Genomic DNA, 54,896 nt, shown 5'->3' with positions numbered 1-54,896 from the left:
TACCGAAAGGTGCGGGGTTTTTTGCTTTTGGATTTTCTCTTAATTAGCCTTTCTCCTAATCGCTTATCCTGCTAATGGAATGTGTGATCTTCATCGCAATGTCTGTTATAACAAAATTATAACATTTCATTTACGAGGCGATCGAGTCTTTCTGGACTCAACACGCCGCTGTTTATGGCTGGAGCATAATCACAATGACAGAAAGCATTGCATCAAACGGGACGCTGGCTAACAGTGATACCCGCAGAAGGGTATGGGCAATCGTCAGTGCCTCTTCAGGGAATCTTGTTGAATGGTTCGACTTTTACGTCTACTCATTCTGTTCACTCTATTTCGCACATATCTTCTTTCCTTCGGGAAACACCACAACGCAGTTGCTACAAACGGCAGGGGTATTCGCTGCAGGATTCTTAATGCGGCCAATCGGTGGCTGGCTGTTCGGTCGCATTGCGGATCGTCGTGGTCGTAAGGCATCCATGCTGATCTCGGTTTGTATGATGTGCTTTGGCTCGCTGGTGATCGCCTGTTTGCCAGGGTATGAAACGATTGGTACATGGGCACCGGCGCTACTTTTGCTGGCTCGCTTATTCCAGGGGCTATCAGTCGGGGGCGAATACGGTACCAGCGCGACTTACATGAGTGAGATTGCACTGGAAGGCCGTAAAGGTTTTTACGCCTCATTCCAGTACGTCACGCTAATTGGTGGTCAACTGTTGGCCATCCTTGTCGTGGTGATCCTGCAGCAGATTTTGACGGATGAACAGCTTCACACCTGGGGATGGCGGATTCCTTTCGCCATGGGCGCTGTACTGGCTATCGTCGCACTTTGGCTGCGTCGTCAGTTAGATGAGACCTCTCAGAAGGAAGTCAGAACGCTGAAGGAGGCAGGAACATTCAAAGGGTTATGGCGCAACCGCAAGGCTTTCCTGATGGTACTGGGCTTTACTGCGGGCGGCTCTCTCAGTTTTTACACTTTCACCACTTATATGCAGAAGTATCTGGTGAACACTACAGGTATGCATGCGAATGTCGCCAGCGTTGTCATGACGGTGGCTTTATTTGTTTTTATGCTCATACAACCGCTCATCGGAGCGCTCTCGGATAAGATGGGTCGACGTACGTCGATGCTCATTTTTGGCGGATTATCTGCATTATGTACCGTTCCCATTTTGACTGCGCTTCAGCATGTTTCCTCACCGTATGCGGCATTTGCGCTGGTGATGGTGGCAATGGTGATCGTTAGTTTCTATACCTCGATCAGCGGCATACTTAAGGCGGAAATGTTCCCGGCTCAGGTTCGTGCGCTGGGGGTTGGGCTTTCGTATGCAGTGGCGAATGCGATTTTTGGCGGGTCTGCGGAATACGTTGCCCTGTCGCTAAAATCATGGGGCAGTGAAACAACGTTTTTCTGGTATGTCACGGTGATGGGGGCTCTGGCTTTCATCGTGTCCCTGATGCTGCACCGCAAGGGTAAAGGTATTCGGCTTTAATAATGCGCCATCTGCCATACGGCATAGCCGGTCGTTGCGCCGGCGACATCCCAGGCAAAATCTTTCCAGCTCCAGCCGCTCCCTGCGGGGCGGCTGTCCCAAAGCTCTTTTGATGCTCCAAGGCTTACTGAGAACATCAGGCCGATTGCCGCACTCCGATCCCTGCTGTATCCCTGATGTTGCGCATACTCATTACCGGCAGCGGACAACATGGCAGAAGCGATAAAGTGTTGGGCTTTATCCTGACCCGACCAGCTATCGTTAGCCATGTGGCTACATCCTGTCAGGCACAAGAGGGCGAATAAGAGGGGGATGCGCATTAACGAACTCCATAAAAAAGCCCTGCTAATGACAGGGCCTGAACATTACAGAATACGGCTGATAAGGCGGTCTATCCGGATCCGACGTAAACGACGAATAAGTTTACGGACCTTCACAGGATAATCGGCAATGCTTTGCAGATCGCGGTAATGGCGAACGACAGTAGTATGAGTACGAATCAATTCCAGCTCGCGCTCGCGTTTCGCGGCTAATTCATGCTGCGGATCGTGGATCAAAATGGCATTTTCCAGATCCAGGCGCCAGGCGCGTGGATTCAGGTTATTGCCTGTTAGCAGCATCCACTCATCGTCGACCCACATACCTTTAAGGTGATAGCTGTTGTCTTCCTCTTTCCAGAGACGCACAACCAGTTGGTCGGTATTCACATAGTACTGCAAACGGCTCAGGAATCGACGCAGGTTGATCTCATAGAGATAAGGTAACGCGCCGATAATCTTGAACGGCTGATCTTCCGGAATGAAGAAGTCGTTTGCCGTTTTATCCCCGACAATGATTTCCACTTTTTTACCATCACGCAGCAGCTGGATAATATTGCGAACCAGCACCGCGGGAAGGTTAAAGTACGGCGTGCAGATGGTCAGTTTCTGTTCCGCACACGGCATTAAATGGAAAATGGTCTTGTTCAGCAGGCTCGATTTGCCTAAACCAACGAGTGGCGTAACGGAAAGCTCTTCGTTATTGGCATCGCCCTGAAAATGATACACCGCATCGCGCAGCTCCTGACGGAAAGTGCGAACATCGTTTTTGATTTCGGGGCTTTTAGGTCGATGGGGATCGTCGAGACGGTTCACGCCACGGCCATGGACCAGGTGTCTGTCAACCCAGTTAAACATGATATCCGCCATCTGCGCATTGCGAATCAGATGGTAGCGGTCATAGCGATATTTATCGAGCTGATGGAGATAAACGTCATTCAGACTCGCGCCACTGTAGAGGACGCTATCATCAATAATGAAGCCTTTGAAATGCAGAACGCCGAGTGCTTCACGGGTATTGACCGGTACGCCATAAACCGGCACATCGACGCCAGGGTTCTCCTGCGCCGTACGGCAATACCAGTCAGCATTCGTGTTAGACGCCGCCGCACCAATGCGGCCGCGCTGTGCACGGTGCCAGTCGACCAGAACGCGAACATCCAGCTCCGGACGTTGACGCTTAGCTTCATAGAGCGCGTTCAGGATCGCGCGCCCGCCTTCATCTTGTTCAAGATACAGCGCCACAATACAAATACGTCGCGTAGCGCTGGCGATCTTTTCCAGGATCGTCTCCCGAAAATGAGCGGGAGCGTAAAAGAACTCTACATCATCAACTGACTGAGAAATCTTCGGTAGTTGAGCAAGGTGTTGTTGATGTTTATTACGCTTGAATTTTGACAACATCACAGTGCGTTTCTTCTCTGTTCATTGAAGGGTTGTCTGTAGCATGCAAACAACATAAGCGGACAATGATACCCCAGTGCTATCAAAAGTGGGTAACATTTCCAGTAGGTTACTCTTGTTTATCTGCTGATGTCAGGGGGAGGGACAAGGCCACAATCCCTTCGTCCAGTTGAACATCCACGTCAAAACCCAGTTTGCGCGCCAGAGTGACCATACCGCGATTGTTGGGCATAGTAATGCCATTCAGGCGTAGCAATCCGTGATCTCGCGTATAACTGATGAGTTTTTCCAGCAGCCGTCTCCCCAGGCCCAGGCCTTTCAAATCAGAGCGTACCAGCACGGCAAACTCCGCATCGATATTATCCGGATCCGAAATAGCACGCGTCACGCCAAGGATCTCATCACTCTGCCCGGAACGCCGTACGGCCACAAACGCCATTTCTCGATCGTAGTCGATCTGCGTCATATTGGCTAAATCATCATGAGTGAATTCATTGATCTCGCTAAAGTAGCGGTAGTAAAGATCTTCTTTGGTCACCTGAGAGATGAACGTGCGTAGCTGCGGCTCATCTTCCGGCAGAATAGGGCGGAAGAGCGCGCGTTCGCCGTTTTTCATCTCCACCCATTCTTCGAGGTGTAAAGGATAAGGGCGGATCGCCAGACGGCTCTCTCTGTCTCCTGTGAATGGCGCAATATCCAGCGTGACATCCAGCGCGATAAACTCATTGCCGGAGGCGAGCAGCGGGTGAATATCCAACCGCTGAATCTCGGCACAATCCACAATCAGGTTTGAGACCTGCACCAGGAACTGGCTTAATCCGGCAATATCAAGCGGGCGCAGGGCACTCCGGCCACGGATTTTTTTGCTCTTTATCGCCTGTATTATCAGATAGCGTGCCAGATTCATATTCAATGGCGGTAATGCCACCACCGCCTGCTCTTCAGGTCGCCAGTCAACGCCGCCTTCACCCAGCATAATCAGCGGCCCAAAGACCGGATCGTGCTCAACCACCACGCGTAGCTCCTGGGCGCCTGCCCGGTTAGCCATGCTTTGCACGAGAAGGCCGTGGATCCTGGCCTGCGGCCAGGCCATTTTGGCGCGGTCGAAAATGGCATCTGCAGCTTGCTGCACTTCCGCTGCCGTGCGTAAGTACAACATTACGCCCTGAACATCCGACTTATGTGGGATATCCGGAGAGCGAAGCTTCAGGGCAACCGGGTAGCCAATTTGCTCAGCAATATGGACGGCTTCCGCGCTGTCGCTGGCGATCCATGTCGGCAGCGTTTGCATGCCGTAACTGCCGAGAACGGGCTGTACCTCATGCGTGTCGAGCGAGGTCGCCCCCTCTTCGATAGCCTGCAGCAGCAGTCGGTGGACGTCGACGGCATTCGCAGTCAGGTTACCTGGTATAGCCGGGGTTTCACGCAGTTGCTTTTGGTTACGACGGTATTCCACCATATGCATAAATGCGGTGATAGTGCCTTCTGGTGTGCGATACGTCGGCAACCCGGCTTCACTGAACAGCCGTCGTGCCTCCTGAGAGGAAAATTCACCGCACCAGTTGGTGAGCACGGTAACGTATTTGCCGCGCGGATGATTACGCACAGCGTCAATGAGCGTCCGAGCGCTTTCAGTACCAGGCGCAACCGCACTGGGCGAGTGGATGATCATGAGCGCGTCGAAATCCTGGCTGTCCAGCAAAATTGAAATAGCCTTTATATAGCGCTCGCTGCTGGCGTCATCGCGTAAATCCAGCGGGTTGCCTGGTGCGACGCTGACGGGTAATGCCTCACGCAGATGTTGCAGCGTATCTTCGCCGAGCGTAGCCAGCTTGCCGTTGCGTAGCCAGAGCTCATCCAGTGCCAGCGCTGCAGGTGCCGCCCCATTGCTGACAATCATTAGCTTTTCGCCGCGTAACGGACGCATATGGCTCAGCGTCTCAACGGCGGAAAAAAGCTCGTGGGTATCCTGCACCCGAAGTAAACCGGCACGCTGGATCGCGGCATCCCACGCGGGATCCATACCTGAATGCGAATTCAGCAGACGCTGCGCCGCCGGGCTACGCCCACTTTTGATGACCAGGATCGGTTTATTGCGCGATGCGCTACGCGAAGCTGACACAAAACGACGGGCATCGCTTAAGTGCTCAAGGTAGAGAAGAATCGCGCTGGTTTTACTGTCTCTGGCCAGAAAATCCAGCAGTTCATCTACGTCGATATCGAGGCTATCACCCAGAGCGATGAAGTAGGAGAATCCCATCTCACGTTGCTGCGCCCAGTCGAGAATGGTGTTCGATACGGCTGCCGACTGCGAGATAAAGGCCAGTTTTCCTTTGCGGATAGGCACCGGGGAGAAGCTGGCGTTCAGTCCTTGCCATGGTGCGAGCAGTCCCAGACTGTTTGGCCCCAGAATACGCATCTGAAAGCGACCGGCACAAGCCAGGAGTTCTGGCTGCTGTTCAGGAGGTGAGGAGAGGATAATGCAGGTTTTGCACCCTTTTTGGCCAAGTGACTCCAGTAAGTCCAGATTCCGTTTCGCATGCGTACAGATGATGGCGAGGTCGGGAACGAAGGGCAGGCTCTGAATATCTGGCCACGCAAGCACGCCCTGAACGGCCTTATAAGCAGGGGTGACGGGCATAACAGGGCCATTAAAGCCGCCAGCCAGCAGGTTACGCATCATCAGGTAACCCGCACGATCCGGCTTCATGGAGGCGCCAATAACGGCAATGGATTTAGGTCGTAGTAGCGCTTCTAACCCTCGCTGGCTCATGCAACTCTCCTGTGAATGCAAGCGGCCTGATGATTTTAAACGCTTTCTGCCTCGACTGCTGTGACGCTGCCCTTATGAACGGTTTTTCCTGCCAGGTAACGCTCGCGGAAACAGGAAAAATGGCTGCCTAACGCGCTGGCGGCCAGGGTATCTCCGGCCAGATCCAGAAGCGCAATTGCCACTTCCGCCGTACAATATTGTCCGTCAGCATGGGCTTCACGCAGGCGATAGGCCGAGACGCGAGACAAATCGACCGAAATCACCGGTAAAGCATCCAGATAGGGGCTTTTGCGGAACATTTTTCGCGCTTCGGTCCAGGTGCCGTCCAGCATAATAAACAGCGGCGGTTTACCGGATGGCGGCGCAGAAAGAACCTGGCGCTGTTCTCCCGCGTAGGACGCCGGGAAAACCACCATTGGCTGATAGTCGGGGTTTGTGACTAAATCGAGCAGTGCCTGAGGGGGTTCTGTACGAGACCATTGAAACGCGGCGGTATTCGGTAAAATATCGGCGATAAGACGCCCCGTATTGCTGGGCTTCATCGGCTCGGTATCGAACATGACGAGACAAAAACGGCTTTCTGCCGTACTCGGGGTAAGCGTCTCGCAGAGGCAAACTTTCAGCGGCAGCAGGCAGCGCTGACGGCGGAGGATACGGTTGCCACGGGCAAGGAACGGGCGCGTGGCGCGCGCAAGGCGTTCGGCGCGTAATTGTAGAACAGCGTTATCAGTCATGGGCGAAATGCAGGAAAAACCCTATTTTCGCAGAGGCGAGAACGGGGCACAAGATGTGCCCCGCGATTGTTACAGCGACTCGTTTAACCAGCTTTCAAATGGTGCCTTCGGAACTGCGCCGTTGAGCATGTCGATCACTTCACCATTTTTGAAAATCATAATGGTCGGGATGCTGCGAATACGAAAACGTGCGCTCAGTTCGCGCTCGGCTTCGGTGTTCACCTTAACGAAACGCATTTTTCCACTACGCTCTTCGGCCACGTCTTCGAAGATCGGCGCAAAGCTGCGGCAGGGGCCGCACCACGGTGCCCAGAAATCGACCACCACAGGAAGATCGTCCTTGAGGAGTTTGTCCAGCGTAGCACCCGTCGCGTTAATGACATCGCCATCAAATAATTCAGGGCCACAACGTCCGCATTTCGCACCATCTTCCATCCGATCGTCCGGAATGCGATTAAGAGCCTGACAGTTGGCACATACGGTATTCATAACTAACCTCTGATAGAGCCGTGGAACAGCGGCAGAACGCCGATAATGTTTCTAATATGTTACATATTATCAATGAGCCTGTTTGAAACAACAATGCGTTTTATTCAATGAGAACAATAGTCACAGGCTTTTGTACGAAATTATGGCTATGCGCTGGCACATCGGGTAATCTGCGCGCTTCGCGCAGCGCTGGTGGAGAAAAGCATGAACGACGAAATGAAAAACAAAAGCGGCAAGGTCAAAGTGATGTATGTCCGCAGTGATGATGACTCTGATAAACGCACCCAAAATCCGCGTACCGGAAAAGGTGGTGGGCGTCCGGCGTCTTCTCGTGCAGACGGTGGCCGTCGCCCCGCCCGCGATGACAAAAATACCCGCGGTGATGACCGCAAACGTGACGATCGCAAACGCGATGACCGTCCGCGTTCCGACCGCCCACGTAATGACCGTCCACGCGACGATCGTCCGCGTGATGACTTCTCACGCGATAACGCCTCACCGTGGCGCACCGTTTCTCGCGCTCCTGGCGATGAGACGCCAGAAAAAGCCGATCACGGCGGTATCAGCGGTAAGAGCTTTATCGACCCGGAAGTGCTGCGCCGTCAGCGTGCGGAAGAGACCCGCGTATATGGCGAGAATGCCTGTCAGGCCCTGTTCCAGAGCCGTCCTGAGTGTATCGTCCGCGCCTGGTTTATCCAGAGCGTGACTCCGCGCTTCAAAGAAGCGCTGCGCTGGATGGCCGCGAACCGCAAAGCCTACCACGTTGTGGATGATGCCGAGCTGACCAAATCGTCCGGTACCGAACACCACGGCGGCGTTTGCTTCCTGATCAAAAAACGTAACGGCACCACCGTGCAGCAGTGGGTCAGCCAGGCGGATGCCGATGACTGCGTGCTGGCGCTGGAAGATGTGGGCAACCCGCACAACCTGGGTGCGATGATGCGTAGCTGCGCGCACTTTGGCGTGAAAGGCGTACTGTTGCAGGATGCCGCGCTGCTGGAATCCGGTGCCGCGATCCGTACTGCGGAAGGCGGAGCCGAGCACGTACAGCCGATCACCGGCGACAGCGTTCTGGATGCCCTTGAGCAGTTCCGTAAAGCGGGCTATTCCATCGTGACCACCTCGAGCCACGCCGGTACGCCGCTGTTTAAAGCGACGTTGCCACGTAAGATGGTGTTGGTGTTAGGTCAGGAACGCGATGGTCTGTCTGATGCGGCGCTCTCCAGTGCGGATCTGAGCGTCTCTATTGACGGGACAGGCAATGTGGAAAGTCTGAACGTTTCCGTTGCAACCGGCGTGCTGCTGGCTGAATGGTGGCGTCAGAATAAGGCATAAGCCTCTTATGTGCCGGGCCTGACCCGGCACATTCAAATCCTACTCGCTCTCTGCCGGTAACACAGGCATCCAGTCAATTGGCGTTTCGCCACGTTTTTCCAGCCATTCATTCGCCAGAACAAAATGATTACTGCCAAAGAAACCGCGATGAGCAGACAGCGGTGACGGGTGCGGTGCTTTCAACACGTGATGACGCTGACGGTCAATAATCGCCCCTTTCTTCTGCGCGTGAGAACCCCAGAGTAAAAACACCACCCCTTCGCGATGCTCGTTGATCAGGCTGATGACTTTATCGGTAAAGGACTCCCATCCAAGGCTGGCGTGCGAGTGCGCCTGGCCCGCGCGCACGGTCAGGACGGTGTTCAGTAGCAGCACACCTTGATGCGCCCAGCTTTCCAGGTAGCCGTGGTTTGGCCGGGTAAACCCGGGCACGGTTCCCTCAAGCTCTTTATACATGTTGAGCAGAGAAGGGGGGATAGCCACGCCCGGACGTACGGAAAACGCCAGCCCATGCGCTTGCCCTGGGCCGTGATAGGGATCCTGACCCAAAATAACCACTTTTACATCGCTCAGTTCGGTATAGCGAAAGGCGTTGAACACATCTTTCTGCGGCGGGTAAATCGTCTGTCCGGACTGGCGCTCAGCAGCAACGGTTCTGAGTGTATTGATAAAATAAGGCTGCTGCTTTTCTTCTGCCAGCACGTCATGCCAGGTTAAAGGTGTCGTCATCTCGCTCTCCTGCGAATCTCAATCTGTGACTAGCTTACCTGTTTAACCCCGGTGAGCAAAATTACACGCTGAAATGTGCGCTAAGTGGCTAAATTTATTTTGAAAAGATGCAGGGCAAGTTGAATTGGTAAGGCTGTGAAATTGATCTAAAACAATAAATTCAAACCACACTCTTTATGTGGTTGGTGTTTTTGTTGATTTAAATCAATAAATCACCGAGGTGTGAATGATATATATACACACAAGAAACAATGGTTTTACCAATTGGCCGCGAGAGGCCGACATCAGTTAATGTAGCCTAGGGAGGCAACACATGATTACAGGTATCCAGATTACTAAAGCTGCAAATGACGATCTGCTCAACTCTTTCTGGCTGCTGGACAGCGAGAAAAACGAAGCGCGCTGTGTCGTAGCGAAAGCGGGTTTTGCAGAAGACGAAATCGTGCCAGTGAGCAAACTGGGCGAAATCGAATACCGTGAAATCCCAATGGAAGTGAAACCAGAAGTGCGCGTTGAAGGTGGTCAGCACCTGAACGTTAACGTGCTGCGTCGCGAAACGCTGATGGATGCCGTTGAGCACCCTGAAAAATACCCACAGCTGACCATTCGTGTGTCGGGCTATGCGGTACGCTTCAACTCACTGACTCCAGAGCAGCAGCGCGACGTTATTGCCCGTACCTTTACTGAAAGCCTGTAAGGGTTTCAGCCACGGGGGTGGAATAAAAAAGCCGGGAAATTTCCCGGCTTTTTTTACTCTTCAGTTTTCGTTTCTGGCGCGGCAGCGCTTGGCTTGCGACGTTTACCAATATTTTTGGTGTCGCGGTGGCGTTGCTTAACGCGCGGCTTCTCTTTTTCTTTCTCTTTTCTCTCAGCACGTTTCGCGAGCGCTTTTTTGGACGGCTTGCCCGTCATTTTTTCGCTCGGCGCACGGGTGGTCGGGCGAAGCTCATCAATGACGCGCGCTTTCAGCGGCTCATCAACATAGCGGCCAATCTTCTGCAGCAGCAGGTAGTCATGCGCTTCAACCAGTGAAATCGCAATCCCTTTGCGGCCCGCGCGGCCGGTACGGCCAATACGGTGCAGATAGGTATCTCCGCTGCGCGGCATATCGAAGTTAATGACGTGGCTCACGTCAGGGATGTCGATCCCGCGTGCGGCAACGTCAGTCGCAACCAGAACGTTCACGCGACCGTCGGTCAGACGCTTAATGCCTTCAGTTCGCTTGATCTGCGCCATCTCGCCTTCGAGATAGCAGTTGTTGATCCCGGCGTTACGCAGCATTTCCGCCAGCTCGTGCACGCGCTCGCGCTTGCGCACAAACACGATTGTGCGCAGAGCATCTTCCTGCTTCAGCAGGTGTTTCAGCAATTCGACCTTGTGCTCAAGGTTATCCGCGCGGTAGTACCACTGGTGGATCTTCTTACGCTCACGGGTGGACGGCGTCGCCGAGACTTCCGCCGGATCTTCCAGCAGACGCTCTGCGAAGTCTTTGATCGCTTCCCCTTCGAGCGTGGCAGAGAACAGCATTGTCTGGTTACGCCAGCGCGTTTCACCCGCAATGTGTTCAATATCCTGCGCGAAGCCCATGTCCAGCATGCGGTCGGCTTCATCCAGGATCAGCGTTTCAACCGCGCGGCAGTCGAAGTTCTCTTCTTTGATGTACTGCAGCAGGCGGCCGGTCGTCGCAACGACGATGTCCTGGTTTTCGCTGAACACTTCGGCGTGGTTCATGTACGCAACGCCGCCGGTGATGGTGGCGATATCAAGATGAGTATTTGCCGCGAGTTCACGCGCGTGATCGGCAACCTGCATTGCCAGTTCGCGCGTAGGCGTCAGAATTAAAATACGCGGTGGGCCTGATTTTTTACGCGGGAAATCGAGCAGGTGCTGCAAGACAGGCAGCGAGTAGGCTGCTGTTTTCCCCGTGCCGGTTGGCGCAGAACCGAGCACATCGCGGCCCTCAAGCGCAGGCGGAATGGCCGCGGCCTGAATGGCGGTCGGGCGTGTAAAGCCTTTGCTCCCAAGTGCATTGAGCAGGCTTTCATCGAGTTCAAGTTCGGAAAAAGTCGTTACAGTCATGTTCTACCTCTGTGTGGGGCGCTGATTATAGACGTTACGGCTGTAATCTTCATCTGTTTGTATGGATATCGCTTTTCGACCACTTCGCTTTCCCCTATGCTACTCCAGTTTCACTTAGAAGGTTGCCCTGACATGTCTCAACTCAAAGCGCAGCTGCGCCGCGATGGTTTTACGTTTAAGCAGTTTTTTGTGGCGCACGATCGCTGTGCGATGAAAGTTGGTACAGACGGTATTTTACTGGGTGCCTGGGCACCTGTCGCAGGTGTTAAGCGTATTCTTGATATCGGTACGGGCAGCGGGCTGGTGGCGTTGATGCTGGCGCAGCGCACGGAAGAACATGTCACCATTGATGCCGTCGAACTGGATGCGCAGGCCGCAGGGCAGGCGAGTGAAAATGCTGCGGAATCCCCCTGGGCGCTACGCCTTTCCGTTGAGTGTGCGGATATTCTTGCCTGGGCGCCTGAGCAAACTTCACGTTACGATCTCATTGTCAGTAACCCTCCTTACTACGAACCCGGCGTGGAGTGCGGTACAGCCGAGCGCGAACGGGCTCGTGATACCGGTTCACTCGATCATAAGGCGCTGTTAACCAGTGCGGCTGAGCTGATCTCTGAAGAAGGTTTTTTCTGCGTGGTACTGCCAGAAAGTACCGGCAATAACTTTATTGAGATTGCCCGGGAGATTGGCTGGAATCTGCGTTTACGCACCGACATTTCGGACACTGAAGGGCGGTTGCCGCATCGTGTATTGCTGGCACTCTCACCGAAAGAAGGGGAGTGTTTCAATGACAGAATGGTCATCCGTGGGCCAGACCAGCGTTACTCCGAAGATTACACAGCTCTGACCCAGGCGTTCTATCTGTTTATGTGAGCGTGAGGAGACAAGACCGACGGGCCGGACGCTTCCAGCTGATCGGGATAGTCCAGGGTGTAATGCAGCCCGCGACTCTCTTTACGCATCATTGCGCAGCGAACGATAAGCTCCGCAACCTGTACAAGGTTGCGCAGTTCCAGCAGGTTATTGGAGACGCGGAAATTGGCGTAATACTCATCAATCTCCTGCTGTAGCATCGTGATGCGGCGCAGGGCGCGTTCAAGACGTTTTGTCGTCCGTACAATCCCAACGTAGTCCCACATAAACAGCCGCAGTTCGTGCCAGTTATGCTGGATAACAACCAGTTCGTCCGGATTTTCTACACGACTTTCATCCCAGGCTGGCAAATGCTCTGTTTCACGTGCATACGGCATACGGCTGGTAATATCCTCTGCTGCAGACCATCCGTATACCAGACACTCCAGCAGCGAGTTTGAGGCCATGCGGTTCGCGCCGTGCAGGCCGGTATAACTCACTTCTCCAATGGCGTACAGGCCATCCACGTCGGTGCGGCCGTGATCGTCAACCATCACGCCACCACAGGTATAGTGGGCTGCAGGCACAATGGGCACCGGATTGCGGGTCAAATCGATGCCCAGGCCCAGCAGTTTTTCATAAATCATCGGAAAGTGCTGACGAATGAACTCAGCTGGCTTATGGCTGATATCCAGATACATGCAATCCACGCCAAGACGTTTCATTTCATGGTCGATTGCGCGAGCGACAATATCGCGCGGGGCCAGTTCGTCCCTCGCATCAAAGTCAGGCATAAAGCGGGAGCCGTCGGGACGCTTCAGGTAAGCGCCTTCTCCGCGCAGGGCTTCCGTCAGCAGAAAATTACGCGCCTGAGGATGGAACAGGGCTGTTGGATGGAACTGATTGAACTCAAGGTTCGCCACGCGACAACCGGCACGCCAGGCCATGGCTATACCGTCTCCGGAGGCAATGTCCGGGTTAGTCGTGTACTGATACACCTTAGAGGCACCGCCTGTCGCCAGGACGACCGCTTTTGCCCGGCAGGTTTCCACCTTCTCTTTATTACGATTCCACACCCAGGCGCCGACGACGCGTCGCGTGCCCGGTAGACCAATTTTATCGGAGATAATCAGGTCAACCGCATTGCTACGCTCAAGGACGCGAATATTAGGATGGCTAAGCGCTTTACTGACCAGTGTGGTTTCAACCGCTTTTCCGGTCGCGTCTGCCGCATGAAGGATCCGACGATGGCTATGTCCGCCTTCACGGGTCAGGTGGTAGCTCTCTTCACCGTTAGGCTGGACGTGGGTATCAAACAGCACCCCCTGATCGATAAGCCACTGTACGCAATGTCGGGCGTTGCTGGCGACAAACTCTGCGGCATGTTCATCCACAATCCCCGCCCCGGCAATGAGGGTGTCTTCAACGTGTGAGGCAATGCTGTCCGTTTCATCAAACACGGCCGCAATCCCGCCTTGCGCATAGAAAGTTGAACCCTCGCTCATCGGGCCCTTACTCAAGACGATCACGTTCTGGTGCTCAGCAAGGCGCAGCGCAAGGGAGAGACCAGCAGCACCGCTGCCGATGATCAGTACATCACAATGAAGTTCTGGCGTTGTGTTCATGATGTTTGTTTAATTTACTAAACAGTGTTTGGCCAGAATAGCACCTGACTGAGACGTTTCGCACGTTTTTTTTGTATGTTGTTATGGTGACTAAACGTAAAGTCAGAGCTAAACAAGAGGTAAATGAACGAAAAATATTTTGCGAAGCAGATCGTTAGCTTCAGATTTTGTGGTGAAATAAAGCCGGTGTTGCGTTACTCTTCTGACGATAAAGTTGATGATTCTTGTCAGAAAGTGGGTGCGTATCGTGATCAGACTTATAATGAGAGAAAATGATCGGTCTGCGGCGCGATGAACAAAAACAAAAGCGTGACGGAACTTATTGAAGAATAGACGCTCTAAGCCAGTGCTTGCTCAAAGTACAATGCTGTTAGAGTGGCGTTTCGATAGCGCGTGGAATTTAGGTTTGGGGAGACATTACCTCGGATGAGCGAGCAGTTAACGGACCAGGTCCTGGTTGAACGGGTCCAAAAGGGAGATCAGAAAGCCTTTAACCTACTGGTGGTTCGCTACCAGCATAAGGTGGCGAGTCTGGTTTCTCGCTATGTCCCCTCGGGAGACGTTCCTGATGTGGTACAAGAGTCTTTTATTAAGGCCTATCGTGCGCTGGATTCATTCCGGGGAGATAGTGCTTTTTATACCTGGCTGTATCGCATTGCCGTGAATACAGCAAAAAATTATCTGGTCGCTCAGGGCCGTCGTCCGCCTTCTAGTGATGTGGACGCAATCGACGCCGAAAACTTCGAAAGTGGCGGCGCGTTGAAAGAAATTTCGAACCCTGAGAACTTAATGTTGTCAGAAGAACTGAGACAAATCGTTTTTCGCACGATCGAGTCGCTCCCGGAAGATTTACGCATGGCAATTACGTTACGGGAGTTGGATGGCCTAAGCTATGAAGAGATAGCGGTCATCATGGATTGTCCGGTCGGCACGGTTCGTTCACGAATTTTCCGTGCGCGAGAAGCAATTGATAATAAAGTTCAACCGCTTATCAGGCGTTGACGATAGCGGGATACTGGAAAAGGTATTAGGCATGCAGAAAGAACAACTTTCCGCTTTAATGGATGGTGAAACGCTGGATAGTGAGCTGCTCAATGAGCTGTCTCATTCTCCCGAAATGCAAGAGACCTGGGAGAGCTATCATCTCATCCGTGACACCCTACGTGGTGATACCGGCGAGGTTCTCCATTTCGATATCTCGGCTCGCGTCATGGCGGCCATCGAGAACGAGCCAGTACATCAGACCACTCCGCTGATTCCTGAAGCTCAGCCCGCGCCTCACCAGTGGCAGAAAATGCCGTTCTGGCAAAAGGTGCGTCCGTGGGCCAGCCAGCTTACCCAAATGGGTGTGGCTGCTTGCGTATCGCTTGCAGTTATCGTTGGCGTCCAGCACTATAACACTCAGTCTGAAGCCAATCAGCAACCTGAAGCGCCAGTGTTTAATACACTGCCGATGATGGGCAAAGCCAGCCCGGTTAGCCTGGGCGTACCGGCAGATGCTTCCGCAAGCGGCGGTCAGCAACAGCAGGTACAAGAGCAGCGCCGTCGCATCAATGCGATGTTGCAGGATTATGAGTTGCAGCGTCGTCTGCACTCCGAACAGCTTCAGTTTGAGCAGGCACAAACCCAGCAGGCTGCTGTGCAAGTGCCCGGAAACCAAACTTTAGGAACGCAATCGCAGTAATGAAGCAACTTTGGTTCGCCATGTCTCTGATGACAGGTAGCCTGTTCTTCTCTGCCAACGCCTCGGCTGATGTTTCATCCGGGGCGTTGTTGCAGCAAATGAATCTGGCCAGCCAGTCACTCAATTACGAGTTGGCATTTATCAGCATTAATAAGCAGGGCGTCGAATCGTTACGCTATCGCCATGCCCGTCTTGATAACCAGCCGCTCGCCCAGCTTTTACAGATGGATGGTCCACGTCGGGAAGTGGTTCAGCGTGGCAATGAAATCAGCTACTTTGAACCTGGCCTGGAACCTTTCACTCTGAATGGCGACTATATCGTTGATTCCTTGCCATCGCTTATCTATACCGATTTCAAGCGTCTTGCGCCTTTCTACGATTTTATCGCGGTCGGCAAAACTCGCATCGCCGACAGACTCTGCGAGGTTATCCGCGTTGTGGCCAGAGACGGTACGCGTTACAGCTACATCGTCTGGATTGACGCGGAAACCAAGCTGCCAATGCGCGTTGACCTGCTCGACCGTGACGGTGAAACGCTGGAACAGTTCCGCGTCATCTCCTTCAGCGTGAATAATCAGGTGGGCAATAGCATGCAGAATCTGGCCAAAGCCAGCCTGCCGCCGCTGCTTTCTGTTCCTGCCGGTGATTCTGTGAACTTCAACTGGGTTCCTTCCTGGATCCCGCAAGGATTTAGTGAAGTCTCCAGTAGCCGTCGCCAGTTACCGACCATTGAAACGCCGGTCGAATCGCGTCTTTATTCAGATGGTTTGTTCAGCTTCTCGGTGAACATCAACCGTGCAACGGCAAACAGTTCAGAACAAATGCTTCGTACCGGGCGCCGTACGGTGAGTACCACGGTACGTGATAACGCCGAGATCACCATCGTCGGGGAATTGCCGCCGCAAACGGCGAAGCGCATTTCCGACAGCATTAAATTCAGGGCTGCGCAATGATTAAAGAGTGGGCTACGGTCGTATCGTGGCAGGATGGCGTTGCGCTGGTGAACTGTGACGTAAAAGCATCATGTAACAGCTGTGCGTCCAGAGCAGGTTGCGGCAGTCGCGTGCTCAACAAGCTGGGGCCGCAAACGTCGCATACGATCGCCGTCCCGAGCGAACAGCCGCTGGTGGCAGGGCAGAAGGTGGAACTGGGCATCGCAGAAGGCAGTCTGTTGACCTCCGCGATGCTGGTTTATCTCTCCCCTCTGGTTGGTTTGTTTGTTATGGGCGGTATTTTCCAGACGTTGTTTGGCACCGATGTGGCTGCCATGTGTGGTGCTGCACTGGGTGGCGTAGGTGGATTTTGGCTTGCCAAAGGCCTGTCGCCAAAGCTCGCTGCACGAGAAGAGTGGCAACCCGTTATCCTCAATGTTGCACTTGCGCCTGACCAGCTTCGTGTCGAGACGCTCTCTTCTGAAGCCCGGTGATCCACCGGGCTTTATCATTATTTACATCTCAAAAAAGAAAACGCCGTTTCTTCGCGCTATGCTTGGCTCTAAGTGCATTTCCAGGTTGCGGGGATGTAGTGTAGAATGCTGCGTTTTCGCACTGAAAAACGTCAGGCTAAGAACAGCGGCCTCCAGGAATTCGTAAGGCATAATTATTTAACTATATGAAGAACATACGTAACTTTTCGATCATTGCTCACATTGACCACGGTAAGTCGACGCTGTCTGACCGTATTATCCAGATTTGCGGTGGCCTGTCTGATCGTGAAATGGCAGCCCAGGTACTGGACTCCATGGACCTGGAACGCGAACGCGGTATCACCATTAAAGCGCAAAGCGTGACGCTCGACTATAAAGCGACCGACGGTGAAACCTACCAACTGAACTTTATCGACACCCCTGGCCACGTTGACTTCTCCTATGAAGTTTCACGCTCGCTGGCGGCCTGTGAAGGCGCGCTGCTGGTGGTCGATGCCGGGCAGGGCGTAGAAGCCCAGACCCTGGCGAACTGCTACACCGCGATGGAAATGGATCTCGAGGTCGTGCCGGTTCTGAACAAAATTGACCTGCCTGCCGCCGATCCTGAGCGCGTCGCGGAAGAGATTGAAGACATCGTCGGCATTGATGCGACCGACGCGGTACGCTGCTCGGCGAAAACCGGCGTCGGTGTTCCCGATGTGCTGGAACGTCTGGTGCGTGATATTCCGCCACCGGAAGGTGACCCGGAAGCGCCGCTGCAGGCGCTGATCATCGACTCCTGGTTCGATAACTACCTTGGCGTTGTTTCGCTGGTACGTATCAAAAACGGCACCATGCGTAAAGGCGACAAAATTAAGGTCATGAGTACCGGCCAGGTCTACAACGCTGACCGTCTGGGTATCTTCACGCCAAAACAGGTTGACCGTACCGAGCTGAAATGCGGCGAGGTAGGTTGGCTGGTCTGCGCAATTAAAGACATCCTCGGTGCTCCGGTGGGCGATACGCTGACGCTGGCGCGTAACCCGGCGGACAAAGCGCTGCCAGGCTTCAAAAAGGTGAAACCGCAGGTTTACGCGGGCCTTTTCCCGGTCAGCTCTGACGACTACGAAAACTTCCGTGATGCGCTCGGTAAGCTGAGCCTGAACGATGCTTCCCTGTTCTACGAACCAGAAAGTTCAACGGCGCTGGGCTTCGGTTTCCGCTGTGGCTTCCTCGGCCTGCTGCACATGGAGATCATTCAGGAACGTCTGGAGCGTGAATACGATCTGGATCTGATCACCACCGCACCGACCGTAGTGTATGAAGTGGAAACGACCTCGAAAGAAGTGATCTACGTCGATAGCCCGTCCAAGCTGCCACCGCTGAACAATATTCACGAGCTGCGTGAGCCTATTGCTGAGTGTCACATGCTGCTGCCGCAGGAGTTCCTGGGCAACGTCATCACGCTGTGTATTGAGAGGCGTGGCGTGCAGACCAACATGGTTTACCACGGTAACCAGGTGGCGCTGACCTACGAAATCCCGATGGCGGAAGTGGTCCTCGACTTCTTCGACCGTCTGAAGTCGACCTCCCGTGGCTATGCGTCACTGGATTACAACTTCAAGCGCTTCCAGGCCTCTAACATGGTGCGTGTGGACGTGCTGATCAACAGCGAGCGCGTCGATGCGCTGGCGCTGATCACCCACAACGACAACGCGCCATACCGTGGTCGTGAACTGGTTGAGAAGATGAAAGAGCTGATCCCGCGTCAGCAATTTGACATCGCGATTCAGGCGGCCATTGGTAACCATATCATCGCCCGTTCTACCGTTAAACAGCTGCGTAAAAACGTCCTGGCGAAATGCTACGGCGGTGACGTCAGCCGTAAGAAAAAGCTGCTGCAGAAGCAGAAAGACGGTAAGAAGCGTATGAAGCAGGTCGGTAACGTTGAGCTGCCGCAGGAAGCATTCCTTGCCATTCTTCATGTTGGTAAAGACGGCAAATAACCCTTAAGGAGTTGGCATGGCGAACATGTTTGCCCTGATCCTGGTCATCGCTACCCTGGTGACAGGTCTGCTGTGGTGTCTGGATAAGTTTATCTTCGCCCCAAAACGCCGTGAACGTCAGGCTGCCGCGCAGGCAGCCACTGGCGATGGGCTTGATGCGAAAACCCTGAAGAAAGTTGGCCCGAAACCGGGCTGGCTGGAAACGGGAGCCTCGGTATTTCCGGTGCTGGCCATTGTGCTGGTGGTGCGTTCGTTCATTTACGAGCCGTTCCAGATCCCATCAGGTTCCATGATGCCAACACTGCTGATTGGCGATTTTATTCTGGTTGAGAAGTTTGCCTACGGCATTAAAGATCCGATCTACCAGAAAACGCTGATCGAAACCGGTCATCCGAAACGTGGCGATATCGTGGTGTTTAAATACCCGGAAGATCCGCGACTGGACTACATCAAGCGCGCGGTGGGTCTGCCGGGTGATAAAGTCACCTACGATCCGGCCACGAAGGAAGTCACCGTTCAGCCGGGCTGCAGTTCCGGTACCGCATGTGAAAACGCGCTGGCCATCACCTACTCAAACGTTGAGCCAAGTGATTTTGTGCAGACCTTTGCCCGTCGTAACGGCGGCGAAGCGACCAGCGGCTTCTTCCAGGTACCGAAAGGCGAGACCAAAGAGAACGGCATCCGCCTGGTTGAGCGTAAAGAGACGCTGGGTGATGTCACCCATCGTATCCTGACGGTTCCAATCGCGCAGGATCAAGTGGGTATGTATTACCAGCAGCCGGGTCAGCAGCTTGCCAGTTGGATCGTACCGCCAGGTCATTACTTCATGATGGGCGATAACCGCGATAACTCTGCCGATAGCCGCTACTGGGGCTTTGTGCCGGAAGCGAATCTGGTGGGTAAAGCGACGGCGATCTGGATGAGTTTTGAGAAGCAGGAAGGCGAATGGCCGACCGGGGTACGCCTGAATCGTATTGGCGGGATCCATTAATTCTCACGAAAAGAGCACGTAGCCGCATTATTTCGCGGCTACGTGAATTATTTCCACGATAAATCTCTTCGAACTAACGACATCCCTTGTCGTTGTGTATAGAATATTCCCCCGAAGTTTAAGGTTGGCCCTGCAAGGGAGCCACGGCACACGAAACCGCGTTGGTTTTCTCAGGTCGGTTTCGTGTGCTGCATTTTTGACGCATTCATTTATTGGTATCGCATGAACCCCATCGTAATTAATCGGCTTCAACGGAAGCTGGGCTACACTTTTCATCATCAGGAGTTGTTGCAACAGGCATTAACCCACCGCAGTGCCAGCAGCAAACATAATGAGCGCCTCGAGTTTTTAGGTGACTCTATTTTAAGTTTCGTGATTGCGAATGCGCTTTATCATCGTTTCCCGCGTGTGGACGAGGGTGATATGAGCCGCATGCGTGCCACGCTGGTTCGGGGTAATACCCTTGCGGAAATCGCGCGTGAATTTGAACTGGGCGAATGTCTGCGTCTTGGACCGGGTGAACTGAAAAGCGGCGGCTTTCGTCGTGAATCTATTCTCGCCGATACGGTCGAAGCATTAATTGGTGGTGTGTTCCTGGACAGCGATATCCAGACCGTAGAAAAGCTGATCCTGAACTGGTATCAGAGCCGTCTGGACGAAATCAGTCCTGGCGATAAACAAAAAGATCCGAAAACGCGTCTGCAGGAATATTTGCAGGGTCGTCATCTGCCGCTGCCATCCTATCTGGTGGTGCAGGTTCGTGGCGAAGCACACGATCAGGAATTTACCATCCATTGCCAGGTCAGTGGCCTGAGTGAACCGGTGGTGGGCACAGGTTCAAGCCGTCGTAAGGCTGAACAGGCTGCCGCCGAACAGGCGTTAAAAATGCTGGAGCTGGAATGAGCGAAGAAAAAACCTATTGCGGATTTATTGCCATCGTCGGACGTCCGAACGTTGGTAAATCCACCCTGCTGAATAATCTGCTTGGGCAGAAGATTTCCAGCACCTCGCGTAAGGCGCAGACCACGCGTCACCGCATCGTCGGCATCCATACTGAAGGCGCGTATCAGGCGATCTACGTCGATACCCCGGGCCTGCACATGGAAGAGAAGCGTGCTATCAACCGCCTGATGAACAAGGCGGCGAGCAGCTCGATTGGCGACGTAGAGCTGGTGATTTTCGTTGTTGAAGGCACCCGCTGGACGCCGGACGACGAGATGGTGCTGAACAAGCTGCGTGACGGCAAAACGCCGGTCATTCTCGCGGTTAACAAAGTTGATAACGTGCAGGAAAAGGCCGACCTGCTGCCGCATCTGCAGTGGCTCGGAAGTCAGATGAACTTCCTCGACATCGTTCCGCTGTCTGCTGAGACCGGCCTGAACGTTGATACCATCGCGGGCATCGTGCGTAAGCATCTGCCGGAAGCGATTCATCACTTCCCGGAAGACTACATCACCGATCGTTCTCAGCGCTTTATGGCGTCTGAAATCATCCGTGAAAAGCTGATGCGTTTCCTGGGCGCTGAACTGCCGTACTCTGTGACGGTGGAGATCGAGCGTTTCCAGACCAACGAGCGCGGTGGCTACGACATCAACGGCCTGATCCTCGTTGAGCGCGAAGGGCAGAAGAAGATGGTGATCGGCAATAAAGGCGCCAAGATAAAAACCATCGGTATCGAAGCCCGTAAGGACATGATGGAGATGTTCGAAGCGCCGGTTCACCTCGAACTGTGGGTGAAAGTGAAATCTGGCTGGGCCGATGATGAGCGTGCTCTGCGCAGCCTCGGTTACGGCGAAGACCAGTAACGCAAGACGACGAGTATAATGGAAGGTTGGCAGCGTGCCTTCGTTCTCCATAGTCGTCCCTGGAGCGAAACCAGCCTTATGCTGGACGTCTTCACGGAAGAGTCGGGCCGCGTGCGCCTTGTTGCGAAAGGCGCACGTTCCAAACGTTCTAACCTGAAAGGTGCCTTACAGCCTTTCACCCCGCTGCTGGTACGCTTTGGCGGGCGAGGGGAAGTCAAAACCCTGCGCAGCGCTGAAGCCGTCTCTCTGGCGCTTCCTCTTTCTGGCATCACGCTCTACAGCGGTCTGTATGTCAACGAACTCATTTCTCGCGTCCTTGAACATGAGACTCGCTTCTCGGAACTTTTCTTCGATTATCTGCACTGTATCCAGGCACTTGCTGGCGCAACCGGCACACCCGAGCCTGCGCTGCGCCGCTTCGAACTGGCGCTGCTGGGCCATCTCGGGTACGGCGTAGATTTTCTGCACTGTGCGGGGAGCGGGGACGAGGTAGAAGACACTATGACCTACCGCTACCGCGAAGAAAAAGGCTTTATCGCCAGTATCGTAATAGACAACAGCACTTTTACCGGGCGCCAGCTCCGGGCGCTGTATGAGCGCGAGTTTCCCGATCAAGACGCCCTGCGCGCAGCAAAACGCTTTGCCCGGATTGCCCTCAAGCCGTATCTTGGCGGCAAGCCCTTAAAGAGCCGCGAATTATTCAGGCAGTTTGTGCCGAAACGTTAACGTTTTACCCCTCACCCCAGCCCTCTCCCGGCGGGAGAGGGGGAAGAGAAATGAACCAAAATACCGAGGATTGTCATGGCTGAATTACTGTTAGGCGTCAACATTGATCATATCGCCACGCTGCGTAATGCGCGCGGCACGGCGTATCCCGATCCGGTTCAGGCGGCGTTTATTGCTGAACAGGCTGGCGCTGACGGCATTACCGTTCACCTGCGTGAAGGCCGCCGCCATATTACTGACCGCGACGTGCGCATTCTGCGCCAGACGCTGGACACCCGTATGAATCTGGAGATGGCGGTCACTGAAGAGATGCTCGCCATTGCCTGCGAGACCCAACCGCATTTCTGCTGCCTGGTGCCGGAAAAACGCCAGGAAGTGACCACCGAAGGCGGTCTGGATGTGGCCGGCCAGCTCGACAAAATGCGCGATGCCTGCAAGCGTCTGGCGGATGCCGGTATCCTGGTTTCTCTGTTTATCGACGCTGATTTCACCCAGATTAAAGCGGCGGCCGACGTGGGCGCACCGTATATCGAAATTCACACCGGCTGCTATGCCGATGCCAAAAACGACGCCGAGCAGGCGAAAGAGCTGGAGCGTATTGCTAAAGCAGCCACGTACGCTTCAAGCCTGGGTCTGAAGGTTAACGCCGGCCACGGCCTGACCTACCACAATGTGAAAGCCATTGCCGCGCTGCCGGAAATGCACGAGCTGAACATCGGCCACGCCATTATTGGCCGTGCGGTGATGAGCGGCCTGAAAGAGGCGGTCTCAGAGATGAAACGCCTGATGCTGGAAGCGCGTCAGTAATGGCCATTCTGGGCTTAGGCACTGATATCGTTGAAATAGCCCGCATTGAAGCGGTGATCGCCCGGAGTGGCGATCGCCTCGCAAGACGCGTGCTGAGCGATAACGAGTGGGCCATCTGGGAAGCGCATCAGCAGCCGGTGCGTTTTCTGGCGAAGCGCTTTGCGGTTAAAGAGGCGGCAGCTAAAGCCTTCGGAACCGGCATTCGCAACGGCCTGGCGTTTAACCAGTGCGAAGTGTTTAACGATGAGCTGGGCAAACCGAGCCTGCGTCTGTGGGGGGAAGCGCAAAAGCTGGCGGAAAAGCTGGGGGTGAATCACATGCACGTGACGCTCGCCGATGAACGCCACTACGCCTGCGCAACGGTGATCATTGAAAGCTAGAGTTTGTCTGCATGATGCATCAGGACAAACTTATCCCATAACTGTTCTTCGTTCTCGACGTGGGCCGGATCCTTCAGGATAGTATTCGGGATCGGGCACACTTTCTGACAGGTCGGCGTTTCATAGTGGCCGATGCATTCCGTGCAGCGGTCGCTGTTAATCTCATAAATGCTGTCGCCCATCGAAATGGCCTGGTTAGGGCATTCGGGCTCGCACATATCGCAATTAATGCATTTTTTGGTAATTAACAGCGCCATCAGGAAATTCTCAGAAACAACACAAACTGGGCGGGCATTATACGCGTCAAACCAGTTTCTTTACCAGTTCTTCGCTGTGACGAATGCGCTCGGGCGCGCGCTCAAGATCCTGCTGCACCAGCGCCATAAACAGCAAATCCGTCAGCATCATTTGAGCACTGGTGGACGAAATAGCCGCGCTGCGCGTGGCCTGCTCCTCGGCAATGGTATATAAACAGCGCGTTGCCCGCTGCTGGAGCGCGTTTGGCGTAAAACCCGTGATCGCCAGAATTTTACCGCCGACGCGCAGCGCTTCATCGGTCGCCATATTGATCTCTCGACGTTCACCGGAATAGGAGATCGCCAGCAGCAAATCGTCAGGATCCATTGCCTGGACGGTGGCGAGCAGGGCGTGCATGTCCTGCTCCACTATCGCGTTGTAACCGATCTTCGTCAGCTTCCAGCCAAAGTTACGCGCCACTAGCCCGGATGCACCTATCCCGGTCAGAATAATGCGCCGTGCCGCGCGCAGCATCGCCACGCTTTCCAGCAGCTTCTCTTCGGTATTCACATCCAGCGTCGCATGCATGGCCGCCACGTTCTCTTTGATCAGCTTTTCGCCCACCAGACGCATCGGGTCATCGCCCCGGATCTGATTATGCACCGGCATCGACTGCGGATTGGGGTTACTCACCAGCGCTTCGCTGATCGCAAGCTTGAGGGCCGGAAAGCCCTTAAACCCAATCTTCTGGGCAAACTTCACCACGCTGGACTGGCTCACACCGGCCTCACTCGCCAGCTGCTGCGAGCTAAGATGGCGCGCGTGGTCGGGTTGAGAAAGTAGAAAATCCGCCAGCTTCTTGTCGCTTTGGGCAAAGCCTGCATAACGCTGGCGAATGCGAATTAAACAGTTCATACGGTCTCCTGGCGAAAATGTGATTATCTGCTCAAATACGAATTTTGCTCGCCTGAATGAATTTTATATTCCACTATAGTGTGATTATTATGAATTAAAAATTCTTGAGGTACAAAAAATGAATCTTGGCTCACTGGTTTCTGAAACGCGTAACCCGCAAACCATGGATCTTGACGCACTCTCCACGCTGGAGCTGGTTAACCGCTTTAATCAACAGGATACGCTGGTCGCGCAGGCAGTGAAAGAGACATTACCTGAGGTGGCGAAAGCGGTTGATGCGGCCGCAACTGCGCTAAAGGCCGGTGGGCGCATTATTTACATGGGCGCGGGCACCAGCGGACGTTTGGGGGTTCTGGATGCCTCCGAATGTCCGCCAACCTTTGGCGTTCCGCACGGCCTGGTGATCGGGCTGATTGCCGGTGGCCCAGGCGCGCTGCTGAAAGCTGTTGAAGGGGCGGAAGACAACAAACAGCTCGGTGAAGATGATCTCAAAGCGCTGAACCTGACCGCGCAGGATCTGGTGGTTGGGCTGGCGGCATCCGGGCGCACGCCGTACGTCATTGGCGGCCTGGAATACGCCAACCAGACAGGCTGCACGACGGTTGCCATCTCCTGTAACCCCGGCTCGCCGATTGCCCAGGTGGCCGCTATCGCCATCTCTCCGGTTGTCGGGCCGGAAGCGCTGACCGGCTCCACGCGCCTGAAATCAGGGACCGCGCAAAAGCTGGTGCTCAATATGATCTCCACCGGCGCGATGGTGAAGTTCGGCAAGGTTTATCAGAACCTGATGGTCGATATGCAGGCCACCAACGTCAAGCTGGTGGACAGAGCCTGCCGTATGGTGATGGAGGCGACAGGTGCAGGCCGTGAAGAGGCAGAAGCGGTCCTGAAACAAACCGATCACGATGTTAAACCGGCCATTCTGATGATCTTAAGCGGGCTGGACGCCACGGCGGCGAGAGCCAAACTCGATGCGCATAACGGGTTCTTACGGGCTGCATTAGAAAACTAACAGAGGCGTGTATGGAAAAGACAGCAGCGCTCGCCAGCGGCATCCTGCAGGGGATCGGCGGAGAAAAGAATATCCAGCGTCTGGAAAACTGCATGACGCGCGTGCGCGTCGAGGTGCATAACGACGACGATCTTGATCTACCGCGCCTGAAGCAACTCCCCGGCGTAAGTGGATACGTCAAACAGGGACAGCAGCACCAGCTCATTGTCGGACCGGGGAAAGCGGCGCAGGTTGTTGATGCCATGCGCGCGCTGATGGTTGGCGGTGAGGCGACGGCCTCATTTGACGATGCCGAAAGCACCAAAGCGCAGGCAAAAGCCAAATACAAGGCGCCGATGAGCGATGCGCTGCGACAGCTGGCAAACGTCTTTATCCCGCTGATCCCGGCGTTTATTGCTTCGGGCCTGATCACCGGGATTATCAATATCCTCAAGCGGCCGGATATCGTCGGGGATTTTGCCACGCAGTATCCAAACCTGCTGGGGATCCTCGGGATCTTCGGCAGCGCAGTTTTCGCCATCATGAACATTCTGGTCGGGGTGAATACCGCGAAGGTGTTTGGCGGATCGCTGGCCATGGGCGGGGTAATGGCGGGCATCTTGTCCAGCCCGCAACTGGCGCAGATCACGCTGTTTGGTGAGGCGCTTCAGCCGGGCCGCGGTGGGGTGATTGCCGTGCTGCTGGTGGTCATCCTGATGTGCTGGATCGAGAAAAGGCTGCGCGCGATCCTGCCTGGTTCGATTGAGCTTATCCTCAACCCGCTGCTGACCACATTAATTACCGGTAGCGTAGCGATTGTGGTCCTTCAGCCGCTAGGTGGCTGGATCTCTGACGCCATCGCCCACGGTGCGTCTCTGGCGATTGACCGCGGCGGCCTGTTAGTGGGGGCGGTGCTGTCGGGAACCTTCCTGCCGCTGGTGCTGACCGGCCTGCATCAGGGGCTGGTGCCGATCCACGTCGAGCTGGTGCAGGCGCACGGCTATAACGCGCTGCTGCCTATCCTGTCGATGGCGGGCGTGGGGCAGGTCGGCGCGGCGATTGCCGTACTGATGAAAACCCGCAACGCGCGACTGAAAAAAGTGATTAAAGGCGCGCTCCCGGTCGGACTGCTCGGCATCGGCGAGCCGCTGATTTTCGGCGTTACGCTGCCGCTGGGGAAACCTTTCCTCGCAGCCTGTCTGGGCGGCGCGGTGGGCGGGGCGCTCATTAGCTACTGGAAAGTGGCGACGGTGATCACCTTTGGACTTTCCGGTTTACCGCTGGCATTAACCATCGTGACCGGAAAAGTGATGCTCTATCTGTTAGGCTATTTAGTAGCGGTAATCGCCGGGTTCCTGTTTACCTGGCTGTTAGGATTCAACGACCCAGAGGAGTAAGGTTTGGCAAATCACGCGCGTCGCGTTGTCTTTTTCGACCTGGATGGAACGCTGCACCAGCAGGATATGTTTGGCACCTTTATGCGCTATCTGCTGCGGCGTCAGCCTCTGAATGTGCTGCTCGTCTTACCGCTCTTACCCGTGATTGGCATCGCGCTGCTGGTTAAAGGCCGTGCAGCGCGCTGGCCGATGAGCCTGCTGCTATGGGGATGCACCTTTGGTCACAGCGAAGCACGGCTTAAACAGCTCGAACAGGATTTTGCGCACTGGTTTCGCGGTCATGTCGCCGCGTTTCCCGTGGTGCAGGCGCGTCTCACCAGCTACCTCGACGCGAACGATGCCGACATCTGGCTGATTACCGGCTCCCCGCAGACGCTGGTGGAGCAGGTCTATTTTGATACGCCATGGCTGCCGCGCGTAAATCTTATCGCCACGCAAATTTCCCGCGCTTACGGCGGCTGGGTGCTGACTATGCGCTGCCTGGGGCACGAGAAAGTGGTTCAGTTGGAGAAGCGTATCGGCACGCCGCTGCGCCTGTACAGCGGCTACAGCGACAGCAAGCAGGACAACCCGCTGCTCTATTTTTGCCAGCACCGCTGGCGCGTCACGCCATCAGGTGAACTTCAGCAACTCGAATAGTCTTCTCTAAAACGGGCGTGTATAATGCCGCCCGCTTTTCGACTGGAGTATCAACCGTTGTCCAACCCTGAACACAATCATGAATACTGGATGCGCCACGCGCTAACGCTGGCTCAACGTGCCTGGGATGAGGGCGAAGTGCCCGTGGGCGCGGTGCTGGTTCATCATAATCAGGTGATTGGCGAAGGGTGGAACCGCCCCATTGGCCGCCACGATCCTACCGCGCACGCCGAAATTATGGCGCTTCGTCAGGGCGGGCTGGTACTGCAAAACTATCGTCTGCGCGATACGACTCTGTACGTCACCCTTGAACCCTGCGTTATGTGTTCCGGCGCGATGGTGCACAGTCGTATCGGTACGCTGGTGTTTGGTGCTCGGGATGAAAAAACAGGCGCGGCCGGTTCGCTAATGGACGTGCTAGGCCATCCGGGGATGAACCACCAGGTGCAGACTATCGGTGGGGTACTTGCACCAGAGTGTTCGGGTCTGCTAAGTGACTTCTTTCGAATGCGCCGGCAGCAGAAAAAGCAACAAAAGGCAGAATTGAAGCAGGTGGACGATTAAGTTCGTCCGGTGCGACCACTGGGTAGCTCTGAGCCAGCTGTTTAGCTTCTGCCGCTTCTTTCTCTTTCTCCAGCAGATACCCCACCAGGCTTATCTGATACTTACGAATATTTTCCACGTAAGCGTAGGCTTCATGCCCGCGCGCATACCCGTAGGTTAGCTTGTTGTACCACGGTTTCTGGCTCAGCAGCGGCAGACGCTGTTTTACATCAGACCAGCTGTCCGGGTTACCTTTGGTTTTTGCCGTCAGCGCGCGCGCGTCCAGCATGTGCGCATAACCCATGTTGTAGGCGGCCAGTGCAAACCAAATCCGCTCTTCTTCCGGCACGGTCTCCGGTACTTTGGCCATCATATCCTGTAAATACTGTGCGCCGCCGCTGATGCTTTGCTCCGCATCGGTACGGTCATTGACGCCCAGACTCAGCGCGGTATTTTTCGTCAGCATCATGAGACCACGCACGCCGGTCGGAGAGGTAGCCTGAGTATCCCAGTGGGATTCCTGATACGAAATCGCCGCCAGCAGCTTCCAGTCAATCTCCTGGGCGTATTTTTCGAACAACGGCTGCAGGTCCGGCAGGACGCTATCAACTGCGCGCAAGAAGCTGCGGGTGTCGACGTAATCGAAGTCATCACCATGGCCGAGGTATTTTTCTTCCAGGCGCGCCAGCGTACCGTCTTCATTGATGGCGTTATAGAAATCGAGCATGGCCGCAGAGAGGGTCTGATCGTTATCCAGTTGGGTAAACCAGGTCACCGGCTGTTCGTCAGTCACATGCAGCGCCACGGCGATTTCAGGGTGCACGCGCTGGAACAGGCTGATGGCCACCGAATCGGCAATGGTGTAGGGCAGCTTTTTGTCTTTAACCTGATCGAGCAGTTCTGTCGTGCCCAGTTTTGGGTCAATCGTCCAGCTCAGGTCAGGATACTTTTTCTCTTTGAGAGCACGCAGGTCGTCAATCACGACATGGCCGGGGGCAATCGTCAGCTGTTGCTCGTTAATGGTGGCGAGCGAGCGCGGGCGCACGCTTCCCACGCGGTAAACCAGCTGCTGGGAGACAGAGTAGTAGGTCGGGCCTGGCTGGTAGTTCTTGCTGCGCTCGCTGTTGTACACCAGCCCGGCTGCAAGGATATCGGCGTCGTCGTTATCCAGGTCATCGAACAATTGGCTGATGTTCTGACGCACGGTAATTTTGAGCTTAACACCCAGATAGTCGGCAAACTGCTGGGCCAGTTCATAATCCAGACCAATGGTTTTGCCGTTGATGTCGCCGTAAATCAGCGGAGAGGAGAGGGTACTGACGCGCAATTCCCCCCGCTCCTGAATGGCGGCGATACGGTTTTCGGCTTTACCGAACCAGGGGATAGAAGGCCAGAGGGCCACTGCCAGCAGCAACGTAACAATGCCGATGAGCAGATAATTAATCTTTAATTTTTTCAATTAGTTAATTCTCTGCGACGCCGGTTGCCTCAGTATGCTGTAGCCATGTTAAGAATAAGGTTTGCCATTGAATGAGCGGCATTTTGCGCAAAGTTACGCCACTTGGCAACAAATTAGAGAGACAGGTCACACCTATTGTTAAACCGCTGTGCAAATTTTATTTCGACGCAAACGGTTTCGTCGGCGCTCAGGATTCTCTATAATGACGCCCGTTTTCCCCCCTTGCGCACACTGTAAGCGCCCCGGCGCTTCGAAGACGAGAGACTTATGATGGAAATTCTGCGTGGTTCGCCTGCACTGTCTGCCTTCCGTATTACCAAACTGCTGGCACGTTTTCAGGCGGCCGACCTTCCGGTAAGCAATATTTACGCTGAGTATGTCCATTTTGCTGACCTGAATGCCCCCCTGAATGCAGAGGAGCGCGTACAGCTGGAACGCCTGCTCAAGTATGGTCCAAGCCTGAGCAGCCATACGCCAACCGGCAAACTGATCCTTGCGACGCCGCGTCCGGGCACCATCTCCCCCTGGTCTTCCAAAGCCACCGACATCGCCCACAACTGTGGTCTGAGCCAGATTAACCGTCTGGAACGCGGCGTGGCGTACTATGTTGAAGCCTCCACCCTGAGCGACGCGCAGTGGCAGGCGGTTGCGGCTGAGCTGCACGACCGCATGATGGAGAGCGTATTTGCCTCTCTCGACGACGCGCAGAAGCTGTTCTCACACCATCAGCCTGCGCCGGTACAGAGCGTAGACCTGCTGGGGCAGGGCCGTCAGGCGCTGATTGACGCCAACCTGCGTCTCGGCCTGGCGCTGGCAGAAGACGAAATTGATTACCTGCAGGACGCGTTCGTTAAGCTCAACCGCAACCCGAACGACATCGAACTCTACATGTTCGCGCAGGCCAACTCTGAGCACTGCCGACATAAGATTTTCAACGCCGACTGGATTATTGACGGCGAACAGCAGCCGAAGTCGCTGTTCAAAATGATCAAAAACACCATGGAACAAACCCCTGACCATGTGCTGTCTGCCTATAAAGACAACGCCGCGGTGATGGAAGGTTCCGAGGTGGGCCGCTTCTTCGCCGATCGCGAAGCAGGGCGCTATGACTTCCATCAGGAGCCCGCGCATATCCTGATGAAAGTGGAAACCCACAACCACCCGACGGCGATCTCCCCGTGGCCGGGTGCGGCGACGGGCTCCGGCGGTGAAATCCGTGACGAAGGCGCGACCGGTCGTGGCGCTAAGCCTAAAGCGGGTCTGGTCGGTTTCTCCGTCTCAAACCTGCGTATCCCGGGCTTTGAACAGCCGTGGGAAGAAGATTTCGGCAAGCCAGAGCGCATTGTCACCGCGCTGGATATCATGACCGACGGCCCGCTGGGCGGCGCGGCGTTTAACAACGAGTTTGGTCGTCCGGCGCTGAACGGTTACTTCCGTACCTATGAAGAGAAAGTGGACAGCCACAACGGCGAAGAGCTGCGCGGTTACCACAAACCGATCATGCTGGCGGGCGGGATCGGTAACATTCGTGCCGATCACGTGCAGAAAGGCGAAATCGTTGTCGGCGCGAAGCTGATTGTACTCGGTGGTCCGGCGATGAACATCGGTCTGGGCGGCGGGGCAGCGTCTTCTATGGCTTCCGGCCAGTCTGATGCGGACCTCGATTTTGCTTCCGTGCAGCGTGACAACCCGGAAATGGAGCGTCGCTGCCAGGAAGTGATCGACCGCTGCTGGCAGCTGGGCGACGCCAACCCGATTCTGTTCATCCACGACGTAGGTGCGGGCGGTCTGTCCAACGCCATGCCGGAGCTGGTGAGCGACGGTGGCCGCGGTGGCCGTTTTAACCTGCGCGATATCCTGAGCGATGAGCCGGGCATGAGCCCGCTGGAGATCTGGTGTAACGAATCCCAGGGGCGCTACGTGCTGGCGGTTGCCGCGGATCAGCTGCCGCTGTTTGACGAGCTGTGCCGCCGCGAGCGTGCGCCGTATGCGGTCATCGGTGAAGCGACCGAGGAGCAGCACCTTTCCTTAAGCGACACCCACTTTGACAACCAGCCGATCGATCTGCCGCTGGACGTCCTGCTCGGTAAAACGCCGAAGATGACCCGCGACGTGACAACCCGCAAAGCGGCGGGCAAAGCGCTGGATCGCCAGGGCATCACCGTGGCAGAAGCGGTTAACCGCGTGCTGCACCTGCCTGCCGTGGCGGAGAAAACGTTCCTGGTGACCATCGGCGACCGTACCGTGACCGGTATGGTATCGCGCGACCAGATGGTTGGCCCGTGGCAGATCCCGGTGGCGAACTGCGCGGTGACTACCGCGAGCCTCGACAGCTACTACGGCGAAGCGATGGCCCTGGGCGAACGCACCCCGGTGGCGCTGCTGGACTTCGCCGCCTCCGCCCGTCTGGCGGTCGGTGAAGCGCTGACCAACATCGCCGCGACGCAGATCGGCGACATCAAACGTATCAAACTCTCCGCAAACTGGATGGCCGCAGCCGGTCACCCTGGCGAAGATGCTGGCCTGTATGAAGCCGTGAAAGCGGTGGGCGAGGAGCTGTGTCCTGCCCTCGGCCTGACCATTCCGGTGGGTAAAGACTCCATGTCGATGAAAACCCGCTGGCAGGAAGGCAGCGAGCAGCGCGAGATGACCTCTCCGCTGTCGCTGGTGATCACCGCGTTTGCGCGCGTGGAAGACGTGCGCCACACCGTTACGCCGCAGCTTGCGACCGAAGACAACGCCCTGCTGCTGATTGACCTGGGTAAAGGCCAAAACGCGCTGGGTGCCACCGCGCTGGCACAGGTTTACCGCCAGCTCGGCGACAAGCCAGCCGATGTGCGCGACGTCGCGCAGTTGAAAGGATTCTACGACGCCATCCAGGCGCTAGTGGCGGAGCGTAAGCTGCTGGCCTACCACGACCGTTCCGACGGCGGCCTGCTGGTGACGCTGGCAGAGATGGCCTTCACTGGCCACTGCGGCGTTGAAGCGAACATTGCAACGCTTGGCGAAGACCGTCTGGCGTCGCTGTTCAATGAAGAGCTGGGTGCGGTGATTCAGGTATGCGCCGCAGATCGCGACGCGGTTGAAGCGATTCTGGCGAAGCACGGTCTGGCAGACTGCGTGCACTATCTGGGCAAAGCCGTTCAGGGTGACCGCTTCGTCATTGAAGCAGACGGCCACGCGGTGTTCAGCGAAAGCCGCACCACGCTGCGCATGTGGTGGGCAGAAACCACCTGGCAGATGCAGCGCCTGCGTGATAACCCGGAATGTGCCGATCAGGAGCATAACGCGAAAGCGAATGACCAGGATCCAGGCCTGAACGTGAAGCTCTCCTTTGATATCAACGAAGATATCGCTGCACCGTACATTGCGACAGGCGCGCGTCCAAAGGTAGCCGTGCTGCGCGAGCAGGGCGTTAACTCCCACGTTGAGATGGCGGCTGCCTTCCACCGCGCGGGCTTTGACGCCATCGACGTCCACATGAGCGACCTGCTGGCCGGACGTACCGGTCTGGAAGATTTCCAGGCGCTGGTGGCGTGCGGCGGTTTCTCCTACGGCGACGTGCTGGGCGCGGGCGAAGGTTGGGCGAAGTCCATCCTGTTCAACAGCCGCGTGCGTGACGAGTTCGAAACCTTCTTCCATCGTCCGCAGACCCTGGCGCTGGGCGTGTGTAACGGCTGCCAGATGATGTCTAACCTGCGAGAACTGATCCCGGGAAGCGAAGCCTGGCCGCGCTTTGTGCGTAACCAGTCTGACCGCTTCGAAGCACGCTTCAGCCTGGTGGAAGTGACCCAAAGCCCGTCTCTGCTGCTGCAGGGAATGGTGGGTTCGCAGATGCCAATTGCCGTTTCCCACGGTGAAGGTCAGGTAGAAGTGCGTGATGCTGCGCATCTGGCTCAGCTGGAGAGCAAAGGTCTGGTGGCGCTGCGCTTTGTCGATAACTTCGGCAAGGTGACAGAAACCTACCCGGCTAACCCGAACGGCTCCGCCAACGGTATTACGGCAGTCACCAGTGAAAACGGTCGTGCGGCCATCATGATGCCGCACCCGGAGCGCGTGTTCCGCACCGTGAGCAACTCCTGGCACCCGGAAAACTGGGGCGAGGACAGCCCGTGGATGCGTATCTTCCGCAACGCGCGTAAGCAACTGGGTTAAGTTTTAGCACCTTCACCCTTGTAGGCCCGGTACGCGTGAGCGCAACCGGGCTTTTTTATGCGTGTCGCAAAATTGCGACAATCCCGCTCCGTCAATGTCTCCAAAAGGTGACACTTAACTTGTTGATTTATATAAGTACAAAAATCATGGTCTAAAGGTGTTGTTAAATAGCGACACTTAGCCTGGAAATCATTCTGCCAACAAGTAATAGTTTGGATGTATAAAATTCTTTAAATTCATCATGTTAATTTATTGTTTTGCAAACTGGCACGGCTGTTGCATAATATTGATCAGTGGCTCATTCACCTTCTTATGTCAGCCCCTTCGGGACGCGCTACATAAACTTAGAATGACGCACAAAAAGGTGCCTGCCGTCCAACTACTGATCATAGCGATGCTTTATCAGGACAGGGCGAAACGTCGAGTTAGGCACCGCCTCATTCCACAACAAAGCCGGGTTTTTACCCGGCTTTGTTGTATCTGAAGGGCAGACTCAGTTACGCTCTGCGTAAACCCCCATTAAGAGAGTAATGCGTTGAAACGCTGGTCTGTTTTCCCTCGCTCCCTGCGACAGCTCGTCATGATGGCATTCCTGCTGATCCTGCTCCCTTTACTGATACTGGCGTGGCAGGCCTGGCAAAGTCTCAATGCGCTAAGCGCACAGGCGGCATTGACGAATCGCACGACGCTAATTGATGCAAGGCGAAGCGAAGCAATGACTAACGCCGCGCTGGAGATGGAGCGTAGCTATCGCCAGTATTGCGTGCTGGACGATCGCACCCTGGAGCGGGTTTACCAGAATCAACGTAAACGCTACAGCGAAATGCTGGATGCCCACGCGGGCGTGCTGCCGGACGACAAACTCTACCAGGCATTACGTCAGGACCTGAACGATCTGGCTCAGCTACAGTGTAAAAATAGCGGCCCGGATGCCGCCGCCGCCGCGCGGCTGGAAGCTTTTGCTAATGCCAATACGGATATGGTCCAGTCTACACGCACGGTGATCTTCTCTCGCGGGCAGCAGCTGCAGCAGGAAATCGCCGAGCGCGGTCAATTCTTCGGCTGGCAGGCGCTGGTCCTGTTCCTGGTCAGTCTTGCTCTGGTTCTGCTGTTCACCCGCATGATTATCGGTCCGGTGAAGGGCATACAGCGGATGATTAACCGTCTGGGTGAGGGGAAGTCTCTCGGTGATACGGTTGTTTTCACCGGGCCGCGCGAGCTGCGTTCAGTGGGTCAGCGGATCATCTGGCTTTCCGAACGTCTGGCGTGGCTGGAAACGCAGCGTCATCAGTTCCTCCGTCACATTTCCCACGAACTCAAAACGCCTCTCGCCAGCATGCGAGAAGGCACCGAGCTGCTGGCGGACGAAGTGGCCGGCCCGCTGACCTCTGAGCAAAAAGAGATTGTCGAGATCCTCGATGACAGCAGCCGGAATCTGCAAAAGCTGATTGAGCAACTGCTGGACTACAACCGTAAGCTCGCGGACGGGGCAGTGGTACTGGAAACTGTGGAGATTGCACCGATAGTGGATATGGTGATCTCCGCCCATAGCCTGCCAGCAAGAGCTAAAATGATGCATACCCAGGTCGATCTTAGTGAGCCCGCTTGTCTTGCAGAGCCCATGCTGTTTATGAGCGTTCTGGATAATCTTTATTCCAATGCGGTGCACTATGGTACTGAATCCGGTAACATTTATATCCGAAGCTACAGGGCGGGTTCCCGGGTGTTTATCGATGTAGCGAATACGGGCACCCCGATTCCGGATGAAGAAAAAACGATGATTTTTGAACCCTTTTTCCAGGGCAGTCATCAGCGAAAAGGTGCGGTAAAAGGAAGTGGTCTGGGCCTCAGTATTGCCCGCGACGGCATACGACGCATGCACGGCGAACTTAATATCGTCAGTGATGAACGGTCGGATGTGTGCTTTCGTATCGAACTGCCTCTTAAGCCGGAAAATCAATAAAATGAATCTAAGTCTGGTGAGTATGTCACACGTTTTTTTCCGCGCCGCATGCGCGATGTTTTCCCGCAATACTGTACGTCTAAGTCTGCCGTGTTTACTGCTGGCAGGGTGTGTGACCCATGTTCCGAAGAGCGCAATCAGTGAAAAGCCGGAAGAAAAATGGCCTGAAAATCAGCTGGCGGATTTCCTGACCACCCCCTGCGAGGGCATCTGGCACTTATCAGGACATGAAGTTGATACCAACCCGCTGTTTTGGCTGCGTGGCATCGATTGTGCTCAGCGTCTGGAACCCGTAGAGGCACGGGCGCAAGCCACGATGTGGGGCGACAACGCATGGCAGGCGACCTTTAAACGTGCCATTCTGCTAGGCGATGCCAAAATCACGCCCGTGGAGCGTCGCACGAATATCACGCGTCTGGATGCGTTCAGCGCCAACATTCCTGCGCAGGTGCGGCCGATATATCAACTCTGGCGGGACGGCCAGGCATTACAGCTTCAGCTGTCTGAAGAGCGTTCCCGCTATAGCAAATTACAGCAGTCAACGGACGGCGAGCTTGATACGCTTCGCCAGCAGCAGAATTATCTGCGCACCCAGCTTGAGACCACCACGCGCAAGCTTGAAAATCTGACCGATATTGAAAGGCAACTGTCGACGCGTAAACCCGCAGGCAGCTATTTGCCAGATTCGTCGAAAGGAAATTCTGCCGCAGCGCCAGACGGTGACGCGCAGAAAGAAGAGGATGGGAAGCCATGACAAGCCGTAAACCTGCCCATCTCTTACTGGTCGATGACGATCCTGGGCTGTTAAAGCTGCTGGGAATGCGCCTGGTCAGTGAAGGCTACAGCGTTGTGACGGCGGAAAGCGGGCAGGAGGGGCTGAAAGTGCTCAGCCGCGAGAAGATTGATCTGGTGATCAGCGATCTGCGGATGGACGAAATGGATGGCCTGCAGCTTTTTGCAGAGATTCAAAAGCAGCAGCCCGGCATGCCGGTTATCATCTTGACCGCCCACGGCTCGATCCCGGATGCGGTCGCGGCAACCCAGCAAGGGGTGTTCAGCTTCCTCACCAAACCGGTGGACAAAGACGCGCTTTATAAAGCCATCGACAGCGCGCTGGAGCATGCCGCGCCTTCTGGTGATGATGCCTGGCGCGAGTCCATCGTGACGCGAAGCCCTGTCATGCTGCGTCTGCTTGAGCAGGCGCGAATGGTGGCGCAATCTGACGTCAGCGTTTTGATCAACGGCCAGAGCGGTACCGGGAAAGAGATCCTGGCGCAGGCGATCCACAACGCCAGCCCGCGCGCTAAAAATGCCTTTATCGCCATTAACTGCGGCGCGCTGCCGGAACAGCTTCTTGAATCTGAACTCTTTGGTCACGCGCGCGGCGCCTTCACCGGCGCGGTGAGCAGCCGGGAAGGGTTGTTCCAGGCGGCGGAAGGCGGCACGCTGTTCCTCGACGAGATTGGCGATATGCCTGCGCCGTTGCAGGTGAAACTGCTGCGCGTGTTGCAGGAGAGAAAGGTGCGTCCGCTCGGCAGCAACCGCGATATCGACATCAACGTGCGTATTATTTCCGCCACCCACCGGGATCTGCCAAAAGTGATGGCGCGCAATGAGTTTCGTGAAGATCTCTGCTACCGCCTGAACGTGGTGAACCTGAAAATTCCTGCGCTGGCCGAGCGTGCGGAAGATATCCCACTGCTGGCAAACCATCTGCTGCGCCAGTCCGCGGATCGCCATAAACCCTTCGTGCGCGCGTTTTCCACTGATGCCATGAAAAGGCTAATGACCGCCGGGTGGCCTGGCAACGTGCGCCAGTTGGTCAACGTGATTGAGCAGTGCGTGGCGCTGACGTCGTCGCCCGTTATCAGCGACGCGCTGGTGGAGCAGGCGCTGGAAGGAGAAAACACGGCGTTGCCGACTTTTGCCGAAGCGCGTAACCAGTTCGAACTGAACTACCTGCGCAAACTGCTGCAGATTACGAAGGGTAACGTGACCCACGCGGCGCGCATGGCCGGACGCAACCGCACCGAGTTCTACAAGCTGCTGTCGCGCCACGAGCTGGAAGCAAACGATTTTAAAGAGTAATGCCGTATGGTACTGTGAGCAATCGATTACGAGGCAGCTTACAGGCATGAGTTTAAGGACCCACCATGAAAAAGATTGATGCGATTATTAAACCTTTCAAACTGGATGATGTACGTGAAGCGCTGGCGGAAGTTGGCATCACCGGGATGACAGTAACGGAAGTGAAAGGTTTTGGTCGTCAGAAGGGCCACACCGAGCTTTACCGTGGCGCGGAGTACATGGTCGACTTTCTGCCGAAAGTAAAAATTGAAATCGTGGTCAGCGACGATATCGTGGATACCTGTGTGGATACCATCATTCGTACCGCGCAGACGGGCAAAATTGGCGACGGGAAAATCTTCGTCTTTGACGTGGCGCGCGTGATCCGTATCCGTACCGGTGAAGAAGACGACGCTGCGATTTAACAGCGCCAACGGTTTTGTAGGCCGGGTAAGGCGCAGCCGCCACCCGGCGAAAAAAAGCCCCTCGAACGAGGGGCTTTTTCATTACAGCACTTTATGCGGCCCGAAGCATTCGTAATGAATGTTGTCCTTGTCCACACCCAGGTCTACCAGCTGCTTCGCGGCATACTGCATAAACGCCACCGGCCCACAGACGTAAAACTGCATGTCCGGTGCGCTAAACGCCCCTTCATGCTGGCTTAAATTCATCAGACCTTCGCTGTCGAAGCGTGAGGCCTGGCGGTCTGCGTCCGTCGGCAGGCGATACCAGGTATGCGCGGTGAAGCGCGGCAGGGGCGCCCCGAGCGTTTTCACTTCATCCGCAAAGGCGTGAACGTCGCCGTTCTCTGCGGCGTGGAACCAGTTTACCTGCGCGTCGTGGTTTGCATTTGCCAGCGTATCGAGCATCGCCAGCATTGGCGTTTGACCAACACCCGCAGAGATCAGCGTCACTGGCGTATTGCCGTCAACGGCCATAAAGAAATCACCCGCAGGCGCGGCCAGATGAACCACGTCGCCCACGCTGGCTTCGTTGTGCAGCCAGGTTGAAACCTGACCGCCATCTTCGCGTTTCACCGCAATGCGGTAGCCTTTGCCGTTTGGCTTTCGGGTAAGAGAATATTGGCGGATCTCCTGGTGCGGGAAGCCTTCAGGCTTCAGCCACACGCCCAGATACTGGCCCGGCTGGTAGTCGGCCACGGGGTTACCGTCTACCGGCTCAAATTCAAAGCTGGTAATCAGTGCGCTGCGTGGGGTTTTCTCGACGATGCGGAACGCGCGCGTGCCTTCCCAGCCGCCGTTCTTGCTGGCGTTTTCGCGGTAGATTTGCGCTTCACGGTTGATAAATACGTTTGCCAGCACACCGTAGGCTTTACCCCACGCGTCCAGCACCTCCTGGCCCGGGCTGAACATTTCGTCCAGCGTGGCCAGCAGGTGGCCGCCAACGACGTTGTACTGCTCAGGCTGGATCTGGAAGCTGGTATGTTTCTGCGCAATCTTTTCTACCGCAGGCAGCAATGCCGCCAGGTTTTCGATATTGCTGGCGTAGGCTGCGATGGCGTTAAACAACGCTTCACGCTGGTCGCCATTGCGCTGGTTGCTCATGTTGAAAATTTCTTTGAGCTCCGGGTTGTGCGAGAACATGCGATCGTAGAAATGCGCGGTGAGTTTAGGGCCGGTTTCCACCAGCAGGGGAATGGTGGACTTAACGGTAGCGATGGTTTGAGCGTCGAGCATGAGCGCGTCCTTCTGATGTTACATTTAATGATGTATTTTAAATGCATCTTATAAAAAATAACCCTGCGTTGTAAATGGTTCTTTGCAAGATGAAAAATATGCATCACAAACCTGAAAAGAAATCCGTTGAAAATGATGAGAGCTTTATTCCTCAAACCCTTGCGCGGCGTGGAGGTAAACGTTTGCGTAAAATCGTTTGTCAAGACCTGTTATCGCAGAACTATTCAGTTATACTGTTGCCCGTCGTCCAACAGGACTGCCTTTTCAGGCCAAAATTTACTTGTTAGCTGAGTCAGGAGATGCGGATGTTAAAGCGTGAAATGAACATTGCCGATTATGATGCCGAACTGTGGCAGGCTATGGAGCAGGAAAAAGTACGTCAGGAAGAGCACATCGAACTGATCGCCTCCGAAAACTACACCAGCCCGCGCGTGATGCAGGCGCAGGGTTCTCAGCTGACCAACAAATACGCTGAAGGTTATCCGGGCAAGCGCTACTACGGCGGTTGCGAGTACGTTGATATCGTTGAGCAGTTGGCGATTGACCGTGCGAAAGAACTCTTTGGCGCAGACTACGCGAACGTGCAGCCGCACTCAGGCTCTCAGGCTAACTTCGCTGTCTACACCGCGCTGCTGCAGCCGGGCGATACCGTTCTGGGTATGAACCTGGCGCAGGGCGGCCACCTGACTCACGGCTCCCCGGTTAACTTCTCCGGCAAACTGTACAACATCATCCCTTGCGGTATTGATGAGTCCGGTAAAATTGACTACGAAGACATGGCTAAGCAGGCCAAAGAGCACAAACCGAAGATGATCATCGGTGGCTTCTCTGCTTACTCCGGTATCGTTGACTGGGCAAAAATGCGTGAAATCGCAGACAGCATCGGCGCTTACCTGTTCGTTGATATGGCGCACGTTGCGGGTCTGATCGCGGCAGGCGTTTACCCGAACCCGGTTCCACACGCTCACGTTGTGACCACCACCACCCACAAAACCCTGGCGGGTCCACGCGGTGGCCTGATCCTGGCGAAAGGCGGCGACGAAGAGCTGTATAAGAAACTGAACTCCGCCGTGTTCCCAAGCGCGCAGGGCGGCCCGCTGATGCACGTTATCGCCGCAAAAGCGGTAGCGCTGAAAGAAGCGATGGAGCCAGAGTTCAAAGTTTATCAGCAGCAGGTTGCCAAAAACGCCAAAGCGATGGTGGAAGTGTTCCTGAGCCGTGGCTACAAAGTGGTGTCTGGCGGTACTGAAAACCACCTGTTCCTGCTGGATCTGGTTGATAAGAACCTGACCGGTAAAGAAGCTGACGCAGCCCTGGGCCGCGCCAACATCACCGTGAACAAAAACAGCGTGCCAAACGATCCGAAGAGCCCGTTCGTAACCTCCGGTATCCGTATCGGTTCTCCGGCCGTGACTCGCCGCGGCTTCAAAGAAGCGGAAGTGAAAGAGCTGGCGGGCTGGATGTGTGACGTTCTGGACAACATCAATGACGAAGCGGTTATCGAGCGCGTCAAAGGTAAAGTTCTGGATATCTGCGCACGCTTCCCGGTATACGCATAATCCCTCTGCTTTGCAGAAATAAAAAAGGCCGCGCTTGCGGCCTTTTTTTATGGGCTAACGTCGGTCAAGAGATATGGCCCCCGGTCCCACAATCGCCAGCAAAATAAACGCGCCAGCAATACTCACATTCTTATAGAAGCTAATCATGTTCGGCACAACCGCATCACCGGTCATATCCCAGTAATGGTGGCCTATCACCGCCGTTCCCAGCGTATAAAAGACAAAGAGCACCGCGATGGGGCGGGTGAAAAAGCCCAGCACGATCAGAATTGCCGCGGGGACCTCCATCACCACCGCAATAATCGCGGCCAGCATAGGCATGGGGGCGCCGAGCGACGTCATATACTGAACGGTGCCGCTAAACCCCGTGAGTTTGGGATAGCCAAAAATAATAAACAGGACAACGATAGCAATACGGGCAATCAAAAGCAGGAATGAACGTGAGGAGCCGAAATCGAAATAACGTAAGCTGTTCATGGCAAACGACCTCTTCAGGCGATGTTCTTTAAACGTAATACAATTTTGCCGCTCTCGCCATACGCCGACCGGCTGTCCATGATGTTAATTTATCGTTAATTTATAGCGCGCTAACGACTTGCTAAAGTGCAGGATAAACGCCAGACTATCGCCTCCATTTCGGGAGGGATTCATGGTCTTGCATTCCACGCGCTGGCTGGCGCTCAGCTACTTCACCTACTTCTTTAGCTACGGTATTTTTCTGCCTTTCTGGAGCGTCTGGCTCAAGGGAATCGGCCTCACCCCTGAGTCCATCGGCGTTCTGCTTGGCGCAGGACTGGTGGCGCGTTTCCTGGGCAGTCTGCTGATTGCGCCGCGCGTCAGCGATCCCTCCTTACTGATCAAGGCCGTGCGCATACTTGCGCTGCTCACTCTGGTCTTTGTCGCCTGCTTCTGGGTGAGTCAGCAGTTTGCCTGGCTGATGGTGGTGATGGTTGGCTTCAACCTGTTCTTCTCACCGCTGGTACCGCTGACGGATGCCCTGGCGAACACCTGGCAAAAGCAGATCACCATGGACTATGGCCGCGTGCGTCTCTGGGGATCGATTGCGTTCGTGATCGGCTCGGCGCTGGTGGGTAAGCTGGTCAGCCTGTACGACTATCACGCCATCCTTGCGTTACTGAGTGTGGGTATTGCCTCCATGCTGCTGGGGATGCTGTTGCGTCCGTCGGTAATGCCGCAGGGCGAAAGCCGTCACCAGGAGAGCGCTGGCTGGCCGGCCTGGCGGAGCCTGGTGGCACAAAGCTGGCGTTTTCTGGCGTGCGTTTGCCTCCTTCAGGGGGCGCATGCGGCGTACTATGGGTTCAGTGCCATCTACTGGCAGGGGGCGGGCTACTCTGCTTCTGCGGTAGGCTACCTGTGGTCGCTCGGCGTCGTGGCGGAAGTGATCATCTTTGCGCTCAGTAAAAAACTGTTCCGTCGCTTCGGCGCGCGCGATTTGCTGCTGCTTTCTGCCGTGTGCGGCGTGGCACGCTGGGGGATTATGGGCTGGACGACCGAACTGCCGTGGCTGATTCTGGCGCAAATTCTGCACTGCGGTACCTTTACCGTGTGCCACCTGGCGGCGATGCGCTACATCTCTGCGCGAGAGGGTGGGGATGTGATTCGACTGCAGGCGGTCTACTCTGCGGTGGCAATGGGCGGCAGCATAGCCGTGATGACGGTCTTTGCAGGCTTCCTGTATCAGCACCTTGGGCACGGCGTATTCTGGGTGATGGCGCTCGTTGCACTACCCGCAATGCTCGTTCGCCCCAAAGTGACGGCACGGGCGTAACTAGGATTCCAGCATCGCGCGAATATGTTCTTGCTGCTGCGCGTTCAATGTCTCAACGGCATGGATCAGCGGCGGCGAGAACAACGGCAGGGCGGTTGGGTAAGGGGTGATCACCAGCGCAGCTTCACGGGGCGCACCTTCCTTCTGAAACGCGTGCAGAGTCAGATAACGAATATTGAGCGGCAACAGCGTCAGCTCGCGCAGCTGCTGCTCAATCAACGCTTCACATGCTTTATCTTCCCCGGTCAGTAACACCACCTGTTTTTCATGCAGATCGGTCTCCTGCATCAGCCAGGCACCAAAAATCACCGCCACCAAGCTCATCTCTTCATCGGAGAAACGCAGCCCGAACTCTGCTTCCAGCTCAAACAGCGCCTCTTTGGTGGTGCGTAACAGCCGCGGATAAAGCCGATGAATCTCTTCCGGCAGGCTGTTATCGATGCCGATTTCAAACAGTGAGCGATCTAACGCCTGAGCAAGATGGATATAAAGCTGATCGGTCAGCCCTTGTTCATCGCTAAAATTCATCCCGGTTTGGGCCCGAAAGCGCGCGATCATCCGCACTATGGTGCGGCGCAGGCGTTGATCCTGCTGATGTCTGTCAAGCACCGGATCGGGGGTGCGCAGCATCATAAACAGCAGCGCGAGGAACAGCTGTTCATCGCTGTGCGTTCCCTGCGGAACACGCCGTTTCCAGTGGCGCACGATTTCCTGCGCGGTGAAATATTCCCCTCTCGATTGCGTCCAGCTGCGCTGAACGTGGGAAAACTGCGGCGTATTGCCCAGATGATGCTGGATCAGACAGTATTGCAAAAACAGCTGTAAAAACTGTACGTCGCGGCAGTCAAACGGACGCTGAAGCTTTCGCGAGCAGAAGTTGATCAATGCTCGCAGGTTGGTGTCATCATAGAGTGGACGAGCGATGCCCTGCTGTTTAAGTGCGGTTTTAAGCGCGGGAGTAAACTGGTGAGAGACGAACTGCGGGCAAAGCCGAAGTGCCCTGCGCAGCCAGTGCAGCAGGCATAAACGCTGATTCAGGACCGAACCTTCAATTCGGTAGCTGCCGTCGAGGTGCGTGACGATATCAAGCCGATGATAGCGCTGGATTTCATCGCGCGTCTCGGCTATATCTTGCCGTGCCATTGCGTCGTCCACGCCATTGGCAGCGATTATGCTCTGTGCGGTGACGGCAGCATCGGGCAGGTAAAGCATCAAAAGCACCTGGCAGCGGCGCTGCGAACTGGAAAGCACAGATGGAATTTCAAGCGTCGTCATCATCTGTCGGGTATCCAGTGTGAATGTTTGATAAGAATAGCTAAAGGATGGGCGCTGAAAAGCGCGCCGGCAGGCCTTTCATTCAGGATTGCTGGGGAACATCACAGAATTTTTGACGTGAGGAATTGATGCAAATAGTTAAACAAAGCGCGATGGCGTTATTTTTGGCGGTTATCACCTTTGCCGTCAGCGCACATCCTCACAGTTTTATCAGCCTGAAAACCGAGCTTGTGACGGACGGCACGCAGCTCAGCGGCCTGAAAATGCGCTGGACGATGGATGAAATCACCTCGGCGGATCTGCTCTATGATGCGGGAAACGCAAAGCCTGGCGATGAGATCTGGAAAAAGCTGGCGGCAGAAGTGATGGCCAACGTGCTCGGTCAGCACTATTTCACCGAGTTCTGGCATAACGGACAAAAGGTCAAATTTCTTAACCGGCCCACGGAATACGGTATGACGCGAGACGGGCATCAGGCGGTGCTGACGTTTATTCTCCCGCTGGCACGCCCTCAGCCGCTGGCAGGGCAAAAGTATCGTTTCTCCACCTTTGACCCCACCTACTATGTCGATATGAGCTACGCCGAGGACAGCGACGTGCAGCTTCCGGCATCGCTACAAAAGAAATGCAAGCTTACCGTCCACACGCCAAAGCCCAGCGAAGAGACGCTGAACTTTGCGGTCTCTCTCGACAAAGAAGATGCGCCACCGGAGGACATGGAGCTGGGTAAACAGTTTGCGCAGGAGGTGACGTTACAATGTCAGTGATCTCCTCTTCGCACCAAAAACCGCGCCGCTGGCTTCATCTCTGGCCGCTGGCGCTTTTTCTCCTGCTCGGCGTTTGCGGTTCGCTCTGGCTGTGGCAGGCCTGGCCGCAGGTGATGATGAAAAGCATCATCTGGCAGCGTGAAGTCAATCAACAGATGAGCGGGCTGCTGAAGGCGGTGGCGGAGAACCCGACAAAAGCGGGCGGTTCCCTGCTGGCGTTTAGCTTTATCTATGGTGTTCTGCACGCGCTGGGGCCGGGGCACGGCAAAATCGTCATCACCACCTGGCTTGCTACCCATCCCTCGAAGTTGAGATCGAGCATTGGCCTGACGCTGGCCTCCTCGCTGCTGCAGGGCGGCGTGGCGATTGCACTCGTCGTGATAGTCCTTTCACTCTTACAGCTGCCTGCCCGTCAGCTACACATGAGCAGCTTCTGGCTTGAAAAAGGGAGCTATGCGCTGGTGGGCGTGCTGGGGCTGATCCTCTGCTGGCGGGCGCTCAAAAAGCTGCGCGTGCTGCTGCAAAAGCCGAAATTCAAGACCTTTACGCCGCACCACGTTCATGATGAAAACTGCGGATGCGGGCATCAGCATCTGCCCACGCAGGAACAATTACAGAACGGCGACGACTGGCGCGCGCGGCTGATGATTGTTCTCTCGATGGGTATGCGCCCGTGCTCGGGGGCGATCATGGTGCTGCTGTTCAGTAAGGTAATCGGCGTGTTTGGCTGGGGAATGCTGTCCGCGCTGGCGATGGCGGCAGGAACGTCTCTCACCATTTCGTCTTTAGCGCTGCTGGTACACAGCTTCCGTCAGCTGGCGGTTAAACTCAGCGGCAATAAAACGCCGGTGCTGTGGCGACAGGTAGGCTGGACTACGCTCGCGCTGGCGGGCGGAGTGGTTCTGCTGGTGGCAGCGGTGACGATGTGGATGAGTGCGGTGCCGGTGGGGAGGGGATTGCGGCCGTTTTAGTTGGGATCCCCTCTCCCTGTGGGAGAGGGAATTTTCGGCATTAGCGCTTCAGCGCATCGCTCAGTTCTTCACGCATATTTGCCAGCATGGCTTTAACAACGCGTGGGTTACCTGCAACGATGTTGCCGGTGGTCATGTAGTTGTGGCCGCCGGTGAAATCGCAAACAATCGCGCCTGCTTCACGTGCGATCAGCTCTCCCGCCGCAAAGTCCCACGGCTTCAGTGACAGCTCGAAGTAACCGTCAACGCGGCCGGTCGCAACGTAGGCCAGATCCAGCGCTGCAGAACCGGTGCGACGGAAATCTGCGCATTCGGTGAACAGTTTGCCCAGGATATTCATATAGGTCGTCGCGTGCTGTTTCGCTTTGAACGGGAAACCGGTCGCCAGAATGGTGCCGTCCAGATCGCGTGCATTGCTGCAGCGCAGGCGGTAGCCGTTCAGCTGAGCGCCCTGACCGCGGGTAGCGGTGAACAGTTCGTTACGCATTGGATCGTAAACAACGGCGACTTCAGTACGGCCTTTAATGCGTACTGCGATAGACACAGAGAAGTGTGGCAGGCGTTTGACGAAGTTGGTGGTGCCATCCAGTGGATCGATAACCCATTGAACATCCTGATCGGTACCTTCATGTTCACCGCTTTCTTCGGTGATGATGGTGTGCTGTGGGTAAGATTTGCGGATCGTTTCGATAATAATCGCTTCTGCGGCTTTATCGACGTTAGTCACGAAATCATTGCTGCCTTTCTGGCTGGTTTCTACGGAGTCTGGGGTTTCGTAGTGTTTGGCAATTACATTACCCGCCTTGCGCGCTGCGCGCACGGCGATGGTCAGCATCGGATGCATCGGTCTCTCTCACTGGATGTTAAAGAACAGGAAAATCGGCGCAGAGTATAGCAGCGGGATCGGATTATGTCTCCCGTTTATGATAATATGCCCGAATATTCTTCAGACACAGAATCCAGACATCTAAAATTATGCTGCAAAACATTCGAATCGTGCTGGTCGAAACATCGCACACCGGCAACATGGGCTCCGTTGCCCGCGCTATGAAAACCATGGGCTTAACGAACCTGTGGCTGGTTAACCCGCTGGTAAAACCAGACTCGCAGGCCATCGCCCTGGCGGCCGGTGCCAGCGACGTGATCGGCAACGCCCAGATCGTCGATACCCTTGATGAAGCCCTGGCCGGTTGCAGCCTCGTTGTCGGCACAAGCGCGCGCTCCCGCACGCTGCCGTGGCCGATGCTGGACCCGCGAGAATGCGGCCTGAAAAGTGTCTCAGAAGCGGAACAGGCCCCGGTTGCGCTGGTGTTTGGCCGTGAGCGCGTTGGCCTGACCAACGACGAACTGCAAAAGTGCCACTATCACGTCGCCATCGCGGCGAACCCGGAATACAGCTCGCTGAACCTGGCGATGGCGGTGCAGGTTATCGCCTATGAAGTGCGTATGGCGTGGCTGGCGACGCAGGAAAAAGAGCGTACCGAGCCTCAGGAAGAGAGCGCCTACCCGCTGGTGGACGACCTTGAGCGCTTCTACGGTCACCTGGAGCAGACGCTGCTCTCAACCGGCTTTATCCGCGAAGGTCACCCGGGACAGGTGATGAACAAGCTGCGCCGTATGTTCACCCGCGCGCGTCCGGAAAGCCAGGAGCTGAACATCCTGCGCGGGATCCTGGCGTCGATTGAGCAGAAGAATAAAGAGTAGTGTTGATTTCGCCCTCTCCCCGTGGGAGAGGGCTGGGGTGAGGGCATCAGGCCGCACCTATATTATGAAGGCACAGAACGTTAAATACCTGACTAAAACAGTCAAGTAAATAGTTGACCATTTTAGTCAGGAATGTCAGACTTGGCCCTGCTATGCAATACCCCCATTTTACAATAAAAAACCCCGGGCAGGGGCGAGTTTGAGGTTAAGTAAGACATGAGACTGACATCTAAAGGGCGTTATGCCGTGACCGCGATGCTGGACGTTGCGCTCAACTCCGAAGCGGGCCCGGTTCCGTTGGCTGATATTTCTGAACGACAGGGGATCTCCCTCTCTTATCTGGAACAGCTGTTCTCCAGACTGCGTAAAAATGGACTGGTTTCCAGCGTTCGTGGCCCAGGCGGCGGCTATCTGCTGGGTAAAGACGCGGGCAGTATTGCAGTTGGCGAAGTGATCAGTGCGGTTGACGAATCCGTTGACGCGACCCGTTGCCAGGGTAAAGGCGGCTGCCAGGGCGGCGATAAGTGCCTGACCCACGCGCTGTGGCGCGATCTGAGCGACCGTCTGACCGGCTTCCTGAACAACATCACCCTGGGTGAACTGGTGAATAACCAGGAAGTTCTGGACGTATCGGGTCGTCAGCAAAGCCATGAATCACAACGCAGCACCCGCGCGCGAGACGCTATCGACGTCAAACTGCGCGCGTAATAAAAAGATAAGTATTTCAGAATCAGGCCGGGGCGGTCACGCCCCGTGTACTCGGTCGTACATCCAGCCGGTTGCCTGATTCCTTGCATTGAAGCGATGTACGGAGTTTAAAGAGCAATGAAATTACCGATTTATCTCGACTACTCCGCAACCACGCCGGTGGACCCGCGTGTTGCCGAGAAAATGATGCAGTGTCTGACCCTGGACGGAAACTTTGGTAACCCAGCTTCCCGTTCACACCGTTTTGGCTGGCATGCTGAAGAGGCGGTTGATATCGCCCGTAATCAGATTGCTGACCTGGTCGGTGCCGACCCGCGTGAAATTGTTTTCACCTCCGGTGCGACCGAATCCGACAACCTGGCGATCAAAGGTGCAGCCAACTTTTATCAGAAAAAAGGCAAGCACATCATCACCAGCAAAACCGAACACAAAGCCGTGCTGGACACCTGCCGTCAGCTGGAGCGTGAAGGGTTCGACGTGACTTACCTGGCGCCGCAGAGCAACGGGATCATCGACCTGAAAGAGCTCGAAGCGGCCATGCGTGATGACACCATTCTGGTTTCCATCATGCACGTTAACAACGAAATCGGCGTCGTTCAGGACATCGCGACCATCGGTGAAATGTGCCGCGCGCGCGGTATCATCTACCACGTAGACGCGACCCAGAGCGTGGGCAAACTGCCTATCGACCTGAGCCAGCTGAAAGTGGATCTGATGTCCTTCTCCGGTCACAAAATCTATGGCCCGAAAGGGATCGGCGCGCTGTACGTTCGTCGTAAGCCACGTATCCGCATCGAAGCACAGATGCACGGCGGCGGTCATGAGCGCGGCATGCGTTCCGGTACGCTGCCTGTTCACCAGATCGTGGGCATGGGCGAAGCGTACCGCATCGCGAAAGAAGAGATGGAAACCGAGATGGCGCGCCTGCGCACGCTGCGTAACCGTCTGTGGGACGGCGTGAAGGATATGGAAGAAGTGTATCTGAACGGCGATCTCGAGCAGGGCGCACCGAACATCCTCAACGTCAGCTTCAACTATGTTGAAGGCGAATCGCTGATCATGGCGCTGAAAGACCTGGCCGTTTCTTCCGGTGCTGCCTGTACGTCTGCAAGCCTTGAGCCATCCTACGTGCTGCGCGCGCTGGGCATGACTGACGAGCTGGCGCACAGCTCTATCCGTTTCTCTTTAGGTCGTTTCACTACCGAAGAAGAGATTGACTACACCATCAAGCTGGTTCGCAACTCCATCGGCCGTCTGCGCGACCTTTCTCCACTGTGGGAAATGTTCAAGCAGGGCGTGGATCTGAACAGCATTGAATGGTCACATCACTAATCGGTACATAAGGAGAATTCAATCATGGCATACAGCGAAAAAGTCATCGATCATTACGAGAACCCGCGCAACGGTGGCTCATTTGACAACAGCGACGAATCTGTCGGTAGCGGTATGGTTGGCGCACCGGCGTGTGGCGACGTGATGAAGTTGCAGATTAAAGTCAACAATGAAGGTATCATTGAAGACGCGCGCTTCAAGACCTACGGCTGCGGTTCTGCTATCGCGTCCAGCTCCCTGGTGACCGAATGGGTGAAGGGCAAGTCTCTGGACGAAGCACAGGCAATCAAGAACACCGATATTGCTGAAGAACTCGAACTGCCACCGGTGAAAATTCACTGTTCAATTCTGGCAGAAGACGCGATCAAAGCCGCCATTGCGGACTATAAAAGCAAACGTGAAGCAAAATAATTGAGGTTTGAGTATGTCGATTACCCTTAGCGACAGCGCTGCCGCGCGAGTAAGCTCTTTTCTGGCGAACCGTGGTAAAGGCTTTGGCCTGCGACTGGGCGTACGTACCTCCGGCTGTTCTGGTATGGCTTACGTACTGGAGTTTGTTGATGAACCGGCGTCTGACGACACCGTGTTTGAAGACAAGGGCGTGAAGGTGGTGGTCGATGGCAAAAGCCTGCAATTCCTCAACGGCACTCAGCTGGACTTCGTCAAAGAAGGCCTGAACGAAGGGTTCAAATTTACGAACCCGAACGTCAAAGACGAGTGTGGTTGCGGCGAAAGCTTCCACGTTTAACCGCGCGTCATCCGAAACCCCACCGTGGCTTACCTGCTACGCGTGGGGTTTGTTCTAACAGGCTACCCCTGAGATTGTTATGGATTACTTCACTCTCTTCGGACTACCCGCTCAATACCCGATTGATCTGCAGGCGCTGACGATCCGTTTTCAGGATCTGCAGCGTCAGTACCACCCGGATAAATTCGCGAGCGGTACTCAGTCAGAGCAATTGGCTGCGGTCTCCCAATCTGCGACCATCAACCAGGCCTGGCAGACGCTGCGCCATCCGCTGAGCCGTGCCGAATACCTGCTTTCGCTCCACGGCTTTGATCTCGCGAGCGAGCAGCACACCGTGCGCGACACGGCATTTCTGATGGAACAGCTGGAGCTTCGCGAAGAACTGGATGAGATTGAACAGGCCAAAGACGAAGCGCGTCTGGAAAGCTTCATTACTCGCGTGAAGGGTATGTTCGATACCCGCCATCAGCAGATGGTGGAGCAACTGAACAACGAGACCTGGGACGTGGCGGCAGACACTGTGCGCAAACTCCGTTTTCTCGATAAACTGCGAAGCAGTGCTGAACAACTCGAAGAAAAGCTGCTCGATTTTTAATTTCGGAAGCAATTATGGCCTTATTACAAATTAGTGAGCCTGGCTTAAGTGCCGCACCGCACCAGCGTCGTCTGGCGGTGGGTATTGATCTGGGCACCACCAATTCCCTCGTGGCGACCGTGCGCAGCGGCCAGGCGGAAACGCTGGCTGACGAGCAGGGCCGCCATCTGCTGCCTTCCGTGGTCCACTACCAGCAGCAGGGTCACGCGGTTGGCTATGACGCCCGCGCCAACGCCGCGCGCGATCCGGCCAACACCATCAGCTCTGTAAAGCGCATGATGGGCCGCTCGCTGGCCGATATCCAGACCCGCTATCCGCATCTCCCTTACCAGCTCCAGGCCAGTGAAAACGGCCTGCCGATGATTGCAACCGCGGCCGGTCTGCTGAACCCGATCCGCGTGTCTGCTGACATCCTCAAAGCGCTGGCGGCGCGTGCGACCGCAACGCTCGGCGGCGATCTGGACGGCGTAGTCATTACCGTTCCGGCCTATTTTGACGACGCACAGCGCCAGGGCACCAAAGACGCCGCGCGTCTGGCGGGCCTGCACGTGCTGCGACTGCTGAACGAACCGACGGCGGCGGCGATTGCCTACGGCCTCGATTCCGGTCAGGAAGGGGTCATTGCGGTTTACGATCTCGGCGGCGGTACCTTTGATATCTCGATCCTGCGCTTAAGCCGCGGGGTGTTTGAAGTGCTGGCGACCGGCGGGGATTCCGCGCTGGGCGGCGATGACTTCGACCATCTGCTGGCGGATTACATCCGCGAGCAGGCGGGCATCAGCGATCGCAGCGATGCGCGCGTACAGCGTGAACTGCTGGATGCCGCCATCGACGCCAAAATTGCCCTGAGCGATGCGCACACGGTTACAGTCAATGTTGCGGGCTGGCAGGGCGAGATCTCTCGCGACCAGTTCAGCGATCTGATCGCCCCGCTGGTGAAACGCACCCTGCTGGCCTGCCGTCGCGCATTGAAGGATGCAGGCGTTGAGGCGAACGAGGTGCTGGAAGTGGTCATGGTGGGCGGTTCTACGCGCGTGCCGCTGGTGCGCGAGCGCGTGGGCGAATTCTTTGGCCGCACGCCGCTGACCTCCATCGACCCGGACAAAGTGGTTGCCGTGGGGGCCGCAATCCAGGCCGATATTCTGGTCGGCAACAAGCCGGACAGCGAAATGCTGCTGCTGGACGTCATCCCGCTGTCGCTGGGGTTAGAAACCATGGGCGGCCTGGTGGAGAAAGTGATCCCGCGTAATACCACCATCCCGGTGGCGCGCGCGCAGGAGTTTACCACCTTCAAAGACGGCCAGACCGCGATGTCCATCCACGTGATGCAGGGCGAACGCGAGCTGGTGCAGGACTGCCGTTCACTGGCGCGCTTTGCGCTGCGCGGCATCCCGGCGCTGCCTGCGGGCGGGGCGCATATTCGCGTTACCTTCCAGGTGGATGCAGACGGTCTGCTGAGCGTGACGGCGATGGAAAAATCCACCGGCGTGGAATCGTCCATCCAGGTGAAGCCGTCCTACGGCCTGACCGATGGCGAAATCGCCTCCATGATTCAGGACTCAATGAGCTACGCCGAGCAGGATGTGAAGGCGCGTATGCTGGCTGAACAAAAAGTTGAAGCCGCACGCGTGCTGGAAAGCCTGAACGGCGCGCTCGCTGCCGATGCCGCGCTGTTAAGCGCCGCTGAGCGTCAGGTGATTGACGACGCTGCCGCGCGCTTGAGCGCAGTGGCCGAAGGCAATGACGCTGACGCAATAGAAGAAGCCATTAAAAACGTTGATAAACAAACCCAGGACTTTGCTGCTAGCCGCATGGACAAATCTGTCCGCGTCGCGCTGAAAGGCCAGTCCGTGGACGAGGTTTAATATGCCAAAGATTGTAATTTTGCCTCATGCGGACCTCTGTCCGGATGGCGCTGTTCTGGAAGCGAAGACCGGTGAAACCATTCTCGATGTTGCCCTGCGTGCAGGTATCGAAGTGGAACACGCCTGTGAAAAATCCTGTGCCTGCACCACCTGCCACTGCATCGTGCGTGAAGGTTTCGACTCTCTCGCCGAGAGCACCGAAGACGAAGACGACATGCTGGATAAAGCATGGGGCCTGGAGCCAGACAGCCGCCTGAGCTGCCAGGCCGCGGTGACCGATGAAGATCTGGTCGTGGAATTCCCACGCTACACCATCAACCACGCACGCGAGCATTGATATGGGACTGAAGTGGACAGACAGCCGTGAAATCGGCGAAGCGCTCTACGACGCGAACCCGGATCTCGATCCGAAGACCGTACGATTCACCGACATGCACCAGTGGATCTGCGATTTAGAGGATTTCGACGATGATCCAAACGCATCCAATGAAAAAATTCTGGAGGCGATTCTGTTAGTCTGGTTAGATGAAGCAGAATAAAAAACATAACGGGCTGCCTTCAGGCGGCCCGTTTGCTAGTTGCTAATAAGGAAAAATAAAATGACCGAAGCGATGAAGATTACGCTCTCGAATCAGCCTGCTGACGCGCGCTGGGGCGAGAAAGCCACCTACAGCATTAACAACGACGGCATTACCCTGCACCTGACGGGCAACGATGATTTGGGCCTGATCCAGCGCGCCGCGCGTAAAATTGACGGCCTGGGGATTAAACACGTCTCTCTGGAAGGCGAAGGCTGGGACACCGACCTTAGCTGGGCATTCTGGGCAGGCTACAAAGGCCCGAAAGGCACCCGCAAAATCGAGTGGGCTAACCTTGATGAAGCCGGTCAGAAAGAGCTGGAAAGCCGCCTGAAGATCATCGACTGGGTGCGCGACACCATCAACGCTCCGGCGGAAGAGTTAGGTCCTGAGCAGCTGGCGCAGCGCGCGGTTGGCCTGCTGTGCGGCGTGGCGGGTGAGAAAATGTCCTACCGCATCACCAAAGGTGAAGACCTTCGCGAACAGAACTACATGGGCATCCACACCGTGGGCCGTGGTTCTGAGCGTCCTCCTGTATTGCTGGCGCTGGATTACAACCCAACCGGCGATAAAGAAGCGCCGGTATTTGCCTGCCTGGTCGGTAAAGGCATCACCTTCGACACCGGCGGCTACAGCCTGAAGCAGAGCGCGTTCATGGACTCCATGAAGTCCGACATGGGCGGCGCGGCAACCATCACCGGCGCGCTGGCGTTCGCTATCACCCGTGGCCTGAACAAGCGCGTGAAGCTCTACCTGTGCTGCGCGGACAACATGGTCAGCGGTAACGCCTTCAAGCTGGGCGACATCATTCGCTACCGCAACGGCAAAAACGTTGAGGTGATGAACACCGACGCCGAAGGCCGCCTGGTGCTGGCCGATGGCCTGATCGACGCCTCTGCGCAGAAGCCAGAGCTGATTATCGACATGGCGGCCCTGGCCGGCGCGGCAAAAACCGCCCTGGGCAACGATTACCACGCGCTGTTCAGCTTCGACGACAAGCTCGCTGCCCGCCTGCTGGCAAGCGCGGCTGCGGAAAACGAGCCGTTCTGGCGCCTGCCGCTGGCTGAGTTCCACCGCAGCCAGCTGCCGTCCAACTTTGCCGAGCTGAACAACACCGCGAGCGCGGCGTACCCGGCGGGTGCAAGCACCGCAGCAGGCTTCCTGTCCCACTTCGTTGAGAACTACCACGAGGGCTGGCTGCACATTGACTGCTCCGCGACGTACCGTAAAGCGGCGGTTGAGCAGTGGTCTGCGGGCGCGACCGGTCTGGGCGTGCGTACCGTAGCGAACCTGCTGACGGCTGAGTAATCGTCA

The 54,896-nt window shown here is 55.7% G+C and carries 55 protein-coding genes; 39 read left to right on the top strand and 16 right to left on the bottom strand.

The genetic code is table 11. From position 1 onward, the window contains the following. Positions 1–194: 194 nt before the first annotated feature. Complete coding sequence (locus ENTMO_RS0118185; RefSeq protein ID WP_029485167.1) at positions 195–1,490, top strand: MFS transporter; 1,296 nt, start codon at positions 195–197, stop codon at positions 1,488–1,490. On the opposite strand, the gene ENTMO_RS0118180 is transcribed toward ENTMO_RS0118185, so the two are convergent. The 6 genes from ENTMO_RS0118180 to trxC all read right to left on the bottom strand — a co-directional run bounded on the left by ENTMO_RS0118180 (position 1,487) and on the right by trxC (position 7,207). Further along, the gene (locus ENTMO_RS0118180) at positions 1,487–1,810 is read right to left on the bottom strand and encodes a YfiM family lipoprotein (protein ID WP_010434103.1); all 324 of its coding nucleotides are present in this window, start codon (positions 1,808–1,810) and stop codon (positions 1,487–1,489) included. The genes ENTMO_RS0118185 and ENTMO_RS0118180 overlap by 4 nt on opposite strands. A 45-nt stretch (positions 1,811–1,855) precedes the next feature. Continuing rightward, the gene (gene pssA, locus ENTMO_RS0118175) at positions 1,856–3,208 is read right to left on the bottom strand and encodes a CDP-diacylglycerol--serine O-phosphatidyltransferase (RefSeq protein ID WP_237702340.1); all 1,353 of its coding nucleotides are present in this window, start codon (positions 3,206–3,208) and stop codon (positions 1,856–1,858) included. Then, entirely contained in the window at positions 3,189–3,236 is a 48-nt protein-coding gene (locus ENTMO_RS26715) for a hypothetical protein (RefSeq protein ID WP_214594211.1), read from the bottom strand. The genes pssA and ENTMO_RS26715 overlap by 20 nt, the downstream gene beginning before the upstream one ends. Before the next feature lie 84 nt (positions 3,237–3,320). After that, positions 3,321–5,984 carry a bifunctional acetate--CoA ligase family protein/GNAT family N-acetyltransferase gene (locus tag ENTMO_RS0118170; RefSeq protein ID WP_010434099.1) on the bottom strand — a complete coding sequence of 888 codons (2,664 nt, stop codon included), beginning with the start codon at positions 5,982–5,984 and terminating at the stop codon, positions 3,321–3,323. Positions 5,985–6,019: 35 nt separating this feature from the next. After that, complete coding sequence (gene tapT, locus ENTMO_RS0118165) at positions 6,020–6,718, bottom strand: tRNA-uridine aminocarboxypropyltransferase (RefSeq protein ID WP_010434096.1); 699 nt, start codon at positions 6,716–6,718, stop codon at positions 6,020–6,022. Between the two features lie 69 nt (positions 6,719–6,787). Then, entirely contained in the window at positions 6,788–7,207 is a 420-nt protein-coding gene (gene trxC, locus ENTMO_RS0118160; RefSeq protein ID WP_010434094.1) for a thioredoxin TrxC, read from the bottom strand. A 204-nt stretch (positions 7,208–7,411) separates the two neighbouring features. Between trxC and ENTMO_RS0118155 the strand changes: the two genes are divergently transcribed. Beyond that, positions 7,412–8,542: a tRNA/rRNA methyltransferase gene (locus tag ENTMO_RS0118155; protein WP_010434092.1), complete on the top strand. Its 1,131-nt coding sequence runs from the start codon at positions 7,412–7,414 to the stop codon at positions 8,540–8,542. 39 nt (positions 8,543–8,581) lie between these two features. Here ENTMO_RS0118155 and ung read toward each other — a convergent pair whose 3' ends face one another. After that, a complete protein-coding gene (gene ung / locus ENTMO_RS0118150; RefSeq protein ID WP_010434090.1) occupies positions 8,582–9,271 on the bottom strand; it encodes a uracil-DNA glycosylase in 690 nt (229 codons plus the stop codon). 313 nt (positions 9,272–9,584) lie between these two features. On the opposite strand from ung, the gene grcA reads away from it, so the two are divergent. Then, complete coding sequence (grcA, locus tag ENTMO_RS0118145; RefSeq protein ID WP_008502190.1) at positions 9,585–9,968, top strand: autonomous glycyl radical cofactor GrcA; 384 nt, start codon at positions 9,585–9,587, stop codon at positions 9,966–9,968. 53 nt (positions 9,969–10,021) lie between these two features. Here grcA and srmB read toward each other — a convergent pair whose 3' ends face one another. Next, positions 10,022–11,350, bottom strand: coding sequence for an ATP-dependent RNA helicase SrmB (gene srmB, locus ENTMO_RS0118140; RefSeq protein ID WP_010434087.1), 1,329 nt, complete (start codon positions 11,348–11,350; stop codon positions 10,022–10,024). Between the two features lie 132 nt (positions 11,351–11,482). Between srmB and trmN the strand changes: the two genes are divergently transcribed. Then, on the top strand, positions 11,483–12,220 hold the full coding sequence (gene trmN, locus ENTMO_RS0118135; RefSeq protein WP_010434085.1) for a tRNA(1)(Val) (adenine(37)-N(6))-methyltransferase TrmN: 738 nt from the start codon (positions 11,483–11,485) through the stop codon (positions 12,218–12,220). Here the strand turns inward: trmN and nadB are convergent. Further along, the gene (nadB, locus tag ENTMO_RS0118130) at positions 12,205–13,824 is read right to left on the bottom strand and encodes an L-aspartate oxidase (RefSeq protein ID WP_010434083.1); all 1,620 of its coding nucleotides are present in this window, start codon (positions 13,822–13,824) and stop codon (positions 12,205–12,207) included. The genes trmN and nadB overlap by 16 nt on opposite strands. Before the next feature lie 364 nt (positions 13,825–14,188). Between nadB and rseD the strand changes: the two genes are divergently transcribed. The 12 genes from rseD to acpS all read left to right on the top strand — a co-directional run bounded on the left by rseD (position 14,189) and on the right by acpS (position 23,628). Next, positions 14,189–14,254, top strand: a complete 66-nt coding sequence (rseD, locus tag ENTMO_RS26710) for a rpoE leader peptide RseD (RefSeq protein WP_226348011.1) — start codon at positions 14,189–14,191, stop codon at positions 14,252–14,254. Continuing rightward, positions 14,251–14,826 (top strand): RNA polymerase sigma factor RpoE, encoded by a 576-nt coding sequence (gene rpoE, locus ENTMO_RS0118125; RefSeq protein WP_010434081.1) that lies wholly within the window; start codon positions 14,251–14,253, stop codon positions 14,824–14,826. Before rseD ends, rpoE begins: the two co-directional genes overlap by 4 nt. A gap of 31 nt (positions 14,827–14,857) precedes the next feature. Then, on the top strand, positions 14,858–15,508 hold the full coding sequence (rseA, locus tag ENTMO_RS0118120) for an anti-sigma-E factor RseA (RefSeq protein WP_010434079.1): 651 nt from the start codon (positions 14,858–14,860) through the stop codon (positions 15,506–15,508). Further along, positions 15,508–16,461, top strand: a complete 954-nt coding sequence (gene rseB / locus ENTMO_RS0118115) for a sigma-E factor regulatory protein RseB (protein ID WP_010434078.1) — start codon at positions 15,508–15,510, stop codon at positions 16,459–16,461. Before rseA ends, rseB begins: the two co-directional genes overlap by 1 nt. Beyond that, a complete protein-coding gene (gene rseC, locus ENTMO_RS0118110) occupies positions 16,458–16,934 on the top strand; it encodes a SoxR-reducing system protein RseC (protein WP_010434077.1) in 477 nt (158 codons plus the stop codon). The genes rseB and rseC overlap by 4 nt, the downstream gene beginning before the upstream one ends. Positions 16,935–17,119: 185 nt before the next feature. Beyond that, complete coding sequence (lepA, locus tag ENTMO_RS0118105) at positions 17,120–18,919, top strand: translation elongation factor 4 (protein WP_010434076.1); 1,800 nt, start codon at positions 17,120–17,122, stop codon at positions 18,917–18,919. Between the two features lie 16 nt (positions 18,920–18,935). Next, complete coding sequence (gene lepB / locus ENTMO_RS0118100) at positions 18,936–19,910, top strand: signal peptidase I (RefSeq protein WP_010434075.1); 975 nt, start codon at positions 18,936–18,938, stop codon at positions 19,908–19,910. A 222-nt stretch (positions 19,911–20,132) separates the two neighbouring features. After that, entirely contained in the window at positions 20,133–20,813 is a 681-nt protein-coding gene (rnc, locus tag ENTMO_RS0118095) for a ribonuclease III (RefSeq protein WP_010434072.1), read from the top strand. Next, entirely contained in the window at positions 20,810–21,715 is a 906-nt protein-coding gene (gene era, locus ENTMO_RS0118090) for a GTPase Era (protein WP_010434071.1), read from the top strand. Before rnc ends, era begins: the two co-directional genes overlap by 4 nt. Before the next feature lie 18 nt (positions 21,716–21,733). Then, complete coding sequence (recO, locus tag ENTMO_RS0118085) at positions 21,734–22,441, top strand: DNA repair protein RecO (RefSeq protein ID WP_029485166.1); 708 nt, start codon at positions 21,734–21,736, stop codon at positions 22,439–22,441. A 75-nt stretch (positions 22,442–22,516) separates the two neighbouring features. Then, positions 22,517–23,248 (top strand): pyridoxine 5'-phosphate synthase, encoded by a 732-nt coding sequence (gene pdxJ / locus ENTMO_RS0118080; protein ID WP_010434066.1) that lies wholly within the window; start codon positions 22,517–22,519, stop codon positions 23,246–23,248. Further along, positions 23,248–23,628: a holo-ACP synthase gene (gene acpS / locus ENTMO_RS0118075; protein WP_010434064.1), complete on the top strand. Its 381-nt coding sequence runs from the start codon at positions 23,248–23,250 to the stop codon at positions 23,626–23,628. Before pdxJ ends, acpS begins: the two co-directional genes overlap by 1 nt. Here acpS and ENTMO_RS0118070 read toward each other — a convergent pair. After that, a complete protein-coding gene (locus ENTMO_RS0118070; protein ID WP_010434061.1) occupies positions 23,625–23,885 on the bottom strand; it encodes a YfhL family 4Fe-4S dicluster ferredoxin in 261 nt (86 codons plus the stop codon). The two genes, acpS and ENTMO_RS0118070, sit on opposite strands and share 4 nt — an antisense overlap. Before the next feature lie 46 nt (positions 23,886–23,931). Beyond that, positions 23,932–24,780, bottom strand: a complete 849-nt coding sequence (locus ENTMO_RS0118065; RefSeq protein WP_010434058.1) for a MurR/RpiR family transcriptional regulator — start codon at positions 24,778–24,780, stop codon at positions 23,932–23,934. 118 nt (positions 24,781–24,898) lie between these two features. On the opposite strand from ENTMO_RS0118065, the gene murQ reads away from it, so the two are divergent. Genes murQ through tadA form a run of 4 tightly spaced genes read left to right on the top strand, consistent with a single transcriptional unit; the run spans position 24,899 to position 28,371 of the window. Beyond that, a complete protein-coding gene (murQ, locus tag ENTMO_RS0118060; protein WP_010434055.1) occupies positions 24,899–25,792 on the top strand; it encodes an N-acetylmuramic acid 6-phosphate etherase in 894 nt (297 codons plus the stop codon). An 11-nt stretch (positions 25,793–25,803) separates the two neighbouring features. Continuing rightward, positions 25,804–27,168, top strand: a complete 1,365-nt coding sequence (locus ENTMO_RS0118055) for a PTS transporter subunit EIIC (protein WP_010434052.1) — start codon at positions 25,804–25,806, stop codon at positions 27,166–27,168. A gap of 3 nt (positions 27,169–27,171) precedes the next feature. Next, a complete protein-coding gene (yfhb, locus tag ENTMO_RS0118050) occupies positions 27,172–27,807 on the top strand; it encodes a phosphatidylglycerophosphatase C (protein WP_010434049.1) in 636 nt (211 codons plus the stop codon). Between the two features lie 24 nt (positions 27,808–27,831). Continuing rightward, entirely contained in the window at positions 27,832–28,371 is a 540-nt protein-coding gene (gene tadA, locus ENTMO_RS24755; protein WP_052302295.1) for a tRNA adenosine(34) deaminase TadA, read from the top strand. Here the strand turns inward: tadA and mltF are convergent. Next, the gene (mltF, locus tag ENTMO_RS0118040) at positions 28,259–29,809 is read right to left on the bottom strand and encodes a membrane-bound lytic murein transglycosylase MltF (RefSeq protein WP_010434044.1); all 1,551 of its coding nucleotides are present in this window, start codon (positions 29,807–29,809) and stop codon (positions 28,259–28,261) included. The genes tadA and mltF overlap by 113 nt on opposite strands. Positions 29,810–30,076: 267 nt before the next feature. On the opposite strand from mltF, the gene purL reads away from it, so the two are divergent. The 5 genes from purL (at position 30,077) to glnB (ending at position 38,419) form a co-directional block, all read left to right on the top strand. Next, a complete protein-coding gene (gene purL, locus ENTMO_RS0118035) occupies positions 30,077–33,964 on the top strand; it encodes a phosphoribosylformylglycinamidine synthase (protein WP_029485164.1) in 3,888 nt (1,295 codons plus the stop codon). Positions 33,965–34,499: 535 nt separating this feature from the next. Then, positions 34,500–35,927 (top strand): two component system sensor histidine kinase QseE/GlrK, encoded by a 1,428-nt coding sequence (gene qseE / locus ENTMO_RS0118030; protein WP_029485163.1) that lies wholly within the window; start codon positions 34,500–34,502, stop codon positions 35,925–35,927. A 1-nt stretch (position 35,928) separates the two neighbouring features. Then, entirely contained in the window at positions 35,929–36,681 is a 753-nt protein-coding gene (gene qseG, locus ENTMO_RS0118025; protein WP_029485162.1) for a two-component system QseEF-associated lipoprotein QseG, read from the top strand. Next, positions 36,678–38,015, top strand: a complete 1,338-nt coding sequence (gene glrR / locus ENTMO_RS0118020) for a two-component system response regulator GlrR (protein ID WP_010434031.1) — start codon at positions 36,678–36,680, stop codon at positions 38,013–38,015. Before qseG ends, glrR begins: the two co-directional genes overlap by 4 nt. Before the next feature lie 65 nt (positions 38,016–38,080). Further along, a complete protein-coding gene (gene glnB / locus ENTMO_RS0118015) occupies positions 38,081–38,419 on the top strand; it encodes a nitrogen regulatory protein P-II (RefSeq protein ID WP_003860685.1) in 339 nt (112 codons plus the stop codon). 81 nt (positions 38,420–38,500) lie between these two features. Here the strand turns inward: glnB and hmpA are convergent, their stop codons facing one another. Continuing rightward, positions 38,501–39,691 (bottom strand): NO-inducible flavohemoprotein, encoded by a 1,191-nt coding sequence (hmpA, locus tag ENTMO_RS0118010; RefSeq protein WP_010434028.1) that lies wholly within the window; start codon positions 39,689–39,691, stop codon positions 38,501–38,503. Positions 39,692–39,996: 305 nt separating this feature from the next. Between hmpA and glyA the strand changes: the two genes are divergently transcribed. Then, positions 39,997–41,250, top strand: a complete 1,254-nt coding sequence (glyA, locus tag ENTMO_RS0118005) for a serine hydroxymethyltransferase (protein ID WP_010434025.1) — start codon at positions 39,997–39,999, stop codon at positions 41,248–41,250. 54 nt (positions 41,251–41,304) lie between these two features. Here the strand turns inward: glyA and ENTMO_RS0118000 are convergent, their stop codons facing one another. Continuing rightward, the gene (locus tag ENTMO_RS0118000; protein WP_010434023.1) at positions 41,305–41,727 is read right to left on the bottom strand and encodes a DoxX family protein; all 423 of its coding nucleotides are present in this window, start codon (positions 41,725–41,727) and stop codon (positions 41,305–41,307) included. 172 nt (positions 41,728–41,899) lie between these two features. Here ENTMO_RS0118000 and ENTMO_RS0117995 point away from each other — a divergent pair, with 172 nt between their 5' ends. Beyond that, positions 41,900–43,039: a 3-phenylpropionate MFS transporter gene (locus ENTMO_RS0117995; RefSeq protein ID WP_010434021.1), complete on the top strand. Its 1,140-nt coding sequence runs from the start codon at positions 41,900–41,902 to the stop codon at positions 43,037–43,039. Here ENTMO_RS0117995 and csiE read toward each other — a convergent pair whose 3' ends face one another. Then, a complete protein-coding gene (gene csiE, locus ENTMO_RS0117990; protein WP_010434019.1) occupies positions 43,040–44,317 on the bottom strand; it encodes a stationary phase inducible protein CsiE in 1,278 nt (425 codons plus the stop codon). Positions 44,318–44,442: 125 nt separating this feature from the next. On the opposite strand from csiE, the gene ENTMO_RS0117985 reads away from it, so the two are divergent. Both ENTMO_RS0117985 and ENTMO_RS0117980 read left to right on the top strand, forming a co-directional pair. Next, positions 44,443–45,081 (top strand): DUF1007 family protein, encoded by a 639-nt coding sequence (locus ENTMO_RS0117985; RefSeq protein WP_010434017.1) that lies wholly within the window; start codon positions 44,443–44,445, stop codon positions 45,079–45,081. Continuing rightward, on the top strand, positions 45,072–46,052 hold the full coding sequence (locus ENTMO_RS0117980) for a nickel/cobalt transporter (protein WP_010434015.1): 981 nt from the start codon (positions 45,072–45,074) through the stop codon (positions 46,050–46,052). The genes ENTMO_RS0117985 and ENTMO_RS0117980 overlap by 10 nt, the downstream gene beginning before the upstream one ends. Before the next feature lie 40 nt (positions 46,053–46,092). On the opposite strand, the gene suhB is transcribed toward ENTMO_RS0117980, so the two are convergent. Continuing rightward, positions 46,093–46,896, bottom strand: a complete 804-nt coding sequence (suhB, locus tag ENTMO_RS0117975) for an inositol-1-monophosphatase (protein ID WP_010434013.1) — start codon at positions 46,894–46,896, stop codon at positions 46,093–46,095. Positions 46,897–47,027: 131 nt separating this feature from the next. Here suhB and trmJ point away from each other — a divergent pair, with 131 nt between their 5' ends. The 10 genes from trmJ (at position 47,028) to pepB (ending at position 54,890) form a co-directional block, all read left to right on the top strand. Continuing rightward, entirely contained in the window at positions 47,028–47,756 is a 729-nt protein-coding gene (gene trmJ / locus ENTMO_RS0117970; protein WP_010434012.1) for a tRNA (cytosine(32)/uridine(32)-2'-O)-methyltransferase TrmJ, read from the top strand. Positions 47,757–47,972: 216 nt separating this feature from the next. Next, entirely contained in the window at positions 47,973–48,464 is a 492-nt protein-coding gene (gene iscR / locus ENTMO_RS0117965; RefSeq protein WP_010434008.1) for a Fe-S cluster assembly transcriptional regulator IscR, read from the top strand. A 117-nt stretch (positions 48,465–48,581) separates the two neighbouring features. Continuing rightward, positions 48,582–49,796, top strand: coding sequence for a cysteine desulfurase (gene iscS / locus ENTMO_RS0117960; RefSeq protein WP_010434005.1), 1,215 nt, complete (start codon positions 48,582–48,584; stop codon positions 49,794–49,796). Between the two features lie 24 nt (positions 49,797–49,820). Continuing rightward, positions 49,821–50,207: a Fe-S cluster assembly scaffold IscU gene (gene iscU / locus ENTMO_RS0117955; RefSeq protein ID WP_010434001.1), complete on the top strand. Its 387-nt coding sequence runs from the start codon at positions 49,821–49,823 to the stop codon at positions 50,205–50,207. A gap of 13 nt (positions 50,208–50,220) precedes the next feature. Beyond that, positions 50,221–50,544, top strand: coding sequence for an iron-sulfur cluster assembly protein IscA (gene iscA, locus ENTMO_RS0117950; RefSeq protein WP_003860659.1), 324 nt, complete (start codon positions 50,221–50,223; stop codon positions 50,542–50,544). Positions 50,545–50,623: 79 nt separating this feature from the next. Continuing rightward, positions 50,624–51,139: a co-chaperone HscB gene (gene hscB / locus ENTMO_RS0117945; RefSeq protein ID WP_010433997.1), complete on the top strand. Its 516-nt coding sequence runs from the start codon at positions 50,624–50,626 to the stop codon at positions 51,137–51,139. 14 nt (positions 51,140–51,153) lie between these two features. Further along, entirely contained in the window at positions 51,154–53,004 is a 1,851-nt protein-coding gene (gene hscA, locus ENTMO_RS0117940) for a Fe-S protein assembly chaperone HscA (RefSeq protein WP_010433992.1), read from the top strand. Position 53,005: 1 nt separating this feature from the next. Then, positions 53,006–53,341 carry an ISC system 2Fe-2S type ferredoxin gene (gene fdx / locus ENTMO_RS0117935; RefSeq protein WP_003860652.1) on the top strand — a complete coding sequence of 112 codons (336 nt, stop codon included), beginning with the start codon at positions 53,006–53,008 and terminating at the stop codon, positions 53,339–53,341. Position 53,342: 1 nt separating this feature from the next. After that, entirely contained in the window at positions 53,343–53,543 is a 201-nt protein-coding gene (gene iscX, locus ENTMO_RS0117930; RefSeq protein WP_003860650.1) for a Fe-S cluster assembly protein IscX, read from the top strand. A 60-nt stretch (positions 53,544–53,603) separates the two neighbouring features. Continuing rightward, a complete protein-coding gene (gene pepB, locus ENTMO_RS0117925; RefSeq protein WP_010433980.1) occupies positions 53,604–54,890 on the top strand; it encodes an aminopeptidase PepB in 1,287 nt (428 codons plus the stop codon). The last annotated feature ends 6 nt before the right edge of the window (positions 54,891–54,896 follow it).

It is taken from the genome of Enterobacter mori LMG 25706, assembly GCF_000211415.1.
Lineage (GTDB): Bacteria > Pseudomonadota > Gammaproteobacteria > Enterobacterales > Enterobacteriaceae > Enterobacter > Enterobacter mori.
Note: the sequence above shows the minus strand (reverse complement) of the source record. Positions and strands in the feature narration are given on the sequence as shown.

Coding starts and splice junctions, on each gene's coding strand:
- glyA (WP_010434025.1), top strand. CDS start 39,997: ATGTTAAAGCGTGAAATGAACATTGCCGATTATGATGCCGAACTGTGG.
- recO (WP_029485166.1), top strand. CDS start 21,734: ATGGAAGGTTGGCAGCGTGCCTTCGTTCTCCATAGTCGTCCCTGGAGC.
- hmpA (WP_010434028.1), bottom strand. CDS start 39,691: ATGCTCGACGCTCAAACCATCGCTACCGTTAAGTCCACCATTCCCCTG.
- rseA (WP_010434079.1), top strand. CDS start 14,858: ATGCAGAAAGAACAACTTTCCGCTTTAATGGATGGTGAAACGCTGGAT.
- lepB (WP_010434075.1), top strand. CDS start 18,936: ATGGCGAACATGTTTGCCCTGATCCTGGTCATCGCTACCCTGGTGACA.
- qseG (WP_029485162.1), top strand. CDS start 35,929: ATGAATCTAAGTCTGGTGAGTATGTCACACGTTTTTTTCCGCGCCGCA.
- rnc (WP_010434072.1), top strand. CDS start 20,133: ATGAACCCCATCGTAATTAATCGGCTTCAACGGAAGCTGGGCTACACT.
- ENTMO_RS0118055 (WP_010434052.1), top strand. CDS start 25,804: ATGGAAAAGACAGCAGCGCTCGCCAGCGGCATCCTGCAGGGGATCGGC.
- glrR (WP_010434031.1), top strand. CDS start 36,678: ATGACAAGCCGTAAACCTGCCCATCTCTTACTGGTCGATGACGATCCT.
- ENTMO_RS0118000 (WP_010434023.1), bottom strand. CDS start 41,727: ATGAACAGCTTACGTTATTTCGATTTCGGCTCCTCACGTTCATTCCTG.
- grcA (WP_008502190.1), top strand. CDS start 9,585: ATGATTACAGGTATCCAGATTACTAAAGCTGCAAATGACGATCTGCTC.
- iscU (WP_010434001.1), top strand. CDS start 49,821: ATGGCATACAGCGAAAAAGTCATCGATCATTACGAGAACCCGCGCAAC.
- trxC (WP_010434094.1), bottom strand. CDS start 7,207: ATGAATACCGTATGTGCCAACTGTCAGGCTCTTAATCGCATTCCGGAC.
- ENTMO_RS0118070 (WP_010434061.1), bottom strand. CDS start 23,885: ATGGCGCTGTTAATTACCAAAAAATGCATTAATTGCGATATGTGCGAG.
- ENTMO_RS0118155 (WP_010434092.1), top strand. CDS start 7,412: ATGAACGACGAAATGAAAAACAAAAGCGGCAAGGTCAAAGTGATGTAT.
- glnB (WP_003860685.1), top strand. CDS start 38,081: ATGAAAAAGATTGATGCGATTATTAAACCTTTCAAACTGGATGATGTA.
- iscS (WP_010434005.1), top strand. CDS start 48,582: ATGAAATTACCGATTTATCTCGACTACTCCGCAACCACGCCGGTGGAC.
- ENTMO_RS0118180 (WP_010434103.1), bottom strand. CDS start 1,810: ATGCGCATCCCCCTCTTATTCGCCCTCTTGTGCCTGACAGGATGTAGC.
- rseB (WP_010434078.1), top strand. CDS start 15,508: ATGAAGCAACTTTGGTTCGCCATGTCTCTGATGACAGGTAGCCTGTTC.
- rseC (WP_010434077.1), top strand. CDS start 16,458: ATGATTAAAGAGTGGGCTACGGTCGTATCGTGGCAGGATGGCGTTGCG.
- pdxJ (WP_010434066.1), top strand. CDS start 22,517: ATGGCTGAATTACTGTTAGGCGTCAACATTGATCATATCGCCACGCTG.
- suhB (WP_010434013.1), bottom strand. CDS start 46,896: ATGCATCCGATGCTGACCATCGCCGTGCGCGCAGCGCGCAAGGCGGGT.
- tapT (WP_010434096.1), bottom strand. CDS start 6,718: ATGACTGATAACGCTGTTCTACAATTACGCGCCGAACGCCTTGCGCGC.
- ENTMO_RS0118170 (WP_010434099.1), bottom strand. CDS start 5,984: ATGAGCCAGCGAGGGTTAGAAGCGCTACTACGACCTAAATCCATTGCC.
- acpS (WP_010434064.1), top strand. CDS start 23,248: ATGGCCATTCTGGGCTTAGGCACTGATATCGTTGAAATAGCCCGCATT.
- hscA (WP_010433992.1), top strand. CDS start 51,154: ATGGCCTTATTACAAATTAGTGAGCCTGGCTTAAGTGCCGCACCGCAC.
- ENTMO_RS0118185 (WP_029485167.1), top strand. CDS start 195: ATGACAGAAAGCATTGCATCAAACGGGACGCTGGCTAACAGTGATACC.
- lepA (WP_010434076.1), top strand. CDS start 17,120: ATGAAGAACATACGTAACTTTTCGATCATTGCTCACATTGACCACGGT.
- ENTMO_RS0118065 (WP_010434058.1), bottom strand. CDS start 24,780: ATGAACTGTTTAATTCGCATTCGCCAGCGTTATGCAGGCTTTGCCCAA.
- fdx (WP_003860652.1), top strand. CDS start 53,006: ATGCCAAAGATTGTAATTTTGCCTCATGCGGACCTCTGTCCGGATGGC.
- hscB (WP_010433997.1), top strand. CDS start 50,624: ATGGATTACTTCACTCTCTTCGGACTACCCGCTCAATACCCGATTGAT.
- pepB (WP_010433980.1), top strand. CDS start 53,604: ATGACCGAAGCGATGAAGATTACGCTCTCGAATCAGCCTGCTGACGCG.
- trmJ (WP_010434012.1), top strand. CDS start 47,028: ATGCTGCAAAACATTCGAATCGTGCTGGTCGAAACATCGCACACCGGC.
- iscA (WP_003860659.1), top strand. CDS start 50,221: ATGTCGATTACCCTTAGCGACAGCGCTGCCGCGCGAGTAAGCTCTTTT.
- rpoE (WP_010434081.1), top strand. CDS start 14,251: ATGAGCGAGCAGTTAACGGACCAGGTCCTGGTTGAACGGGTCCAAAAG.
- ung (WP_010434090.1), bottom strand. CDS start 9,271: ATGACGACACCTTTAACCTGGCATGACGTGCTGGCAGAAGAAAAGCAG.
- trmN (WP_010434085.1), top strand. CDS start 11,483: ATGTCTCAACTCAAAGCGCAGCTGCGCCGCGATGGTTTTACGTTTAAG.
- srmB (WP_010434087.1), bottom strand. CDS start 11,350: ATGACTGTAACGACTTTTTCCGAACTTGAACTCGATGAAAGCCTGCTC.
- csiE (WP_010434019.1), bottom strand. CDS start 44,317: ATGATGACGACGCTTGAAATTCCATCTGTGCTTTCCAGTTCGCAGCGC.
- iscR (WP_010434008.1), top strand. CDS start 47,973: ATGAGACTGACATCTAAAGGGCGTTATGCCGTGACCGCGATGCTGGAC.
- tadA (WP_052302295.1), top strand. CDS start 27,832: ATGCCGCCCGCTTTTCGACTGGAGTATCAACCGTTGTCCAACCCTGAA.
- ENTMO_RS0117985 (WP_010434017.1), top strand. CDS start 44,443: ATGCAAATAGTTAAACAAAGCGCGATGGCGTTATTTTTGGCGGTTATC.
- nadB (WP_010434083.1), bottom strand. CDS start 13,824: ATGAACACAACGCCAGAACTTCATTGTGATGTACTGATCATCGGCAGC.
- purL (WP_029485164.1), top strand. CDS start 30,077: ATGATGGAAATTCTGCGTGGTTCGCCTGCACTGTCTGCCTTCCGTATT.
- era (WP_010434071.1), top strand. CDS start 20,810: ATGAGCGAAGAAAAAACCTATTGCGGATTTATTGCCATCGTCGGACGT.
- iscX (WP_003860650.1), top strand. CDS start 53,343: ATGGGACTGAAGTGGACAGACAGCCGTGAAATCGGCGAAGCGCTCTAC.
- ENTMO_RS0117995 (WP_010434021.1), top strand. CDS start 41,900: ATGGTCTTGCATTCCACGCGCTGGCTGGCGCTCAGCTACTTCACCTAC.
- murQ (WP_010434055.1), top strand. CDS start 24,899: ATGAATCTTGGCTCACTGGTTTCTGAAACGCGTAACCCGCAAACCATG.
- ENTMO_RS0117980 (WP_010434015.1), top strand. CDS start 45,072: ATGTCAGTGATCTCCTCTTCGCACCAAAAACCGCGCCGCTGGCTTCAT.